Origin of the sequence: Dyadobacter luteus, assembly GCF_003383615.1 — a bacterium.
Taxonomy (GTDB): Bacteria; Bacteroidota; Bacteroidia; order Cytophagales; family Spirosomataceae; genus Dyadobacter; species Dyadobacter luteus.
Genome location: NZ_QNUL01000016.1, coordinates 57,672 through 115,342, shown reverse-complemented (window position 1 = coordinate 115,342; position 57,671 = coordinate 57,672). Strand labels below are relative to the sequence as shown.

54 protein-coding genes and 1 tRNA gene (2 of these 55 cut by a window edge) are annotated in these 57,671 nt (G+C 41.9%); 28 read left to right on the top strand and 27 right to left on the bottom strand.

What is annotated here, in order from left to right:
* From DSL64_RS18545 to DSL64_RS18525, 5 genes are all read left to right on the top strand, one after another.
* Positions 1-231 carry the 3' portion of an acyl carrier protein gene (locus DSL64_RS18545; RefSeq protein ID WP_015813362.1) on the top strand. It extends 6 nt beyond the left edge of the window, so the window shows 231 of its 237 coding nt (coding positions 7-237); the start codon falls outside the window, past its left edge; the stop codon is at positions 229-231.
* A gap of 45 nt (positions 232-276) precedes the next feature.
* The gene (gene fabF, locus DSL64_RS18540; protein ID WP_115832413.1) at positions 277-1,533 is read left to right on the top strand and encodes a beta-ketoacyl-ACP synthase II; all 1,257 of its coding nucleotides are present in this window, start codon (positions 277-279) and stop codon (positions 1,531-1,533) included.
* A 10-nt stretch (positions 1,534-1,543) separates the two neighbouring features.
* Entirely contained in the window at positions 1,544-2,290 is a 747-nt protein-coding gene (rnc, locus tag DSL64_RS18535) for a ribonuclease III (RefSeq protein WP_115832412.1), read from the top strand.
* A 306-nt stretch (positions 2,291-2,596) separates the two neighbouring features.
* Complete coding sequence (locus DSL64_RS18530; protein ID WP_115832411.1) at positions 2,597-3,028, top strand: Hsp20/alpha crystallin family protein; 432 nt, start codon at positions 2,597-2,599, stop codon at positions 3,026-3,028.
* A gap of 218 nt (positions 3,029-3,246) precedes the next feature.
* On the top strand, positions 3,247-4,803 hold the full coding sequence (locus DSL64_RS18525) for a Do family serine endopeptidase (protein WP_115832410.1): 1,557 nt from the start codon (positions 3,247-3,249) through the stop codon (positions 4,801-4,803).
* 81 nt (positions 4,804-4,884) lie between these two features.
* Here the strand turns inward: DSL64_RS18525 and DSL64_RS18520 are convergent, their stop codons facing one another.
* The gene (locus DSL64_RS18520; RefSeq protein ID WP_115832409.1) at positions 4,885-6,318 is read right to left on the bottom strand and encodes a pseudouridine synthase; all 1,434 of its coding nucleotides are present in this window, start codon (positions 6,316-6,318) and stop codon (positions 4,885-4,887) included.
* A gap of 369 nt (positions 6,319-6,687) precedes the next feature.
* Between DSL64_RS18520 and DSL64_RS18515 the strand changes: the two genes are divergently transcribed.
* The 5 genes from DSL64_RS18515 to DSL64_RS18495 all read left to right on the top strand — a co-directional run bounded on the left by DSL64_RS18515 (position 6,688) and on the right by DSL64_RS18495 (position 13,328).
* Positions 6,688-8,637: an acetoacetate--CoA ligase gene (locus tag DSL64_RS18515; protein WP_115832408.1), complete on the top strand. Its 1,950-nt coding sequence runs from the start codon at positions 6,688-6,690 to the stop codon at positions 8,635-8,637.
* Between the two features lie 155 nt (positions 8,638-8,792).
* The gene (locus tag DSL64_RS18510) at positions 8,793-10,499 is read left to right on the top strand and encodes a S41 family peptidase (RefSeq protein WP_115832407.1); all 1,707 of its coding nucleotides are present in this window, start codon (positions 8,793-8,795) and stop codon (positions 10,497-10,499) included.
* A gap of 86 nt (positions 10,500-10,585) precedes the next feature.
* Positions 10,586-11,338, top strand: coding sequence for an SDR family NAD(P)-dependent oxidoreductase (locus DSL64_RS18505; RefSeq protein ID WP_115832406.1), 753 nt, complete (start codon positions 10,586-10,588; stop codon positions 11,336-11,338).
* Positions 11,339-11,411: 73 nt separating this feature from the next.
* Positions 11,412-12,071 (top strand): FadR/GntR family transcriptional regulator, encoded by a 660-nt coding sequence (locus DSL64_RS18500; protein WP_115832405.1) that lies wholly within the window; start codon positions 11,412-11,414, stop codon positions 12,069-12,071.
* A gap of 24 nt (positions 12,072-12,095) precedes the next feature.
* Positions 12,096-13,328 (top strand): MFS transporter, encoded by a 1,233-nt coding sequence (locus DSL64_RS18495; RefSeq protein ID WP_115832404.1) that lies wholly within the window; start codon positions 12,096-12,098, stop codon positions 13,326-13,328.
* Here the strand turns inward: DSL64_RS18495 and DSL64_RS18490 are convergent, their stop codons facing one another.
* The 5 genes from DSL64_RS18490 to DSL64_RS18470 all read right to left on the bottom strand — a co-directional run bounded on the left by DSL64_RS18490 (position 13,329) and on the right by DSL64_RS18470 (position 18,410).
* Positions 13,329-14,009 carry a peptidoglycan DD-metalloendopeptidase family protein gene (locus DSL64_RS18490; protein ID WP_115832403.1) on the bottom strand — a complete coding sequence of 227 codons (681 nt, stop codon included), beginning with the start codon at positions 14,007-14,009 and terminating at the stop codon, positions 13,329-13,331. It abuts the gene before it with no gap.
* Positions 14,010-14,246: 237 nt separating this feature from the next.
* Positions 14,247-16,823, bottom strand: coding sequence for a zinc-dependent metalloprotease (locus DSL64_RS18485; RefSeq protein WP_115832402.1), 2,577 nt, complete (start codon positions 16,821-16,823; stop codon positions 14,247-14,249).
* Between the two features lie 134 nt (positions 16,824-16,957).
* Positions 16,958-17,092, bottom strand: coding sequence for a Txe/YoeB family addiction module toxin (locus DSL64_RS29455; RefSeq protein WP_310587856.1), 135 nt, complete (start codon positions 17,090-17,092; stop codon positions 16,958-16,960).
* Positions 17,093-17,207: 115 nt separating this feature from the next.
* A complete protein-coding gene (locus tag DSL64_RS18475) occupies positions 17,208-17,408 on the bottom strand; it encodes a DUF2683 family protein (RefSeq protein WP_115832401.1) in 201 nt (66 codons plus the stop codon).
* A 66-nt stretch (positions 17,409-17,474) separates the two neighbouring features.
* Positions 17,475-18,410 carry a Ppx/GppA phosphatase family protein gene (locus DSL64_RS18470; RefSeq protein WP_115832400.1) on the bottom strand — a complete coding sequence of 312 codons (936 nt, stop codon included), beginning with the start codon at positions 18,408-18,410 and terminating at the stop codon, positions 17,475-17,477.
* Positions 18,411-18,565: 155 nt separating this feature from the next.
* Here DSL64_RS18470 and rpsU point away from each other — a divergent pair, with 155 nt between their 5' ends.
* The 6 genes from rpsU (at position 18,566) to DSL64_RS18440 (ending at position 24,504) form a co-directional block, all read left to right on the top strand.
* Entirely contained in the window at positions 18,566-18,760 is a 195-nt protein-coding gene (gene rpsU / locus DSL64_RS18465) for a 30S ribosomal protein S21 (protein ID WP_115832447.1), read from the top strand.
* A 115-nt stretch (positions 18,761-18,875) separates the two neighbouring features.
* Positions 18,876-19,748 carry a tyrosine-type recombinase/integrase gene (locus DSL64_RS18460; RefSeq protein WP_115832399.1) on the top strand — a complete coding sequence of 291 codons (873 nt, stop codon included), beginning with the start codon at positions 18,876-18,878 and terminating at the stop codon, positions 19,746-19,748.
* 67 nt (positions 19,749-19,815) lie between these two features.
* The gene (locus tag DSL64_RS18455; RefSeq protein ID WP_115832398.1) at positions 19,816-22,401 is read left to right on the top strand and encodes a phosphoenolpyruvate carboxylase; all 2,586 of its coding nucleotides are present in this window, start codon (positions 19,816-19,818) and stop codon (positions 22,399-22,401) included.
* Positions 22,402-22,567: 166 nt separating this feature from the next.
* On the top strand, positions 22,568-23,002 hold the full coding sequence (locus DSL64_RS18450; protein WP_115832397.1) for a MarR family winged helix-turn-helix transcriptional regulator: 435 nt from the start codon (positions 22,568-22,570) through the stop codon (positions 23,000-23,002).
* A gap of 278 nt (positions 23,003-23,280) precedes the next feature.
* Positions 23,281-24,012, top strand: coding sequence for an SIMPL domain-containing protein (locus tag DSL64_RS18445; RefSeq protein ID WP_115832396.1), 732 nt, complete (start codon positions 23,281-23,283; stop codon positions 24,010-24,012).
* Positions 24,013-24,177: 165 nt separating this feature from the next.
* The gene (locus DSL64_RS18440; RefSeq protein ID WP_115832395.1) at positions 24,178-24,504 is read left to right on the top strand and encodes a YtxH domain-containing protein; all 327 of its coding nucleotides are present in this window, start codon (positions 24,178-24,180) and stop codon (positions 24,502-24,504) included.
* Between the two features lie 36 nt (positions 24,505-24,540).
* On the opposite strand, the gene nudK is transcribed toward DSL64_RS18440, so the two are convergent.
* Complete coding sequence (nudK, locus tag DSL64_RS18435; protein WP_115832446.1) at positions 24,541-25,125, bottom strand: GDP-mannose pyrophosphatase NudK; 585 nt, start codon at positions 25,123-25,125, stop codon at positions 24,541-24,543.
* Positions 25,126-25,179: 54 nt separating this feature from the next.
* Between nudK and DSL64_RS18430 the strand changes: the two genes are divergently transcribed.
* Together DSL64_RS18430 and DSL64_RS18425 are read left to right on the top strand one after the other, a co-directional pair.
* Positions 25,180-25,929: a DeoR/GlpR family DNA-binding transcription regulator gene (locus tag DSL64_RS18430; protein WP_115832394.1), complete on the top strand. Its 750-nt coding sequence runs from the start codon at positions 25,180-25,182 to the stop codon at positions 25,927-25,929.
* Position 25,930: 1 nt separating this feature from the next.
* Positions 25,931-26,437, top strand: coding sequence for a cupin domain-containing protein (locus DSL64_RS18425; RefSeq protein ID WP_115832393.1), 507 nt, complete (start codon positions 25,931-25,933; stop codon positions 26,435-26,437).
* Positions 26,438-26,439: 2 nt separating this feature from the next.
* Here DSL64_RS18425 and ggt read toward each other — a convergent pair whose 3' ends face one another.
* A complete protein-coding gene (gene ggt / locus DSL64_RS18420) occupies positions 26,440-28,206 on the bottom strand; it encodes a gamma-glutamyltransferase (protein ID WP_115832445.1) in 1,767 nt (588 codons plus the stop codon).
* A gap of 212 nt (positions 28,207-28,418) precedes the next feature.
* Between ggt and DSL64_RS18415 the strand changes: the two genes are divergently transcribed.
* Together DSL64_RS18415 and DSL64_RS18410 are read left to right on the top strand one after the other, a co-directional pair.
* Complete coding sequence (locus DSL64_RS18415; RefSeq protein WP_115832392.1) at positions 28,419-29,660, top strand: ABC transporter permease; 1,242 nt, start codon at positions 28,419-28,421, stop codon at positions 29,658-29,660.
* A gap of 67 nt (positions 29,661-29,727) precedes the next feature.
* On the top strand, positions 29,728-30,180 hold the full coding sequence (locus tag DSL64_RS18410; protein WP_115832391.1) for a DUF8785 domain-containing protein: 453 nt from the start codon (positions 29,728-29,730) through the stop codon (positions 30,178-30,180).
* Positions 30,181-30,233: 53 nt separating this feature from the next.
* Here the strand turns inward: DSL64_RS18410 and DSL64_RS18405 are convergent, their stop codons facing one another.
* From DSL64_RS18405 to meaB, 4 genes are all read right to left on the bottom strand, one after another.
* On the bottom strand, positions 30,234-30,569 hold the full coding sequence (locus DSL64_RS18405) for a translation initiation factor (protein ID WP_115832390.1): 336 nt from the start codon (positions 30,567-30,569) through the stop codon (positions 30,234-30,236).
* A 28-nt stretch (positions 30,570-30,597) separates the two neighbouring features.
* A complete protein-coding gene (locus DSL64_RS18400) occupies positions 30,598-31,470 on the bottom strand; it encodes a diacylglycerol/lipid kinase family protein (RefSeq protein ID WP_115832389.1) in 873 nt (290 codons plus the stop codon).
* 285 nt (positions 31,471-31,755) lie between these two features.
* Positions 31,756-32,232, bottom strand: coding sequence for a lipocalin family protein (locus DSL64_RS18395; RefSeq protein WP_115832388.1), 477 nt, complete (start codon positions 32,230-32,232; stop codon positions 31,756-31,758).
* Positions 32,233-32,318: 86 nt separating this feature from the next.
* On the bottom strand, positions 32,319-33,335 hold the full coding sequence (gene meaB, locus DSL64_RS18390; RefSeq protein ID WP_115832387.1) for a methylmalonyl Co-A mutase-associated GTPase MeaB: 1,017 nt from the start codon (positions 33,333-33,335) through the stop codon (positions 32,319-32,321).
* A gap of 131 nt (positions 33,336-33,466) precedes the next feature.
* Between meaB and DSL64_RS18385 the strand changes: the two genes are divergently transcribed.
* Positions 33,467-35,467, top strand: a complete 2,001-nt coding sequence (locus DSL64_RS18385; protein ID WP_115832386.1) for a M1 family metallopeptidase — start codon at positions 33,467-33,469, stop codon at positions 35,465-35,467.
* Between the two features lie 76 nt (positions 35,468-35,543).
* Here the strand turns inward: DSL64_RS18385 and DSL64_RS18380 are convergent, their stop codons facing one another.
* The 5 genes from DSL64_RS18380 to yihA all read right to left on the bottom strand — a co-directional run bounded on the left by DSL64_RS18380 (position 35,544) and on the right by yihA (position 39,740).
* The gene (locus DSL64_RS18380; protein ID WP_115832385.1) at positions 35,544-36,488 is read right to left on the bottom strand and encodes a 3-oxoacyl-ACP synthase III family protein; all 945 of its coding nucleotides are present in this window, start codon (positions 36,486-36,488) and stop codon (positions 35,544-35,546) included.
* Positions 36,489-36,630: 142 nt separating this feature from the next.
* Entirely contained in the window at positions 36,631-37,755 is a 1,125-nt protein-coding gene (locus DSL64_RS18375) for a glycosyltransferase (RefSeq protein ID WP_115832384.1), read from the bottom strand.
* The gene (gene deoC, locus DSL64_RS18370; protein WP_115832444.1) at positions 37,755-38,414 is read right to left on the bottom strand and encodes a deoxyribose-phosphate aldolase; all 660 of its coding nucleotides are present in this window, start codon (positions 38,412-38,414) and stop codon (positions 37,755-37,757) included. Before deoC ends, DSL64_RS18375 begins: the two co-directional genes overlap by 1 nt.
* Positions 38,415-38,492: 78 nt before the next feature.
* Positions 38,493-39,008 carry a DUF5606 family protein gene (locus DSL64_RS18365; RefSeq protein WP_115832383.1) on the bottom strand — a complete coding sequence of 172 codons (516 nt, stop codon included), beginning with the start codon at positions 39,006-39,008 and terminating at the stop codon, positions 38,493-38,495.
* Positions 39,009-39,131: 123 nt separating this feature from the next.
* Positions 39,132-39,740: a ribosome biogenesis GTP-binding protein YihA/YsxC gene (gene yihA, locus DSL64_RS18360; RefSeq protein ID WP_115832382.1), complete on the bottom strand. Its 609-nt coding sequence runs from the start codon at positions 39,738-39,740 to the stop codon at positions 39,132-39,134.
* 172 nt (positions 39,741-39,912) lie between these two features.
* On the opposite strand from yihA, the gene DSL64_RS18355 reads away from it, so the two are divergent.
* Entirely contained in the window at positions 39,913-40,383 is a 471-nt protein-coding gene (locus DSL64_RS18355; protein WP_229217139.1) for a thioredoxin family protein, read from the top strand.
* Between the two features lie 75 nt (positions 40,384-40,458).
* Here the strand turns inward: DSL64_RS18355 and gmd are convergent, their stop codons facing one another.
* Entirely contained in the window at positions 40,459-41,571 is a 1,113-nt protein-coding gene (gene gmd, locus DSL64_RS18350) for a GDP-mannose 4,6-dehydratase (protein WP_115832381.1), read from the bottom strand.
* Positions 41,572-41,613: 42 nt separating this feature from the next.
* Complete coding sequence (locus DSL64_RS18345) at positions 41,614-42,177, bottom strand: SPOR domain-containing protein (protein ID WP_115832380.1); 564 nt, start codon at positions 42,175-42,177, stop codon at positions 41,614-41,616.
* A gap of 111 nt (positions 42,178-42,288) precedes the next feature.
* Between DSL64_RS18345 and murB the strand changes: the two genes are divergently transcribed.
* The 4 genes from murB (at position 42,289) to DSL64_RS18325 (ending at position 47,895) form a co-directional block, all read left to right on the top strand.
* Positions 42,289-43,305, top strand: coding sequence for a UDP-N-acetylmuramate dehydrogenase (murB, locus tag DSL64_RS18340; protein ID WP_115832379.1), 1,017 nt, complete (start codon positions 42,289-42,291; stop codon positions 43,303-43,305).
* Positions 43,306-43,318: 13 nt separating this feature from the next.
* Positions 43,319-44,518, top strand: a complete 1,200-nt coding sequence (locus DSL64_RS18335) for a hypothetical protein (protein ID WP_115832378.1) — start codon at positions 43,319-43,321, stop codon at positions 44,516-44,518.
* Positions 44,519-44,712: 194 nt separating this feature from the next.
* On the top strand, positions 44,713-46,374 hold the full coding sequence (locus tag DSL64_RS18330) for a T9SS type A sorting domain-containing protein (RefSeq protein ID WP_229217138.1): 1,662 nt from the start codon (positions 44,713-44,715) through the stop codon (positions 46,372-46,374).
* 45 nt (positions 46,375-46,419) lie between these two features.
* Complete coding sequence (locus DSL64_RS18325; RefSeq protein ID WP_147300384.1) at positions 46,420-47,895, top strand: hypothetical protein; 1,476 nt, start codon at positions 46,420-46,422, stop codon at positions 47,893-47,895.
* Positions 47,896-47,935: 40 nt separating this feature from the next.
* Here the strand turns inward: DSL64_RS18325 and DSL64_RS18320 are convergent, their stop codons facing one another.
* From DSL64_RS18320 to DSL64_RS18305, 4 genes are all read right to left on the bottom strand, one after another.
* The gene (locus DSL64_RS18320) at positions 47,936-49,942 is read right to left on the bottom strand and encodes a T9SS type A sorting domain-containing protein (protein ID WP_115832375.1); all 2,007 of its coding nucleotides are present in this window, start codon (positions 49,940-49,942) and stop codon (positions 47,936-47,938) included.
* A gap of 209 nt (positions 49,943-50,151) precedes the next feature.
* Positions 50,152-50,862, bottom strand: coding sequence for a glycosyltransferase family 2 protein (locus DSL64_RS18315; protein WP_115832374.1), 711 nt, complete (start codon positions 50,860-50,862; stop codon positions 50,152-50,154).
* Positions 50,863-50,955: 93 nt separating this feature from the next.
* Entirely contained in the window at positions 50,956-51,864 is a 909-nt protein-coding gene (locus DSL64_RS18310) for an ROK family protein (protein WP_115832373.1), read from the bottom strand.
* 72 nt (positions 51,865-51,936) lie between these two features.
* On the bottom strand, positions 51,937-52,647 hold the full coding sequence (locus DSL64_RS18305; protein ID WP_115832372.1) for an SDR family oxidoreductase: 711 nt from the start codon (positions 52,645-52,647) through the stop codon (positions 51,937-51,939).
* A 62-nt stretch (positions 52,648-52,709) separates the two neighbouring features.
* On the opposite strand from DSL64_RS18305, the gene DSL64_RS18300 reads away from it, so the two are divergent.
* Both DSL64_RS18300 and DSL64_RS18295 read left to right on the top strand, forming a co-directional pair.
* The gene (locus DSL64_RS18300; RefSeq protein WP_115832371.1) at positions 52,710-53,438 is read left to right on the top strand and encodes an MlaE family ABC transporter permease; all 729 of its coding nucleotides are present in this window, start codon (positions 52,710-52,712) and stop codon (positions 53,436-53,438) included.
* A 46-nt stretch (positions 53,439-53,484) separates the two neighbouring features.
* Positions 53,485-54,231 carry an ABC transporter ATP-binding protein gene (locus DSL64_RS18295; RefSeq protein ID WP_115832370.1) on the top strand — a complete coding sequence of 249 codons (747 nt, stop codon included), beginning with the start codon at positions 53,485-53,487 and terminating at the stop codon, positions 54,229-54,231.
* A 1-nt stretch (position 54,232) separates the two neighbouring features.
* Here the strand turns inward: DSL64_RS18295 and DSL64_RS18290 are convergent, their stop codons facing one another.
* The 4 genes from DSL64_RS18290 to porT form a co-directional block, all read right to left on the bottom strand.
* Entirely contained in the window at positions 54,233-55,735 is a 1,503-nt protein-coding gene (locus tag DSL64_RS18290) for a lipopolysaccharide biosynthesis protein (protein WP_115832369.1), read from the bottom strand.
* A gap of 143 nt (positions 55,736-55,878) precedes the next feature.
* Positions 55,879-56,484, bottom strand: coding sequence for a TetR/AcrR family transcriptional regulator (locus DSL64_RS18285; protein ID WP_115832368.1), 606 nt, complete (start codon positions 56,482-56,484; stop codon positions 55,879-55,881).
* A 333-nt stretch (positions 56,485-56,817) separates the two neighbouring features.
* Positions 56,818-56,892, bottom strand: a tRNA-Val gene (locus DSL64_RS18280).
* Positions 56,893-57,014: 122 nt separating this feature from the next.
* Positions 57,015-57,671: the 3' portion of a type IX secretion/gliding motility protein PorT/SprT gene (porT, locus tag DSL64_RS18275; protein ID WP_229217137.1), read on the bottom strand. Its footprint extends 18 nt past the window's final position; the window shows 657 of its 675 coding nt (coding positions 19-675); its start codon lies beyond the right edge, outside the window; it ends in the stop codon at positions 57,015-57,017.

Here is a 57,671-nt window from a genome sequence, read left to right as displayed (position 1 = left end):
GCAATTGCAGAAAGAGTTAAGCAAATTATCGTCGAAAAACTCGGCGTAGAAGAGTCGGAGGTTACGCCAGAAGCAAACTTCCAGAACGACTTGGGAGCGGACTCTCTAGATACCGTTGAATTGATTATGGAATTCGAGAAAGAATTTAACCTTTCTATTCCTGACGATCAAGCAGAAAACATTGGTACAGTTGGTCAGGCTGTTGCATACCTTGAAGAAAACGTGAAGTAATTCATTTTTCTTTTATAGTATCATCTTCTTTCTGTCCTTTATTTTATGAGTTTTAAGCGAGTTGTAATCACAGGAATGGGCGCATTAACGCCTGTTGGTAATGATGTTCCTACTTTTTGGAAAAATTTGGTGGCTGGTGTCAGCGGAGCTGCGCCTATTACCAGGTTCGATGCAGAAAAGTTTCGTACCCGATTTGCCTGTGAGGTAAAGGGACTGGATATCAATGATTACATACCTCGGCAGGAAGCCCGTAAAATGGATCCATTCACCCAGTATGCCGTTATTGCTTCTGACGAAGCAATGAAGGACGCCGGCTTTGACACAGATAAGCTTGATCTTGACAAAGCCGGTGTAATTTGGGGATCTGGTATTGGTGGATTGAAGACATTTGAAGATGAGGTTTTAAACTTTTCTGAAGGCGGTAGAAATCCCCGCTTTAATCCTTTCTTTATCCCGAAAATGATTGCTGACAGTGCGTCAGGCGTTATTTCTATCCGCTATGGATTCCGGGGGCCTACTTTCATTACAGTTTCAGCTTGCGCTTCAGCTACCAACGCTTTGATAGATGCTTTCAACTATATCCGTCTGGGTATGATGAACGTCTGCATTTCAGGAGGATCAGAAGCGGCTGTTACCAATGCAGGTATGGGAGGATTTAACGCGCTGAAAGCACTTTCGGAAAGGAATGATTCTCCGGAAACAGCTTCCCGCCCTTACGACAAAGACCGTGACGGTTTTGTGTTGGGAGAAGGTGGTGCGGCGTTGATTCTGGAGGAATACGAGCACGCGAAAGCACGCGGTGCCAAAATTTACGCTGAAATGATCGGTGGCGGTATGTCATCTGATGCATATCACATTACTGCTCCTCATCCTGAAGGGAGAGGCGCATATATGGTGATGAAAAATACTGTCGAAAACGCAGGAATTAGGCCTGAGGAAATTGATTATATCAATACCCACGGGACATCGACTCCGATTGGTGATCCACAGGAAATCAAGGCCATTGAGAAGTTCTTTGGAGAGCATGCATACAAAATGAATATCAGCTCTACGAAATCTATGACGGGTCATTTACTGGGAGGTGCCGGAGCCATTGAAGCTGCCGCATGTATCCTTGCGATTCGTGATCAGATTATTCCTCCTACAATCAACCACTTTACAGACGATCCTGAAATTAATCCTCGTCTGAATCTTACCTTTAACAAAGCCCAGAAACGTGAGGTGAAGATTGCCTTAAGTAATACTTTTGGTTTTGGCGGACATAACGCTTCTGTCATTTTCAAAAAGTACGAGGGAGATTAAAAACTAGAACTTGGCAAAGCGAATTCTTATACCGATACTTTCTCTTTTCAGAACCGGAAGTGCTGAGGATAAAAAATTTAAAGAATCGATTGCACATGTGATTGGTGACCGTCCGTCTAATCTGGGCGTTTATCAACTCGCTTTCAGGCATACTTCTGCTTCCAGGGAAACAGCCATCAAAGGTTTTCGGGAGTCCAATGAGAGGCTCGAATACCTGGGTGATGCGGTTTTGGGTATGGTAGTAGCCGAGTTCCTTTTTACTAAATATCCTTATAAAGACGAAGGTTTTCTTACCGAAATCCGTTCACGGATCGTTAATCGCGAGTCGTTGAACCAGATCTCGCGTAAACTGGGGCTGGATCATCTGATTGAGTATGATGGAAACCGTAGGGGAATGTCTCCCCGCTCGTCTATGTATGGCGATGCACTGGAAGCATTCGTGGGTGCCATTTATCTGGATAAAGGATTTAGGTTCACACGAACTTTTATAATCAGTAAACTCATCACACATTACGATCTGGATAGTATTATCCAAAATAATGTGAACTTCAAGAGTCTTATCATCGAATGGGCTCAGCGGGAAGGCAAGGAAATTCGCTTCGAAATACTTGAAGAAAGAGGAACACGTCACCACCGCGAATTCATTTCCCAGATACTGGTGAATGATGAGCCGTTTGCTGTTGGAAATGGTTTCACCAAGAAAAAAGCGGAACAGTCTGCCTCAGAACAAGCTTGTGCGCTGTTAGAGTTGAGATAAGATTTTTTACCTATTTTCAATATTGCTGCCTCTGCCTTTTCAGGTTGAGGTTTTTGCATTTTATACACAACTCTAAAAAACATTCCGCTTTTCTATGCTTTTGTTTCGGACTCCGTGAGTTCATTATGTCGGGGAGTTAATGCATTGATTGTGCCATTTTGTCTTATAATTTTTCATTTCTTCCAATAAAGAGACATTTTGTCATTTAAATTATCTTCCTTTTGCCTGGGAACAGAAGTTGATAGGTTGAATGCGTATCTGAACGATACTTGAATCAAAAATCAAAAACATTAAAACATAGCAAAAATGAGCACATTAGTAAAAACCCAATTCGCACCCAAACACTTCAATGGTTTCTTTGGAAAAGATTTATTTAATGAACTGTATAATCCTGTATTCTCAGGAAGCGTTCCTGCAGTAAATGTATTGGAAGGAGTTGAAGGCTTTAAGATTGAAGTAGCTGCCCCGGGCCTCGGAAAAGCGGACTTTAAATTGAATCTGGATAAAAATCAGTTGACAATCTCGGCTTCTAAAGAGCAGAACGTAACTGAAAATGAGAATGAAAAATATACACGCAGGGAGTTTAAGTATGCTTCGTTTCAGCGGACTTTCACGCTGCCTAACACAGTAGATGGTGAAAAGATCGGCGCTACCTATGCAGATGGTATCCTGACAGTAAGCTTGCCAAAACGTGAAGAAGCGAAAGATAAGCCTGCAAGAGAGATTGAGATTGCTTAAAAACTTCTAATTTTGAGAGGGCGTTATTTTATGAGATAACGCCCTTTTATATTTTTGTTCCGGATCGGGCTTTAAGTATTATGCCCGTTTAAGTATGGAAATCGGTAATAATTAAAAGGATTGTCCTTTGTTAAATTATGTTAAAAGCTTTTTGTAAGGGAATAGATTACTCCCTGCTTTGCGTTATCAGTTCATAATATAAAACCCCAACAGAGTATATGAAAACAAATTGGAAAAGCTTGGTGTTGGTTGGGTTGATTTCCAGTGCATCAACCCTTGCCGGCTTTAAGCTGTTAGGAACAAATAATGGTACAGATGTAATTATCAAGGAGGCGCCGGGTGAATCTATTGCGCGCTTTACTTCTGCAGGTGCTCCTGCCGGTGCACCCGGAGACTTTGTTTATGCTGCGGAAGCAACCACTCCTACAGTAGTGCATATTAAGTCAACTGTTACACAAACGGCAAGAGGTGGAAGCCGCCGTGGTGGAGGAGATATGGAGGAAATGTTCAGAGATTTCTTCGGAGGAGGATTCGGTGGTGACTTCGGAGGGGGAGGCAGATCTCAGCCACAGGAGGCTTCTGGTTCCGGTGTGATCATCTCTTCAGATGGATATATTGTAACCAATAACCACGTTGTGGAAGGCGCTCAGGAAGTAGAGGTTACGCTGCATAATAAAGGTAAATTCCGCGCTAAAATAATCGGAACGGACCCTTCTACTGACATTGCAGTGATCAAGATCGAATCGAAAAATCTTCCTGCTATCACTTTGGGTAGCTCTGATGCAGTAAAAGTTGGAGAATGGGTGGTTGCTGTAGGTAACCCTTTCAATCTTGAATCGACTGTAACAGCAGGTATTATCAGCGCGAAGGGACGTGGATTGGGTATTATTGGCCAGTCAAGCCGTCGTAACGGAGTGACTCCGGCAGCTGCTACTGCGGGGGATACACCCCTGGAGTCTTTTATTCAGACAGATGCCGTTGTGAATCCTGGAAACAGTGGTGGGGCGTTGGTAAACCTGAAAGGTGAACTGATCGGTATTAATACTGCCATTGCAAGTCCAACTGGTAGCTTTGCTGGGTATGCATTTGCTGTTCCATCCAGTATTGTGAAAAAAGTATCCGGTGATATCATCAAGTTTGGTAATGTACAGAGAGGTTACCTTGGTATTTTCCTGGATGAGCTGGACAGCAAAAAAGCGGAGGAGTACGGTGTGAAAGTGAATGACGGTGTTTACGTTCGTGATTTCACTGAGAACAGTGCCGGACAAGCTGGTGGTGCTCAGAAAGGTGATGTTATTGTGAAAGTGGACGGTGTTGATATTCACTCAGTTCCTGAACTTCAGCAAGCAATTGGTTTGCGTAAACCTGGTGATAAGGTGAATCTTACTGTAAACCGTGATGGTAAAGAGAAAGATCTTGCGGTAACATTGAGAAACCGTACGGGTGGTTCTGATATTATCAAAAAAGATGAAAGTGCTTCTGTAATGGCTGCTTTGGGTGCACAGTTTGGAAACCTGTCGGATCAGGAAAAATCCAGATTGGCAAGATATAAAGTGGAAGGTGGCGTGAAAGTACTTTCTATTGAAGGTGGTAAATTCGGACGCTCCAGAGGTGTTGAAGAAGGATTTATTATTACCAAAGTGAATGGAAAAACGGTAAGAACTGTAAAAGAATTTGAGGCTTCTCTTGCCGGTAAAGAAGATGCAATGGTGCAATTTGAAGGGTTATATCCGGATGCGCCTTATGATGTGTTTACTTTCGGATTCCGTCTGTAGTTATAGGAAAAGACAATAAAAAAATCGGACTGGTCAGAAACTCTGACCAGTCCGATTTTTTTTACTATAGCTCTGTAAGACTTACATCATGTATTTAAGTCTTACGACTTCTTTCTCTGCAAGGAATCTCCATTTGCCACGAGGAAGATCTTTTTTATCCAATCCTGCGAAAACCGTACGATCCAGTTTTTGAACAGTATAACCAAGGTGTTCAAACATACGACGTACAATACGATTACGGCCGCTATGGATTTCAAGGCCAACCACCATCGCATCCGGTGTAACCAATCCTGCTTCGTCGGGTCTGATAAATCCGTCTTCTAGGTTTAGTCCCGCCTGTAGTTTTTCAAAATCTTCTGTTGTAATAGGCTTATCAAGTTCAGCCTGATAAATCTTTCTGATTTCGCTGGATGGATGTGTCAGTTTCTTCGCAAGTTCACCATCGTTTGTCATCAGCAACAGGCCTGTCGTATTTCTGTCAAGACGTCCGACCGGATACACGCGTTCAAAACATGCACCCTTGATCAGGTCCAGTACAGTTTTTCTTTCTTCCGGATCATCAGTTGTAGTGATATAATCCTTCGGTTTGTTAATCAGAATATATACGAACTTTTCGGGGTTTAATTTTTTCTTGCCAAACTTCACGACATCATCATTGGAAACCTTATAGCCCATTTCGGTTATGATTTTTCCATTTACTGAAATCTGACCTGATGAAATAAGCTCATCTGCCTCGCGGCGGGAGCAAATTCCTGCATTGGCAATGTATCGGTTAAGACGTCTTTCTCCTGACTCTTCTACCTTCTTTTTTGATCCGGATTTTTTATCAAATTGCTCTAAACGATAATTAGGAGCAGTTTCAAATTTTCCTACTCTGCGGTTAGCCGCTTCCTCAATAGCCTCTTGTTCAGAAATTACCGGCTCATCTTTTTTTTTAAAAGAGGGTTTCTCACTTCTGCCTGTCGATGTTCTTTCACTTCTGTTGGAAGCACCGCGATCCGTGTCTTTTTTGAAGCTACGGAATTCGCTATCGCGTTGATCAAAACCTGGTTTGAAAGATCGACCGGATGGTGCTTCTGTTCTTGGTCTTGATTCCCGCTCAGGTCTTTCTGAAAAACGCGGTCTTTCACTGCGGTTATCTCCGAATGAAGGTTTATCTGTATTATCGCGTCTGAAATCCCTGTTCTCTGAGAAACGAGGCTTGTCTGTTCCCGCCTTTGGGAATCTCGGGCGTTCAGATCTTGGTTTGTCAAAACCTGGTTTACTATTTTGATTCTGGAAGTCGGTGAAACCGTCACCTTTTTCGAAAGCACGTGGCCTGAACGATTTGGGTTTGTCGTTAGTTGGAGCAGAACTTGCAACCCTCAGACTTGATTTTTTGATAGATGGTTTGCTGAAACGACTTTCAGCTTCCGGCTTGTTAGAAGCGCGGCGGAATGAATTGTTGCCGCCGGAGTTAGAGGAAGCCGAAGATTTCGACCTCGAATTGTTGTTGTTGTTATTTCTGTTTCTCATCAGGAATGCAGTATCACTACTGGATTATGTCTCCTCTTTACAAATGTTGTGCGTTATTGATCAGTGCTTTCGGCAACCGTTGTTGCCCGAATGAGTACTAAAACGCTCTAACGGACGTATCTGACTATCAGAGTACTAGTTAAAAAAATATTTAGGAGGCAAAGATACAACAAAATGTTTTCAGTAAATATTTGTGGTCAATATTATGTCAAACAGAACATACTTACGTTTATTAATACAATCAGTCTGAAAAGAAAATTTTGGACTATTTGTAAGAATTACGTCAGCTACTTGTGAAGATATTAATCTTCTGAGCGAGTTTCATTTTTGAAGGCTGATGTTATAAACCTATACCTTCAACAATAGAATATGTCAGCAGAAATACAAACCGCTCCGCTCTGGAAGCCGGGGAAGGCGCTTACAGAGCAGTCGAACCTGAAAAAATATATAGATTGGCTTTTCGTAAAAAAGGGACTTTATTTCCGATCTTATAAAGAACTATGGGACTGGTCGGTTACTGATCTGGAGGACTTTTGGGAAAGCCTCTGGCATTTCTTTAACATTAAATCACACGAAGTTTATCTTGAAGTAATTCAAAAACCCAAGTCTGGTATGATAGGAACGCGCTGGTTTACGCGCTCCAAACTGAATTATGCCGAACATATCTTTCGAAATAAAACTAAAGATAGACCTGCATTACTTTTTCAATCGGAACAAAAAGAGCTTACCGCTATTTCCTGGGGAACTCTGGAAAAAGAGGTTGCTGCAGTTTCGACCTGGCTGAGACAAAGAGGAGTGAGGCCTGGCGATCGGGTAGCAGGAGTGCTTCCTAATTTGCCTCAGGCAGTGGTGGCTTTTCTGGCTGCAAATGCAGTAGGCGCTGTGTGGTCGTCGTGCTCACCGGATTTTGGAAAATCTGCCATTGTGGATCGTTTTCTTCAGATTGAGCCCAAAGTTCTCTTTGTTGCAGACGGGTATTCGTATAATGGAAAAACCTATGACGGTGGTGCGCTGATAGAGTCTCTGTCATCATCATTTCCCTCATTAAAGGATATTGTGCTGATCAAAAATATGCAGACCGGGCTCACTACGGATCGTTTTACTTTGTGGGAGGATATACTGCATATACCCAATCACGGTCTGGACTTTGATCCTGTTTCATTTGATCATCCTATCTGGATTTTGTATTCTTCCGGCACTACGGCAAAGCCGAAAGCAATTACACATAGCACGGGTGGATGTCTGATCGAACACATGAAAGCGTTGATCCTTCATCAGAATGTAAAGCCGGGAGATCGCTATTTCTGGCATTCTACTACGGGTTGGATGATGTGGAATTACGCCTTAGGCTCTTTGCTATGTGGTGCGACATTAGTTTTGTACGATGGAGCGCCTGCATTTCCTTCGTCACAAACACTTTGGTCATTAGCTGAAAAAGCACGTATCACCCATTTTGGAAGCGGTGCTGCCTATTTTTTATCATCTATGAAAGCAGGTGTAAGTATCCAGCCTAATAGTCTCCGGCATTTGGAAACAATTGGATCCACTGGTTCCCCGCTGCCTCCTGAAGCTTTTAACTGGATTTATTCCCACGTAAAGAAGGACATATGGCTGATATCGCTTAGTGGTGGTACCGACATCTGCAGTGCTTTCGTGGGAGGTTGTCCCATGGAGCCGGTATATGCAGGAGAGATTCAGTGCAGAATGCTGGGAGCCAAGGTGGAAGCATTCGACTCTGTTGGCAATCCGTTAATAGATGAGGTGGGGGAAATGGTGATTACACAACCTATGCCGTCTATGCCTGTGTATTTCTGGGGAGATCAGAACAACGATCGTTATATTGATAGCTATTACGAAATGTTTCCGCATGTATGGCGACATGGCGATTGGATTAAGATTACACCACGCCAATCCGTTGTGATTTATGGGAGGTCCGATGCAACGCTGAACAGAGATGGGGTAAGAATAGGTACTGCCGAAATTTACAGCGCGGTAGAAAGCGTTCCGGGTGTAAAAGACAGTCTTGCAGTGTATCTCGAAAAAGAGAATGGCAGTGGAGTAATTTCTTTGTTTGTGGTGCTTAATGCTGATAAGCAATTGACAGAGGAGCTGAAATCGGATATCAAACAGTTACTTCGCACACAGTATAGTCCAAGGCATGTACCTGACACGATTGAGCAGGTAAGGGATATTCCCTATACTATCAGTGGGAAAAAAATGGAAGCACCTGTGAAGAAAATACTGATGGGTATGGATCCTGGCAAGGTAGTGAACCCCGATACGATGCGAAATCCTGACTCGCTGAAAGAATTTGTCTGAAAAACGTGGTGGGAGAAATCAAATTGCTTTTGATTGTGTTGCTATCACATATAAGTGATTTCAATTGCATTACGCAATCAAAATTCCTTACTTCACGTTAAATTATATTGACACTGTTATAGTTATCATCCCGATATATCAATCTCAACAATCCCATGAATCAGGATACACCTCAGGCACCCATTCGAAATTCCCGTTCCGTGGTAAAGCTTCCCATTATTATCGGATTGACGCTGGCTGCCGGAATGCTGATCGGTAGTACGTTTTTCAGCGGAGGTAAAAGTCTGACGGATGTAGCCAAGAATTCTGCCAAGTTCAGGGAAGTACTGATGTATATTGAAAATAACTATGTGGACTCCGTTAATACACAGGAACTTGTAGATTATTCCATTTCGAAAATGCTGGAAAAGCTTGATCCGCATACTTCTTACTTCAATTCAGAAGAAGCCACGGCTGCAAGATCGCAACTGGAATCAGGGTTTGATGGGATTGGGGTTGAGTTCAACATTTACAACGATACCGTATACGTAGTTACCCCACTCAGCGGTGGGCCATCGGAAGCTGCGGGTATCCAGAGTGGTGACCGTATTCTGACTGTCAACAAAGAGAAATTGTCCGGTCCCGGCGTTACCAATGCGCAGGTTTATAAGTTATTAAGGGGGAAAAGAGGTTCTAAAGTGGATTTGGCTATTGAAAGGGTAGGGCTGAAGGATAAAATGAACTTCGCCGTTTTGAGAGACCGTATCCCAACTTATTCGGTAGATGCAGCTTATATGGTGGATAAAGAGATTGGCTATATTAAGGTGAGCAGGTTCTCGGAAACCACTTTTGATGAATTCAAATCTGCGCTTTCTACGTTGAAATCCGATGGTTTGAAAAAATTGATTCTCGATCTCAGAGGAAATCCCGGAGGCTATATGGAACGTGCTACCAGTATGGCCGACGAATTCATTGCCGGAGATAAGCTTTTGGTATATACAGAAGGTAAAGACAGTCGTTTTGATAGAAAAACACGCTCACACGTGCAGGGCGCTTTTGAACAAGGGCCGGTAATTGTGCTGGTAGATGAGGGAAGTGCTTCTGCTTCGGAGATATTGGCAGGCGCATTGCAGGATCATGACCGTGCACTTGTAGTAGGTCGGAGGTCCTATGGAAAAGGACTGGTACAAATGCCAATCAAACTTTCAGATAATTCAGAGCTTCGTTTGACTATATCACGTTATTTCACACCAAGCGGACGCAGTATTCAAAAGCCTTACGAGATGGGAAAAGGTGAAGATTACAGTCAGGATCTGTCGCACAGATATGAAAGCGGAGAGTTGTTTTTTGCAGATAGTATTAAATTTGATAAAAGTAAGGTATATAAAACTGACGGAGGTCGGACGGTATATGGCGGCGGCGGTATTACCCCTGATATTTTTGTGCCTCGTGACACGCTGACCAACAGCAAATATTTATTTGAGCTTTATTCCAAAAATATTATCAGGGAGTATGCGCTGAGGTATGCCAATGAAAATTCTAAAAAGCTTGAGAAGCAAACTTTCAATAATTTCCTTGCTTCTTTTGATGTGACAGATACAATGCTGGCGGAGCTCGTAAAAGATGCTTCCAAGGCGGGTATCAAGCCGAATGATAAAGAACTTAAAATTTCAAAGCCTGTTATTGTTTCCCAGACGAAAGCTATCATCGGGCGCTACGTGTATGGCAGAAAGCAAAAGTCAGGTTTGAATAATGAAGTGTTCCAGGTTCTTAATCCCACAGACAATGTGTATGTGAAAGCGCTGCAATTGTTTGGTGAGGCAAGCCAATTGGAAGCAGGTGATTTCAGTAGCCTCAATACAGTGAAAGGTAAAGAGAAGTAGGCCTGTGATTAATAATTGAAGAATGTGATAGAGGCGGTGGAATGAGGGCAGCATAACAATTCACAATAAAGCATTAACAATTAAAAATGTCGCGTATCGCATTGATTACCGGAGCAACCTCCGGGATTGGAAAAGCAACTGCTGAAGCATTTGCAGCATCAGGAATAGATCTTATTTTGTGCGGGCGCCGTCAGGAACGGTTGGACGAAGTGGCGGGAAGTTTGTCTGAAAAAGTGAATGTAACGACACTCCTTTTTGATGTTCGTGACAAAGGTTCTGTGCAAGCCATGATCGGGTCCTTACCCGACCATTGGAAAAACATTGATATTCTGATCAATAATGCTGGTAATGCACACGGATTAGGAACATTGGACGAGGGCGATACCGATGACTGGGATGCTATGATCGATGGGAATGTGAAAGGTCTTCTGTACGTTTCTAAAGCTGTCATTCCGCTGATGTTGGAAAGAGGAAAAGGGCATATTGTTAATATTAGTTCCATTGCCGGTAAACAGACCTACGTAAACGGGGCTGTTTATTGTGCTTCCAAAGCAGCTGTAGAAGTGTTGAGCGAAGGTATGCGGCTTGAACTTACCCAGCATGGGATTAAGGTAACCAATGTAGCTCCGGGCGCGGTGGAGACCGAATTTTCATTAGTACGTTTCAAAGGGGATGAAGGCCGCGCTGATAAAGTGTATCAGGGGTTTGAACCTTTACAGGCCAGTGATATTGCGGATGCTATTCTTTATGCCATCAATGCGCCGGCACGTGTAACAATAGCTGACCTTACGATTCTGGCAGGCGCTCAATCTGCGGCGACTGTCATTCATAAAAAGTAATTTTCCGAAAAATGATTCTGATTTCGAGAGAATCATTTAATTTTGAAACATCAGATGATATGATGAATTGGTTATGTTGATAAAAAAACGCAATCTGGCTGATGAACTTGCAGCCCGATTGGTTCAGAAAATTTCGGACGGAGAGTTTGCTGTGGGAGAGAAGCTACCGACAGAGCCGGAACTGATGGCGATGTTTGGAGTGGGCAGATCTACTGTACGGGAAGCCATCCGCAACTTGTCACAAACAGGGCTTGTGCGTGTTCAGCAGGGATTGGGAACATTCGTTGAAAAAGTGCGGCCAACATTGGATGAGTCCTTATCGGAAAGAGTATTACGTGCAAAAGGGTTGGAACTCAATGAGATCAGACAGTTGATTGAACTGAAAATTGCGGAAAAGGCGGCAGGAAATCGTTCGGATGAGGATATCAAAGTGATTGGTACACACTTGAAAATGCGGGGAGAAATGGCGCTTGCCAATATACCCGACAAATGTATTCAGGCAGACATCAATTTCCACCTGAGTATTGCATTTGCTGCTAAAAGTGAATTTCTTCTTGAACTATATAAAACGATAGCTGAGCACCTCCAAAGCTATTTTCTGGAATTGTATATCAATACAGAAAGCTTCGTAAACACACAGCATATGCATGAGGCGTTATTGCAAAGTATTGTAGCTCAGGAGCCCGCCAAAGCCTGGGAGTGGGCAGCCAAAATCACGGGTCAGCCTCTGTAAAATGAATCTTGCAATTTTGATAATATGAAAACAATTGAACCACAATCAGGCAGCACAATTTCTGTTCCTGTTGCTGATGCGCAGCAAACCGTTTTTCCAATCCTACTGGCATTGAGTTTTTCTCACTTGCTCAATGATACAATGCAATCGCTGATCCCGTCTATTTATCCGATGGTAAAGGATTCGTTTCAGCTAAGCTTTTCACAAATCGGTTTAATCACATTTACCTTTCAGATCAGTGCCTCGGTTTTACAGCCTTTGGTAGGGCTATACACCGATAAAAAACCTCAGCCATATGCACTGGCCGTTGGTATGTGTTTCACACTTCTGGGGTTGGTATCATTGTCGCTGGCTACCAGTTTTTATCTGGTATTGATGTCCGTGGCGTTAATCGGCGTCGGATCCGCTATTTTCCATCCTGAAGCTTCCCGTATTGCACACATGGCTTCCGGAGGACGGCACGGTATGGCACAGTCTTTGTTTCAGGTAGGAGGTAATGCGGGCAGTTCATTAGGTCCTCTGCTTGCTGCTTTGATTTTGTTGCCTTACGGACGATTCCAAATCATCTGGTTCTCCCTTGTGGCGTTGCTTGCCATTGTCATCCTGTCGCGAGTAGGTGGTTGGTACAAAAACAACATGAACCGGATCAAGAAAAAGAGGGTGTCTGCGGACGGCGGTAGCGGTGCACTACAATTATCGAAGGGCAAGGTAATCTGGTCGCTTTCGATTCTACTGTTGCTTATTTTTTCGAAGTACATCTATATGGCCAGTCTTTCCAGCTACTTCACATTTTATCTGATTGATAAATTTCACGTATCAATTCAAAGTTCTCAGATGTATCTGTTCGCTTTCCTTTTTGCCGTAGCAGCAGGTACGTTCATCGGAGGACCTGTGGGTGACCGCATTGGTCGTAAGTATGTGATCTGGATTTCTATTCTTGGTGTTGCGCCTTTTGCATTGGCATTACCTTATGTTAATCTTTTCTGGACCTGTGCATTAAGTATTATCATCGGTCTGGTGCTATCATCAGCTTTCTCCGCAATTTTGGTCTATGCGCAGGAATTAATTCCTGGTAAAGTGGGGATGATTGCAGGTTTGTTTTTTGGATTTGCCTTTGGAATAGCGGGAATCGGATCTGCGATTCTTGGGAATCTGGCCGATAATACGAGTATAGAATATGTATTCTGGGTGTGTTCGTTTTTACCGCTGATCGGCTTACTGACAGGGTTTTTACCTAATCTTGAAAAGAAAAACTAATTACTTCAGTTCATCAATACGTAAAATCAGATTGGGATCGGGACAGGTTGTGAGAAAATGCAGCCTGTCTCCGATACTACAAACTCCCGGAAAATCTCCTTCCCGGTTCCCCATATCGGCTATAATCTGAAAATGCAGATGCGGCGGCCAATCGCCATTGTGAGGATAATTGCCAATCTCTCCTATTTTTTCCCCTTTCCTAAATTCTTTACCTACATATAAACCGAGCAAACTGCTTTCGGATAAATGACCGTACAGAGTGAAAAATTCTATCCCGTTCAATTGATGAGTCAGAATTATCGTCGGGCCATAATCTCCTAAATGATTATTAAATGCGAAGCTGTGTAAAGCAGCATCCAAAGGTGTGTAAACAGGTTCACCGGCTCTTTCCCAGATATCTACGCCAAGGTGGATGTTTCTCGGATTCTGTTCTTCTTTCATAAAATGCGCACGCTGTAGGTAAATCACCCTGTTTTCGTTGTATCCGCCGACACCTGTATAGGTTCCCTGCGACAGCATTTCGTCAAAAATGTACTTCGAAAAAGAATCTGTGTCAGTCAGATCCTGCTTTAAAAGTGGCGTATTAGCAGCGCTGAAGTCAAGTTTTCGGAATGGTTTGCCCGTATTTATAACATTGGCAAATCCGGGTTGTTGACGGAGCAGGTCGGGAAGTATGTTCATCTGTAAAAAATCAGTAAGCGATTAAAAAACAAAAGGTTGATAAGTAAGCAACGGATCGCTTTCTTATCAACCTTTTAGAGTTAAAAATTATTACTTAGAGTCCGTCCATAATGTTCTCTGACTGCGTTACGCTCGCTCCAAAAATGCTCATTGACAAAGGTCAACTGCGCTTTTTGGATCTTTACAAGCCTTGTCGGAGAACATTATGACTCAGACTTGCGACTAAAAAGACAGACACTACTTAGGATCCAGAGCGGATTTAATTCTTTGCGACAGATCCTGCAAATGGTATTTGCTCATTTTATCAGTTGTCTTAGGAATCGCAGCCTGGATAGAGCTTCTCAGACTTTCAAGATGTGCTCTTGTAATGGATGGCAAATCTGTTTTTTCCAATTCCACTACACGTGTAGAGAAACCGTAAGTGATACCAACCGGTACAGACTGAACATTTGCTTTCCCTGGTTTCAACAATGAAATCAGCTTTTCAGTGTATAATTTCTGAAGATTACGACGATATACATCAATCGGAGCACCTGCTTTCACTTCCGACCAAATCCCACTTTCAACTTCGGTAAACAGATCATCCAATGTATAATACTTAGAAGAAGTACCGGTTTCGATCAGACGAACTGCACGATCACCTGCGAACAGAGAAGTAAGCGCATATTCCTGTAAACTCTTGATGGCTTCTACACCAGACTCCGGCTTGATCTTGTTCAGGATACTTGCGTCAAGCAACCATACCGGTGTTTTGAACAATTGTGTATTCAGGAAGCTGATGGCTTCTTTCTGTGTTGTTTTTGGTACAGTTACGAAAGTTTCGCCTTCCGTATCGTAGGTGATCGGAGTATCGTAGATACCACCCACATTTTTGATCACATGCCCCAGGTAACGACGGTACTGACTCACCACATTACCATAAAGCTCTTCCAGTTCTTTGTAGCTTTCGCCATCTTCCTTGCTCCACTCGCTCAGTTTTGGAAGAATTCTTTTCAGGTTTTTAATACCATACTCAGACGCCTTCATAGCGTTGTCGCTCAAATCTTCAGTTTGATAACGAGGATCGTAAGGGCTCATTTCTGTTCCAAAACGTAATCTTGGATTTTTGTAAGCTTCCTTCGTTTTTACATTAAGTATTTTCTTATCTGCTTCTGCGTCCTGTGTATCCTGGATGTTACTGTAACCCCATTCGATTGCCCATTTGTCATAGTCTCCGATTCTTGGGAAAAGATTGGTAATACCATCTTCCGGCTGTGCTACGTAGTTGAAACGTGCATAATCCATAATAGATGACGTATGTCCGTTTTTATCAGTCCATGCTTTGTCGCGTAGCTTTTCTACCGGTGTGGCCGAGCTGGCTCCCATGTTGTGTCTCAAACCTAATGTATGCCCGATTTCGTGTGAAGAAACAAAACGAACCAGCTCACCCATCAATTCGTCACTGAATTTTTTAGTACGTGCGTTTGGATCTACTGCAGCTCCCTGAATGATGTACCAGTTACGCAAAAGGCGCATTACATTGTGGTACCAACCTACGTGGCTTTCCAAAATCTCACCGCTTCTTGGGTCGTGTACGTTTGGTCCGTAAGCGTTCTGAATATCCGCAGCAAAATAACGAATTACAGAATAGCGGGCATCTTCCAGACTCATCGTAGAATCACTTTCAGGCCAGTATTCTCCGCGGATCGCATTTTTCCATCCTGCTTTTTCAAAAGCAACCTGCCAGTCGTCTACGCCTGCTTTCAGGTATTTTCTCCATTTAACGGGCGTAGCAGGATCGATGTAATAAATGATTGGTTTTTTAGGTTCGATCAATTCACCGTTTTTCTGGCGTTTGGCATCTTCCGCATTTTTTGGTTCCAGGCGCCAGCGTACAGCAAATACTTCTTCGTCAGATTTCTGAGATTCTTCTCCGAATACTGCGTATTGATTGGCGAAATATCCGACGCGGCTGTCAAAGAAACGTTTTCTCATAGGAACCTTTGGCAAAAGGATCAGTGATGTGTTCATTTCCATAGTCACAACACCCGCATCACGTCCCGCCGGCAAGTAACGGCCAATTTGAGGAGCGGGAGTAAGTGAAATAGAAGGCGGAATTACAGAAAAAGTCTTGATCGTCCTGATTTCTGTATTGATAGGATAGCTGCTCATTTTCTCAATGAATGAAGCTTCTTTCTTAAACGCAGCAAGTTTAAGCAGTTGTTTGGAAACACTGCTTAATGAGAAAACCTGATTATCAGCATTGAAAAAGTCTGTTACGTCGATAACAGAAGAATTTCCTTTGTCTTCTTTTTTAACAGCCTTTACGTCAAATACACCGATAATAGGGTCAGAATTGGAGTTTTTTACGGCTTGGAAAATAGGCTTGGTGCTATCCGGACTTGCCACTACGACAGTTACCGAACGGAGCAGTATATTGTTGTCCATCCCTTTTTCCCAGCGAATCATCTGGCGGTTCACTTCCTCCCCTCCGAATATTCCTCCGCCTGCAGCAGTTTTAGAGTAACGGGTTACAGCCATAATATCGCTGTTAAGGATAGAGTCGGGGATTTCGAAATACCACTTTTCCGCTACTTTATGAACAGAAATCATGCCTTTCTGGCTCACTGCGGAGGTATCGATCACCTCTTTGAATGCTTTAGGACCTTTCTTTTTGTCGTCCTTTAGTTTGTCTTTCACAGCTGTTGCTACGGCATCAACTGCTTTTTCAATTTTCTTGTCTTCTTTTTTCTTTTCCTTTTTCTTTTGGGCAAATGTGTTCGAAACACATAGCACCATCAGAACCGTCAGAAGAAGGTACCGGGTTAATTTCATATTTGGTTTGCAGATATGTGGTTAAATAATCCGCAAAAGTACGTAATTGATTTGTATGACAACTATAGTAATGGATGAAAGGCAGAGAATCAGTTCAGGAAGAGTAGGAGAGAAATAAAGATCGACTATTCCAATTATTTGTAATGACCTTTCAGGGAGAGGATATAAATTTTACTGTCGACTACTTCATAAACAATTCGATGTTCTTTATTGATTCTCCTTGACCAGCAACCAGTAAGGTTGTGTTTTAGGGGTTCAGGTTTGCCAATTCCCTGGTAGGAGTTTCACTGATAGATTCAATAAGCTGGCGAATACGCTGTAGAAGGATAGTGTTATTATGCTTCTTCCAATACTTAAGATCCTCTACAGCTTCTGACGTGTATTCTACTTCCATATATCATCGAGGTCCACTTTAACCGTGTTTCCATCTCTGACATCTTGCCTGCTTTTTTCAATTTTGGCAATAAATTCCGAATTATAAGGATCCTCAGTTTTTTCCTCATAAGATACCTTGAATCCTTTCAGAAGTGCCTTAACAGCTTTCAGAACTTCTTTATCTTCGGTGTTAATTGTTAAGGTTGTCATACTTTTCTTCGCTTTTATTAATCTAAGATACAATTTATATACCCGAAAAGGATGAGTCAATTGTATTTAATTTCCTAATAAAGAAGCCAACACCCCCTCCTTCAAGGCATATGAAGAAACCTGAATCTCTCTGATTTGATGACGCCTCAAAACAAAATCTACCAGACACATCGCAACCACAATCATGTCTACCCGCAGAGGGATCATACCGGGAATGTTCATCCTCTCATCATGGTTTCCGGCTAAAATCAGTTCATAAGCTCTGTAAAATTCTTCCGGAGATAAGCTGAAATCAGTTTGAGCTTTTGGAGGCCATTGACCTGTGCGATGCTGAAAGTCGATGTCAACCAATGTATCGAAAGTGCCTGAAGAGCCCACGATTTTCTGAGGCGCATATTGGTGGATAGCATTGGCAAGTGGAATAAGCTGATCGTCCAGATAGTTGTATAGCTTTTTCTTGTTCCCTTCCGGCAGGGGATCGCTGGTCATGTATTTTTCCATCAATCGTTGACCGCCAATTTCAAAACTCTGTTTCCAAAATATCTGGTCTTCATTGCCGATAATAAATTCCACGCTGCCACCTCCGATATCCATGATCAGGGAGGGAGCGGATCCTAGTTTGGTGCCATAGCGAACGCCTTTATAAATATATTCAGCCTCCTGATTACCATCAATAACTGTAACCGGAATTGCTGTCTGTTCGAAAATTGTCTCGCAAAACTGATCCTTATTATCCGCATTACGGATGGCACTGGTTCCGAAAGCCAAAACTTTATCCTGAGGAACCGAAAAAGCATTCAGTTGTTCACGAAAAAATTGCAGTACTTCCAGCGCCCGTTCTATCGCTTCTTCAGTAATAATCCTTTTATTAATTCCCCCCAAACCTATACGGGCAGGTCTGCTTTCACGAAAGAGTGTGGTTACCGAAGAACCGTTTTGTTCAACGATCAGTAAATGAAATGTATTGGTTCCTAAATCAATAATGGCCAGTCTGGAACTCATTGTCGTGCTGAAATTCGTTAAATCCTTTGTTTACAAGGGACAATATGCAAAAATATCCTAATTTTAATGCTTGCTTTCTTGATTTTCTGAATGATATGTCTTTCCTTTGCAGTCCGTTTCAGAAAACTATTCAAAGAACATTATATTTAGTAAGCATGCTTATCATAAACATTAAAGACAACGAATCGATTGACCGCGCTCTTAAGCGTTACAAAAAGAAATTTGAAAGAACTGGTACAATGCGCCAGCTTCGTGCTCGTACTGCTTTCGAAAAACCATCTGTAAAGCGTCGTTTCGAAATTTTGCGTGCAGTATACAAAGAAAAAACATACGGTCATCTGGAAGACTAGTTCTCAGGAATTGTTTTCTGTTGAAGGTATTTGACGGGATTGTTATATCCTGTTATATATAATAAATCGAAAGAGCTGCCTTGTACAGGGCAGCTCTTTTTTGTATGTTCGGGTTATGATAAATGCCTATCTGGAATCATTAGAGTTTGAAAAGCGAAGCAGCGAACATACCATCAGCTCTTATAAAACGGATCTGGAGCAGTTTTCAAAGTTTTTGCTTGATCAGTATGAAATAGCACAGCCTGATACTGCGAGCCCTGCTATGCTCAGGTCATGGGTTGTGAAGCTGATGGAAGATGGGTTGAGTCCGGTTTCTGTCAATCGAAAAATAGCTTCACTGAGATCCTTATACGGTTTTTTGAGAAAAAAAGGATTGGTGAAGCAAGATCCTTCCAAAATGCTTTCTGTTCTTAAAACAAGAAAGAAACTGCCTGTATATGTGGAAGAGAAAGCGATGGAGCTACTTTTCGAAGCAGCAGTTTTCCCGGAAGATGATGCAGGACTACGCGACAAACTCATTATGGAGTTACTGTATGGCTCAGGAATCCGTCTGTCGGAAATACTGGGATTGGAAACTTCTCATGTCGATTTGCGAGCTAAAACCATCAGGGTGCTTGGGAAAAGAGCTAAAGAGCGGCTTATTCCGGTTTCAGCTTCTGTGATTGATCTGTTGGCAAAGTACATGGTTGTACGCGCGCCTGATGAGGATACCAACGCACTCATTATTACGGACAGCGGCAAGGCAGCCTATCCTGTATTTATCCAAAGGGTTGTTAAAAAATACTTATCTGCTGTTACTACCCTGCAGCAAAAAAGCCCGCACGTACTGCGTCATACTTATGCCACACATCTGCTCAATCGCGGGGCGGATCTCAATGCGATAAAGGAATTACTGGGACATACGAACCTCGCTGCCACTCAGATCTATACGCATAATTCAATAGAAAAACTCAAAAAAACACATCAGCAAGCTCACCCCAAGGCTTAAAACCGATTTTTTAGGGTTATCTTTGCTCGTAATTTGAAGTCTCCAAATAAAATTTTGTCACTCCACTATGAATAATAGTTTTCAAGATTCCGTAGTAACGAAGTACAATATTTTCAATAGTCTTTTTCTTAGTTTGCCTTACAGAGGGATCTTTCAGACAGGTTCTCTGCTACCATTGCTCACGCAACAAAGCGAAGTAGGGTTTCAGGAGGGAAAATCGCCAAGGCAGATTATTGAGAATTTTTTTGAAGAATTACTGGAGACTGCCACACCCAAAGAGCGCACTGATCTTCTGTTCGCGTTTATCCAGTACATCGAACGACAGGTCGTACTTTTTGACTCTGTGGAAGACGCAGCTTTTGATCAGACACATGATCTTACAGGAAAAGGATCTGTAAGTTATCTGACGGAACGTGTTGACAGCGATGTGCTTAAAAAGAAATTACTGACTAAGTTGCAGGATTTCAGTGTAAGGATTGTATTGACAGCTCACCCTACCCAATTTTATTCAGGAAAGGTACTTGGTATCATTAATGATCTGGAAGATGCGATCAAGGAGAATGATTTTACTGAGGTAAATCAGCTTCTGCTTCAATTGGGTAAAACAGCATTTATCAATCACGAGAAACCAACTCCATTTGATGAGGCCGTCAGCTTATGCTGGTTTCTGGAGAATGTGTACTACGATGCTATCCCGTCTATTCTGATGAAGCTGATAGATGGTTTGGGAATGAGTGCGCACGACTGGCCTTATCCGAATCTTTTCCGACTTGGTTTCTGGCCGGGAGGTGACCGCGACGGTAATCCATTTGTGAATCCTGAAACAACGCTTCAGGTGGCAGCACGTTTGCGCGAAACATTGCTCAGAGGTTATTACAGAGATATCAGACAGCTGAAAAGAAGGCTGACATTCAAAGGCGTGGATGATGCGATCAATATTGCTGAGCGCAAGATGAACAGCACAATCTTTGGTCCATTCGAGGAAGGTTATTCGGATGCGCAGGAACTGATCGATGAGTTGCTTAAAGCAAGAGAGGTACTGATTACCAAACACCAGGGATTATTCGTAGAGCTGCTTGATAAGTTTATTTTGAAACTTAACATCTTCGGTTTCTTCTTTGCGAGCCTGGATGTTCGTCAGGATAGCCGCAAGCATACCAAGGCATGGGCGGATATATTGAAACGACTTGAAACAAAAATACCTTTGCTGAAATACAGCGACTACGAAAGCTGGGACGAGGCCAAGAAAATAGACTTGCTGTTGTCTTTGAATATTCCGTTGCGTATTGAAGATTATGAGGATGAACTTACGAAGGATATTCTCGGCTCAATTTCTGCGATCAAAACCATTCAGGAAAAGAATGGCGAGCAGGGAGCACACCGTTATGTGATCAGTAATAACCAGTCGGCACTTAATGTAATGGAAGTGGTGGCATTGGGTAAAAACCTGATTGCAGATAAGGATGGAAAGCTGGATCTGGATATTGTGCCGTTGTTTGAAACGGTAGATGACCTTGCGAATGCGCCGGGTATTATGCGTGTTCTGTATGAAAATGACTATTACAGAGCTCATTTGAAAGGTAGAGAAAATCACCAGACGATTATGGTAGGTTTCTCTGATGGTACCAAAGATGGTGGATATCTGAGAGCTAACTGGTCGATATATACAGCAAAGGAAGAACTGACTAAGGTTTCCCGCGAATTTGGAATCAAGGTGACGTTCTTCGACGGACGTGGAGGACCTCCTGCACGTGGTGGTGGTAATAACCACAATTTTTATTCGTCGCTGGGCAAGGATATTGAAGACAAAGAGATTCAATTGACAGTTCAGGGGCAAACGATCAGCTCCAACTATGGTACAGTTACCACCGCTATGTATAATCTGGAAAGATTGTTCACAGCTGGTTTGGAAAATCACTTGTTCAGAGGAAGCCGGAAAGAGGAAGAACTGAATGAAGAAGACAAAGCGCTGATAGAAGAGATGGCAGAAGTGGCTTATGAGTCCTATCTGGATCTGAAGAATCATCCGATGTTTGTGAGGTATCTGGATAAAAAGACGCCTCTGCGCTTCTATGGACAAACCAATATTGGAAGTCGCCCCACAAAACGTGGAAATGGTGACGAAGGATTGAAGTTTGAAGATCTGCGTGCTATTCCGTTTGTTGGATCCTGGGCACAGATGAAACAGAATGTACCGGGTTTCTACGGTTTCGGAACGGCGATTACCCGCATGGACGAAGCTGGCAAAAAGGAATCTATCAAAAAGTTATATAAGAAGTCTTTGTTCTTCAGGACATTGATTGAGAACTCTATGCAGTCTCTGTCAAAAGCCTTCTTCCCTGCTACAAAATATCTGCGTGACGAAGAAGAGTACCGCGCGTTTTGGGATAAAATGTATGAAGAATTCCGGCTCACACTGGAGACACTTCTCGACGTTTCGGAACAGAAGGAATTGCTTGATAGCAATAACGTAACGAAGGCATCGATTAAGGTGAGAGAACGTATTGTACTTCCGCTGATCACCATACAACAATATGCCCTACAGATGTTGTCGGAGGATCCCAAGAATCTGCCGGTTGACGTCGAAACGTATAACCAACTGATTATGCGTGCCATGTTTGGAATCATTAATGCTGCCCGGAATTCTGCGTAGAGAATCACGTTCAAACATAATTCAGCGGGATGTCTTATAACAGGCGTCCCGCTGTGCTATGTAATCATAAAAGGAAAAATCAGAGAACTTTTGTACGTCAATTGTTAGTAGACCAATAATTATGAGGTCATATGTACGTTCAGAAGACACAACACACATATAGAATATGACACATCAATCGGATCACCGGGCTTATTTTTTTAAGATCGATACGACTATTAAGAAAATACGTAATGCCCTCCAAAAACAGTTGAATGAGGCTGGGTTTGATCTAACTGTGGATCAGTGGGTACTTACAGATCATATACGCAGGCAACCGGGTGTAAGCCAGAATGAGCTGGCAGAACTTACCTTCAAAGATCCTCCTACTGTAACGCGTATTGTTGATTTGCTTGAAAAGAAAGGCTTTGTGGAGAGGACTGCGGCGGCCGGCGACAGGAGAAAGTTTAACTTATTTTTGACAAATAAAGGAAACGAGCTTTATGACAAAGCATTTCCTGTTGTGGCTGAAATCAGAAGAAAGGGATGGGGAGACCTGGAAGAAACGGATTACCAGCATTTTGTCCGTATTATGGATTCGATCTATAATAATTTCAGTTAAAACAGAATCTTATAAATGTATTTTTGGACGCCCTGGTTTGACCTGGGCGTCTTTTTTTTAATAAAATTGAAGCGTTATGTGTGCAAAGTGAACATGATACATTACAAAACAGGGGTTGAAGCACCATTTAACAATTATTCACAATCTGCCTTTTAAACTTCCCCTGCAATAAGATATCAAACTGTTGTGTTTGCAATAAGTCGTTACTTGTGTCGTTTTGGCACGTAAATGCTGTAAGTACACAGTTTAGTTATCAATATCATTTATTTAATCAAGCCATGAAAAAAGTAGTTTTGTTAGGCGCATTATTATTCGGAGCAGCTTTAGAATCATCATTTGCTCAAACTGCCACAGTACAACAGCTGGCACCAACACGTAAAATTGAAGTAGCCGGTTTTGCTGAAATTGAGGTTGTACCGGACGAAATTTATTTCAATATATCACTGAAGGAATATTTCAATGATGAGAAAAATCAAAAAGACAAAGTGATTATCAGCACTTTGGAAAAACAACTGATTAAAGCAGTTGCAGATGCGGGATTACCTAAAGAAGCGCTGTCAATCAGTGGAGTAGGAGGCTATCAGAATTATGTTGATAAAAAGAAAAAGCCGGCTACGTTTCTGGAAGCAAAACAATATGAGCTGAAAGTAAACAGTGCTGAAAAGCTGGATGGGATTTTGTCAAAGGTTGAAAGCCGTGGAGTTCAGTATGCTAATGTAGGCCGTGTGGATCATTCTAAAAGAGAGGAATTCAAAAAGCAGGTGAAAATTGACGCATTGAAAGCTGCCAAAGAAAAAGCTACCTACCTTGTGGCTGCTGTTGATCAAAAACTGGGTCAGGTTTTAGAAATCCGTGAGTTGGATGAAAATATTCAGTATCCTCAGCCTATGTTCATGAAAACCAATATGCGTGCCATGGCAGAATCTGCAGATGCAGTTCAGGATAGTGATTTATCTTATCAGAAAATCAAGGTAAGCTACCGCATGCAGGCGGCTTTTGAGATTAAATAAATTTCACGATCGGCTGTCAGTTTTCTTTTATTCTGATGGCCGATCCTTCCAAGCTTATATTTGGCATCATTTTTTGACCGTTGATGTATAACTTGCTGATTCTGTTTCTTTTGAAGAGTATCATCGTTAACTTTAAATACGTAATCAACTAAAACACCAGAAACTATGAGCATTAACGCAAAACACCTTGCCACATTTATCCTTGGCGCAGCTGCCGGTGTAGCCGCCCACAAATATCTGCAGACTGAAGAAGGAGAGAAACTTTTGGAAGATCTGAAAAATAAAGCAAACGATCTTAAAGCAGAAGCTGAGGGGGCTATAGATAAAGCGCCGGAATATTTCGATGAACTTAAAACGAAAGGTTCGGAAGCGCTGAAAACGAATTTCCCGGATGCCGAGTCTTTCCTCAAAGATTTGTACGCCAAATTCACGAATAAGCCGGGTACTGAGGGAACAGGAACAACAGATCCTATTCCCGATCCGATATCTTGATAATCAAAAATTTTAAACCCGGTCAACCCGGGTTTTTTATTGTTTTAACAGTCCTTTCAGCGCTAAATATTGAACGAGCATGATCGTTTTGGCATCTTTTATTTCTCCTGAAGCGATCATGGCGACTGCATCGCTGAATGGCATTTCCATGACTTCTATATTTTCGTGCTCATCAGCGCATCCGCCACCCGTTCCTATTCGCATAGCATCGGTGTAGGGTGCAACAAAGAAGTAAAGAATTTCTGTCACTGAGCCAGGTGACATGTATGCCTCAAAAACTTTAGTAATCTCGCCAATTCTGTAACCCGTTTCTTCTTCCGTTTCTCTGCGAATGCAATCTTCAGGATTGTCTTTATCTAACAGACCAGCACAAGCTTCGATCATCATGCCGGTTTCATTTCCGTTGATATACGTAGGAAGCCGGAATTGCCGCGTGAGTATGATCGTTTGTTTTTCAGGATTGTATAGGAGAATAACAGCACCATTGCCGCGGTCATATGCCTCGCGCGACTGCCGCTCCCTACTACCATCTGGTTTGAGATAATCGAATGTAAACTTTTTGAGCGTGTACCAGTTGTTGGATAAAATCTCTTCTGATATTACTTTAATCTTATCGTTCATTTTTGATTTATTTTGATCGAAATTGATTATTTTTGAACAAATGTACAGATTGAAATGAATTTTCAAAAAAGGAAGAGAATAATTTTAGACAAACTCACAGATATGGGGGAAGCATCTGTGAAGGAGCTGGCTGATGAAATTGGGATTTCGGAGATCACAATTCGAAGAGATCTGCTCATTCTGGCAGGGGAAGGCTTACTTTATCGTACGCATGGCGGTGCAATGCGGCTTGATCTGGTAAAAACACCGACTAACTTCACCAACAAAATTGCAAGTAACGCTGAGGCGAAGGATCATATTTGCAGATTGGCTGCCCGGCATATTCAGGAAGGAGATACCATATTTATGGACTGTGGTAGTACGGTTTTCCGGTTGTGCCAGTTTATAAAAAATAAAGAGATACATGTGGTTACGAATTCGCTTCCCGTGTTGCAGGAATTGATGGATTCATCTGTAAAAATTAATCTCGTAGGGGGTGAAGTAGATAAGGAGCGACAGGCTGTTCATGGAAAAATAGCTGAAGAGCATATCGCCAGATACCATTTTGATAAAGCTTTTCTGGGGGTGGACGGTATTTCGGCGGCCAAAGGATTAAGTGCTCACAGTGAGCTTGAAGCTGGCATTACACTGACTGCGGCAGCACACGCAGAAGAAACTTATTTACTTTGTGATGCTTCCAAAATCGGGAAGGATAAGTATTTACAATTTGCTCCGGCAACCCTTGCTAATGTTATTATTAGCAATAAGAAAACAGAAGCCGTTCTGGACCTTGCAAAGGCAGGATTAACAGTAATTACAGATTAATATGAAAACAGCTGCGTATTGGGTTGAAAAATATAATTTACAACCACATCCGGAAGGTGGCTTTTACTCCGAAACGTATCGGGCTGCTGAAGAAATTCAGGCTGAAGCTTTACCAGTTCGTTTCAGGTCGGGAGTGAGGTCTTTTTCTACCGGAATTTATTTTTTGTTAGAACAAGGGCACTTCTCGGCATTTCACCGGATCAAATCAGATGAAATGTGGCATTTTTATGCTGGTGAAGCGCTGGATATCTTTGTTCTAGATCAAAATACAGAAGAACTAAAAGTAATCCGACTAGGGAATGATCCGGAGAAAGGAGAAACTTTTCAGGCAGTTGTGCCTGCGGGAAACTGGTTTGCTTCCCGCCCTGCAGCTCAAAGTAGCTATGCACTTGTAGGATGTACCGTTTCTCCCGGTTTTGATTTCAGAGATTTCGAAATGGCAGACCGGTATTCACTAGTGAAGGAATTTCCCAAATACACAAATCTGATCAACGAATTGACCTACTGAAATCAATAACCTACACTGGTATCATCACCACGAGGATCGGAGCCGCCTTCCAGCCAGCCGTCCGGCGTTACGAGGATACAGTCCATTCTGCCAATTGTATTTCTTTGTTGCTCCAGAATGAAGCCTTTGTCTTGTAATCTCCTGATGGTATTTTCAGAGAATGCGTTGGCTTCAAAAGTGGTTTTGTCCGGAAGCCATTGATGGTGAAATTTCAGCGCATTCACGGCTTGCTGCATGGTCATGCCGTGTTCAATAACATTGACAATGGTTTGATATACAGAGGTGATAATCGTAGACCCGCCAGGTGTCCCTACTACCATCAGTAACTTTCCATCCTTTTCAATAATGGTTGGGGTCATGGAGGAAAGCATTCTTTTGCCGGGTGCAATGGCATTGGCTTTGTTCCCGATAAGCCCATACATATTGGGTGTACCAGGTTTGATGCTGAAATCATCCATTTCATTATTCATCAGATAGCCTCCACCTTTGACAACCACTCTGCTGCCGTAACTTCCATTCAGTGTTGTAGTAACCGATACTGCATTTCCGTCTTTGTCTACCACGGAAAAATGTGTGGTTTCCATACTTTCGTATCCGGTAATTTCGCCTGAGCTGATCAACTTGCTATCACTCGCCCGATCCCATGAGAAAGTTTGCCAACGGCTTTCGAGATAACTGTTATCCATTAAATTTTTAGCTGGAATCTTAATGAAATCAGGATCTCCGAGGAATTTCGCTCTGTCGGCATAAACCCTCCGTTCGGCTTCAATCATAACTTGCGTAGCAGAATCACTGTGCCAACCCCATTTTTTCAGAGGAAATGGCTCTGTTAATCTCAATAGTTGCACCAGGGCTATTCCTCCACTGGAAGGAGGTGCCATCGTAATCACGTTATAATTTTTATACGTTTCAGAAATTGTTTCCCGCGATTTCGAATGATAGGACTTCAAGTCATTCCTGGTAATAATACCTTCCTGATTACGATTGATATCCTTTACAAGTTGTTTGGCTACTTTTCCGCTGTAAAACCCCTCCCGTCCTTTCTTTTGTATACTTTTAAGGACTTTTGCCAGGTCATTCTGCACCAGTCTGTCACCTGTAATCCATTCGCTACCGTCTTCTTTTTGAAAATATCTGGTATCTGGATTTAATTGCAACAGATCTTTTTTAATTGCATTCAAACCCCTGGCTTCTCTTTCTGTTTGAATTACCCCTTTTTCTGCAAGGTCAATAGCGGGTTGCAGCAATGTTTTCCATGGAAGTTTTCCGAATTTCTGATGCGCTTCAGCCATCCCGTCTACGGAGCCTGGTATGCCGGATGCCAATCTTCCCAGCGTGCTGGCATTTTTAATAATATTGCCATCCTTGTCGAGGTACATATCTGCATGTCCTTTTTCCGGTGCTTTTTCTCTGAAATCAATACTGCTTGTTTTTCCGGATTGATCCCGATACACCAGAAATCCACCTCCTGCAATATTACCGGCTGAGGGATGAACAACTGCCAGCGCAAATTGCACGGCAATGGCTGCATCAATAGCATTACCGCCGGCTTGTAATATTTCAACGCCAACTCTGGATGCTTCGGGGTGGGCAGAAGCGACCATTCCGTTTTTTGCTAAAACACCTTTTCTGTCACTAAAAAATGATTTCTGGTTCGGGTCATCAGAGAGGAACTGGTAAAAGCCTGATGATTCCTGAACAGGTTTTTGCGCAGTGGAAAATTCAGAGAATGAAAGTAGAAGCAGAATAAGTGTAAAGCATTTTTTCATAAAAGCTCTGTCTGAAAATTCGGAAAATATATAAAAGCAATGTACTAAACGTTTCTCAAAAATTGCGCTGGGAATGCCGTTGGTGGTAATAATCCCTTGCTGTTCACATGGTTTTCCTGCCTTTTGTCCTAATTTATCTTGCGGTAAAGGACGATCATAGTACTTTTCAGAATAATTCTTTATTTGCATATCTATATCCGGGGCATCCAACTATGAAATCACTACGTCAGTTATGGGAAAGCTTTAGGTTTGCCTGGCAAGCGCTCAGGTCTAATCTTACCCGTACCACACTGTCTTTGCTAGGTGTAACTGTAGGTATCTTCGCTATCGTTGCAGTTTTTACTATTGTTGATTCACTGGAAAAGGGGATTAAAGACAGTATGAGTTTCATTGGCGACAAGGTCATTTATGTCCAGAAATGGCCATGGGGATTTGGTGGAGAATACCAATGGTGGAAGTATTTCCAGTGGCCGGAACCTACGTATGCTGAATATAAATATTTGTACGACAATATGGAATCGGCAAGTGCTGTGGCAGTTTTTGATTCCCGTGGTTCGATGACGTTAAAAAACGGATCCAACAGTATTCTGGGCTCGGTTCAGGGAGTTTCTTATGAATACAATATGATCTCCGATATCCCCATTGGCAGTGGACGTTATTTTATGCCCCTGGAAAGCTCCAATGCGAGAAATGTGGCAGTGGTAGGGGCTGATCTGGCGGCGGCTCTTTTTCCGGGACAAGACCCTGTTGGGAAGGAGTTTAAGCTTGCAGGTAATAAATTTGTTGTGATAGGTGTGCAGGAAAAAAAAGGGGAGAGTCTTGTAGATTTTGGCGGCAATCCTGATAAGAATTGTTACATCCCATTTTCGTCATTTTCCAAACTTTTTCAATCGGGGAGACGCCGGGCCACTACCGTTGTTAAAGGTTTTCCGGAAGATGAAGGAATGCAACAAGTGGAGGCTGAGATAACCGGACTGATGCGGACCAAGCGGGGAATTAAACCGCGGGACGGGAATAATTTCTCTTTAAATCGGCCGGAAGCAGCGGCACAGGCATTGGAAGGTTTATTTAGTGTGCTGACTTTGGCAGGCTGGGTGATAGGTAGTTTTTCGATATTGGTGGGAGGCTTTGGTATTGCCAACATTATGTTTGTATCTGTAAAAGAAAGAACCAACCTGATCGGTATACAAAAATCGCTTGGCGCAAAGAATTATTCAATTCTATTCCAGTTTCTGTTTGAAGCGGTGATGCTAAGCCTCGTAGGAGGGCTGGTAGGGATATTCCTGGTGTATTTGCTTTCGTTCATTCCAATGGGCTCATTACAGATTATCCTTTCGTTCAAGAATGTGATGCTGGGATTGGGCGTATCCAGCGTAATCGGTGTTTTGTCGGGTATTATTCCGGCGATGCTTGCCGCCAGAATGGACCCTGTGATAGCCATACGTGCGAAATAATAACTAGGAAAAATGAAACCATTTTCCGAAGTTCGTCTTATATCACATACTTAGAAAACTTATTATCATGCGAAAGTGGGTCATTTTTATTGTTTTCCTGGCGATCGTGTTCGGGGTTATTTACTACCTTACATTTGGTTATTATAGTGAGGGGAAACGCGGAGGTTTCGTTACTCAATTGAGCAAGAAAGGGTATTTATTCAAAACTTACGAAGGCGAGCTTAGAATGGGTGGGCTTAGTGAAGGAGATGGTACAATGAACTCATCTCAATGGGTTTTTTCAGTGAGTGGAAGCAATAAAGCTGCGATTGAGAAAATCGAAGAGGCAATTCAGAATGGGCACCGCGTATCTCTGACTTACGAACAAAAGTTCTTTACGCTTCCCTGGAATGGAGATACCAAATATTTTGTGACGAATGTTGAGGTTTTGGGCGGTGGAAGAACCAATTTCCCGCAGACTCAACCACAAGCTGAACCTTTGCCGGCTCCAACCGAGATCGATACTTCAGCAGTTTTATAGTATCAGAAACCATATTGAAGAGCGAGGGAAACGAATTCCTTCGCTCTTTTTCATTATCCTCCTGCTTTTTTTGCCTTGTAGTTTTTAGATACAAGCCATGCAATTACTTTCTCTCTGTGGTCTCCCTGTAACTGTACTTCTTCATCTTTAACAGTGCCGCCACTGCCACAAAGACCCTTCAGTTGTTTTCCCAGCGTTTCCAGATCTTCAGTTTTTCCAATAAAACCTTTTACAACGGTAATCACTTTACCGCCACCTTTGCGATCTAGCCAAATTCTTAAATCCTGTTGTTGAGGTGCGAGAGTATCCGGTTCTTGTTCTGCGTCATCCTGATATTCAAAATCAGGGTTCGTGGAGTAGATCACTCCCGAGCGATTTTTCTTTGACATACTATTCTGACTTTAATCTGATGTCTGTTCAGACAATAATATTTAAACTTTTGGGACGAACAGATACCTTAATCCGGGTAGTTTCTAATTGCAGCGGTTCTCCGTCGTAATGAATAACCGGCGGTCGCTCTGTCTGTATAATTGTTTCGGTTATGGCTTGGTAAGAAATATACTCCGATGGCTTCATTTGTCTGGTAAACAGTTGATAAGCCAACGATGTTCCAAACCATTTCGGAAACGGGCTGATCGTGCATTGATCTAAAATGCCATCCTGCAAATCGGCATGAGGTGCTATCCAGGCATTGTTTCCAAATTGCCCGGCATTCGCGAAGGATAGAGAAAATGCATCTAATTTTTTCCCGTCAACAGTAAATTGCTGCGGTTTGTAGGTCCAGTAAGCATTAAAGGAAACATTCACGTACGTAGCCAATCCTCTTGTAGCCTGCTTACTGAATAATTGCCCTACATAGGCATCAAATCCCATCCCAGCGGTACAGAAAAAAGGTATATCGTCAATCAGTCCGCTGTCAATAGTAATAGCTTGCCCTGTAAATAGTCTGTTTAGTGCCTGATCGAAACGCAACGGAAGTTTCAAATGTCTGGCGAGTCCGTTTCCGGAGCCAACAGGGATGATTCCAACTGGTATGGCTGTGCCCAGCAATGGTTGTGCTATCTCATTGACGGTACCGTCACCACCCACAGCTACAATGGCCTTCCACGGAGATGATTCTTTGTTTTGCCGAACCAGTTCGCTTGCGTGGCCAGGTGATTCTGTAAAGAGAATATGGCTGGTATTATCGGTTTTTTTTGCAAAAGCTTCAATCGCACGGGCGACGGAATCAATATTCTTTCCGATGGATGTACCTGAATTAGGGTTCAGGATAAAAAGATAGTCAGCCACAGATCAAGCAAAAAAGAGAAACAGAATAAACAGGAATACAATAATGAACAGATAGTAGAGTCCATCAATAAACGGATATTTCTGCCGATCCAGTTTCTTGAACAAATTATCAAACTTACTCATGGTAGCTTTTAACTGTTACGAAATCAATTGTGCAAAAGTCCATAAAAAATATGAGAAACAAGCTGTACGGATATCCGACAGCTCATTAGAAGCAAATATAAAAAACAAATGCCTGCCCGAACTGGTCAGGCAGGCATTCAGCACCTTTCGATATTGGAAAGATTACAATTTGTTAAAGACCATCACACCTGTTGTTGGTGTACCGGTCCCTGTCAGATCGATTGAGACCGTAATTTTCATTTCCTTTTCTGTTTGAGATAGAGGAAAAGTTTTAATATTAGTACCGTTAGTTAGTGTCAATGTACTTCCATCAACTTTCCAGGTTGTTTCAGCATTGATAGGTAAGAAGGATGTCATGAGCGCAGTTGCATTAGGGCAATCCTTTGCAGTAACCTTGTTATTCGACATAAACTCAAATTTCAAACTAAAAAGGCAAGGTGCTCCCGCTAGTACAACAGGCAATTGAGGAAGGTCAGCTCCTGCGGTCGTTTTGACACCATTCAATTGCCAGGTTCCGACGATCGGATTTGTATCAACATTTTCAGGTTCTTTATCGTCATCCTTACAAGCAACAAAAAGTGTCGCCATAGCAAGCAGTGACAGGAAAAGTGTTTTTGTGAATAGTCTGTTCGGTTTCATAAGTAGGGAATAAAAAAGTTGGTGTTAATCATTACGTTATTCAGAAAGTAAAAGTAGTCTAAAATATTGTTTCAAAAGTCAAATTTCTATTGTCCACTCTGATTTTCAGTTGTATTGATTTTGCTAAAAAACAGACGCAACAGTTCCTCGGCTGCATCTAACGGTAACTCTGTACCAGCTTCTACCGCTTTTTCAAGAGTTTTGATCTTCCTGCGAATGAGCTGCGACTTGTAAAACTCGCTTTCGAGGGCATATCTGATCGAATCATGCATCCAATCCTTATTCTGACTTTTGCGATTTCTCTCAAAAAATCCATTACCTCGTATGCATTGCTGGTAATCCGCCAGAACTTCCCAGATGGTATCAATTCCGGTTTGATGTTTTGCTGAACAGGTGACTACTTTTTGCTGAAAACCAGATGCTGATGCAGGAAAAAGATGAAGCGCATTCCTGTATTCCTGAGCTGCGTTTTCAGCATGTAGCATATTATCACCATCTGCTTTATTGATGGCTATGGCATCGGCCATTTCCATAATACCTCTTTTGATACCCTGTAGTTCGTCTCCTGCACCGGACAGCATCAAGAGCAGGAAAAAATCTGTCATCCCCTTTACCATCGTTTCTGATTGCCCCACACCTACGGTTTCTACAATAATAATGTCATATGCCGCTGCTTCACACAAAAGAATGCTTTCGCGGGTATTGCGTGCGACGCCTCCTGTAAATGAATTGGATGCGGATGGACGTATGAAAGCACCAGGGCTGCGCGACAATTTTTCCATTCGTGTTTTGTCTGCCAGAATGCTCCCGCCCGACTTCTTGCTGGAAGGGTCAATTGTGAGAACGGCTACCTTTTTATTCCGATCTATCACATAGTTCCCCAGCGTTTCAATGAAAGTGCTTTTCCCTACACCCGGAACTCCTGTAATTCCGATACGAAATGATTGGCCGGTATGCGGAAGAATAGCTTTCAGAATATTGCCTGCCAGGATACGGTCCTCAGGTAAATGGCTTTCTATGACTGTTATAGCGCGGCTCAGCATCACACGGTCACCCGAAAGAATACCTGCGCTGTAAGTATCTGCAGAAAGCCGCTGTCTCATGGTTGAGGTTTATTGGAATACCGGTAAAAGTCGGCAGGGATGGGTAAAAATGAAACTTTTTAAGTTAAAAAAACGCGAAAACCTGTATATTGCTCGTTTTCAACAACATCTTTTAATAAGTCATCATCATAATGAAAATTTCAAAAATCTGTTATGGGATAGCGGCTTTGTGTTTACTCGGAGTTTCGGGTGTTTTTGCTCAGGAAACCGAGAAAACAAAGTACGATGCCCATGTTCTGTTCCACCCTCTTTTTAATTTCCAGCCTGGAAGTGAATATCGCACAGGAAGTGGAGCGCCAGGGCCTAAATACTGGCAGAATAAGGCTGATTACAAAATCAATGTTGCGCTGGATGAGCAGAAAGGCACGGTAAGCGGAGATGTTGAGATCATTTACAAAAATAACAGCCCCGAAAACCAGGAGTTTATCTGGCTTCAATTGGATCAGAATGCATTTGGAAGCCATTCAAGAGGAGCAAAGACAACTGCCGTAACCGGTGGTCGTTTTGGAAATACAGGATTCAACGGAGGTGATTCTCTGCATTCGGTTCAGATACAGCAAGGAAAAGATAAGTTTGTTGCAGCTAACTACATTGTTGATGATACCCGTTTACAGATCCGTTTGAGCACTCCTGTGAAAGCGAATGGAGATGTCATTCGTATCAAAATAGGCTATTCTTTTAAAATACCTCAGTATGGTTCTGACCGCATGGGTACATTGGAAACCAAAAACGGAATTGTGTACGAAATGGCGCAATGGTATCCTCGGGTAGCTGTATTTGACGATATTGAAGGATGGAACCTGTTGCCCTATCTGGGAGCGGGTGAGTTTTACCTTGAATACGGTGATTTCGAATACAATGTAACTGTGCCCTGGGATCATATCGTAGTGGGATCAGGAGAGTTGCTGAACCCTAATGATGTACTTACTGCAGAGCAGCGTAAGAGATTGGCAGCTGCTGCGAAAAGCGACGAAACTGTGATGATTCGCAGTGCAGAAGAAGTGACTAATCCTTCTACGCGTCCTAAGCAATCAGGTACGCTTACATGGAAATTCAAATGTCTGCAGGCACGTGATATCGCCTGGGCAACTTCGAAGGCATTTGTATGGGATGCTGCGAAAATGAATCTTCCTAACGGAAAAACGGCATTGGCACAATCTGCATATCCTGCTGAAGATGGTGGAGCTGATGGCTGGGGTCGCTCGACAGAATATGTGAAAGGCTGTATTGAGTTCTATTCGTCCTATGTTCATGAGTACACCTATCCTGTAGCTACAAACGTAGCCGGAATCGTAGGAGGAATGGAGTATCCGGGAATTGTATTTTGCAGTAGCAAAAGCAGAAAGGATGATCTTTGGGGCGTTACAGACCACGAATTTGGCCATAACTGGTTCCCAATGATTGTGGGTAATAACGAGCGCAAATATGCGTGGATGGATGAAGGCTTTAATACATTCATCAACTTCTTGTCTGGTGATCATTTTAATAACGGAGAGTATAAGGACACACAAATGAACAATTTGCATCGTTTGGCTCCGATTATCTTCAGACCGAAAGCAGACCCGATCATGACTGTACCTGATGTGATTCAGCCTAATAACCTGGGTTGGGAAGCATATTACAAACCTGCATTAGGATTGAAAATGCTGAGAGAGCAGGTTCTTGGTAAAGACCGGTTTGACTATGCGTTCAAAACCTATGTGAAAAGATGGGCATTTAAACATCCTACGCCTTACGACTTTTTCAGGACGATGGAAGATGCAGCAGGGGAAGATCTTGGATGGTTCTGGAAAGGATGGTTTTTCGAAAACTACAAGCTGGATCAGAGCGTGAAGGATGTAGCTTATGTTGGTCAAAGTCCTGAAAAAGGCTCCCTGATTACCATTGAAAACCTGAACCAGTGGGCGATGCCAGCTAAGGTTGATATAGAGGAGGTAAGTGGCAAAAAAACACGTGTTGAATTCCCTGTGGAGATTTGGCAAAGAGGTGGCACCTGGACCTTCCGTGCTGCAACTACACAACCTATTCGTTCGGTGACGATTGATCCGGATCATAATCTACCGGATATTCAGCCTGAGAATAACGTCTGGAAGCCTGCCAAGTATGCAGAAGCAGAGTCAGAATTAGAATAGATATCGCTATAAAATTAAAAAAGCCTTTCTGTTGCGTAAACGGAAAGGCTTTTTAATGCTGATATTAAGGCGGAGTTTATACTGTCAACAGCATAGCTCCGTAAGAATAGCCCCCTCCGAAAACGGTAACTACAATATTATCTCCTTTTACAAATTTCTCCTGATTTTCGGATAATGCTATAGCACAGCCTGCACAACCGGTATTACCCAGGTACTGAATATTGGAAAGTAATTTCTCCGCTGGGATACCAAGCGTATTGATTACATTAAGACTGATACGGTGATTTGCCTGATGGGGGATGAGATAATCCAGATCGTCGATGGTAAGGCCACAAGCCTGAATTACCTGCTGACTTACTTTGGGCATGTAAATACATGCATTCTGAAATACATCCCTTCCGAAAGGCATGATTACACCCCGGTCATTAGGACGCAACACAACCGCTTCAATGGCTTTGCCACTTGTAGCGGCGCCACCTGTGATCAGCTTTCTGATGTGCATGTCTTTTTCTGTCTGCCTCTCTTTTGAAATAAGCAAAGCAGATGCTCCATCACCCCACAAATGCCCGGATACTGTATCCTGCTCATTGTTATAGGCCGTGTTATGGTCAGAAACGATGACCAATGCCTTTGATGCTTTTCCCATTGCGAAATAGCCCTCCACAATTTCGACAGCATTGAGCAAAGAAGAGCAGGCGGATGAAATGGTTACAACAGGAATATCCGGAATTTGTAACTGATGCTGAATTGCATGACCAAGCGTAACAATGGTGTCGTATGGCGTGTAGGTTGCACCAACGATCAGATCAATTTCATTTTTGCTGTAAGGAATATTTTCTAATAAGGCTTCAACTGCCTTGATACCCATTGTGGCAGTATTTTCATCAGGCGCAGCTCTCCTTCTTTCAGAAATGCCGGTGCGAGATACAATCCACTCATCAGAAAGATTGTTGAGTTTTGTAAAATATTCATTGCCAATAACTTGGCTTGGTAAATAATGACTTACTGTATTAATATACATGGTTGTGAAGTTGACTTCGCAAGCTAAAATTCTGCTTTAATTCCGAAAGTTAAATATTTCATAGAAAACGTAGTATTTGATATTTGAACAATTCAACAATAAATTTATAAAATTATAATACTACGGAAGCTTTCAAACTGGGTTACTTACTAATCTGACTGTAAAATTTCAATAAGTAATGTTGCTCCTTTTCCCAGTTATAATGTTTTTCGGCAGCTAATCTGCCATTGTTTCCCATGATTCTTGCCTTGTCAGGAGTAGAGATAATCCATTCCATAGCTTTGGAAAGTAAAGATGCGTTGTCAGGCGGTATGCAAAACCCGCAGTCTGACTTTTGAACAACATCTTTATATAACGGGAAATCTGATGTAATTACTGGCAAATTTAATGCCATATATTCAAATATTTTGGTTGTATAAGAATCCGGGTAATCAGCTACCGGTTTTAAAAGTGCAATGCCTGCGATACAATGCTTTGCGTAAGGCAATGCTTTTTTCAAATCAGTATATCCGTAAAAGATCAAATGCTTTTTTACTCTGTGGTAATCCGGCAGTTGCTCTGCATCCTTTTCCTGAAAACGAACCGGACCAAACAGATGGACCGTCAGATCGGGATACTGATGAGTCATAGAAGCTATTGCAGCAACAAGCGTATCAAAGCATCTTTCCATAGAAATTACCCCACAATAAAAGAATGAACGTCGATTTATCTGCCATTTTATATTTTGGGCAACGTATTGGTCAACAAACGTAAGAGACACAAAGTTTCTGATAACGACAGATGGATGTTTCAAATTTTGATATTCGCTGAGGTAAGAATCGTCAGTGAAAATGCAATGAAACTGTTTCCGAGCATAACCATCCAGTCGCTTGAAAAAGAGTCTGAAAACAGGATGATTGTTGTATGTCTTAATCTCAAATTTCTTATACAGGTTTTCCTGTACTTCATAAATAATCTTTGCTCCCAGCCATTTAAATAAAATAGCCACAGGAATAAGTTCAGGCACAAAAATGTGTACATATTCGGGACGAAACCTCAGACATTTCCACAGTATTACCGGATGGCAGAAAAGAATTCTTTGTAACAAGCCCTCGTACCGTGGCAGCCAGATCATTTTTATATCGGAAGAAGTGTTCTTAACAGTATGGCTATCTTCCGGTAGTGCACAAATTACTTCAAAGCAGCTAGCCAGGGCAGGCGCTGTTTTATACACAATCCTCGGGTCAGTTGCCGGATGTATACTGCTGAGAAGTAAGGCGCGTTTCATCAGGCCTGGGTTACAATCGATACACCTGATGATGTTCCGATACGGTCGGCTCCGGCTTCTAAAAAAGCCACAGCTTGTTCGTAAGTATTAATTCCTCCTGACGCCTTTATTTTTACTTCCGCGGGAAGAATGGATCTCATGCGACGAACTGTTTCCAAATCCGCCCCTGCAGGCGCAAATCCGGTGGAAGTCTTTATAAAATCAACACCCGACTCTGCACATATTTCACAGGCTGTATACAAATCGAAAGAATCCAGATAAGCTGTTTCAATGATCATTTTGAGACCTGCTCCGCGATGATGAGATAGTTGAACAAGCTGTGTGATTTCATCTCTGATACTCAGGTATGCCATGGATTTGAAATGAGCCATATTCATCACCACATCCAGCTCCGTAGCACCATTTTCCAATGCTTCTTCCGCTTCCGTTAGCTTTACCTTAGTTGTAGAGTAACCCAATGGAAATCCGATAACCGTGGCAATCTCAATTTTAACCGGGCAAAACTCCATCATCTCTCTGGTGTAGGCTACATAAGCGGGAGCTATACATATTGCCTTGAACTGATGTATCCAGGCTTCCTCACACACTTTCCGGATATCTGTTTCCCGGGCGGTAGGGCTGAGTAAGGTGTGATCTATATAGGAGGAAATTTCATTCATAAAAGGATGTACCATTAATACAAAAACCCCGTCGCTTAGACAGGGCTCTTGCTATATCATGATGTCAGCTCGGCTTGATCAGGCTTTTGCTTTTTCTTTTTTTGCTTTTGGAGCAGGTGCTGCTTCCTCTGCAACCGGTGCCTCTTCTTCTACAGCAGCAGCTTCAGAAGCAAACAGTTCAGGTACATACTTAGAAAGCAGGTTGTACCAGGAAATGATTTTTTTGATGTCAGAAATGTAAACTTTAGAACGATCAAACTCAGGAAGAACCTTGTTTAAAAATTCGATCAGATCCTTGTCTGATGAAGCTTTAACGTCCACAGTGATTTCTTGTCCGTGAATTTCTCTGATTTTCAGGAAAACTTCAGAAAGAGCGACAGATTCCTCTGCACCATCAGTGAATATAGAAACATCTTTAAGTACAGAGACACGGGCATTGGGGCCAATCAATGTTTTCTCGTGTTTTTCATCCAGGCTCTCTACGATCACACCTGCACGGCTAGGCTTCAGGATACGGAAAAGTCCGCCTTTACCCGAAACATTCGCTATTTCTTTCAGCAACTCCATTCCATTTGTTTCTGATGTATCACTCATTTCTTTCTGTGCTATTAGTTTTTATTTAGATTTTCTTGCCACTTAAATGGTTGAGACCAGTTGCAGACAAGGTCAATTTCTGCGCAAAATAACAGAAAGATTCTACCTTAAACAACTCTGTACTTACCTGTTTTGGGAAAACGTTTCATTATAACTTTCTATTGTTTTCAGAATAGGCTCTCTTCCTTCATGCTTTTCTGCTGAGGTGACATAAAAAGCAGGTATTTCTTCCCATAGCTCGGCTAGTTTCTGGGTATAAGCCTCCACCTGGTTGGCTACCTGGTACGCTTTAAGTTTGTCAGCTTTGGTAAAAATAATATGGAAAGGGATACCGGCTTCCCCTAGTCCTGCCATGAAATCCAGGTCTACTGCCAGGGCGCTATGTCTTATATCTACAAGAATAAATGTGCAAACCAGATTTTCCCTGTTGTGAAGATAATCTGAAATCATCTTTTCCCATTTTTCCCGTTCTGTTTTGCTGACTTTCGCGTAACCATAGCCCGGCAAATCGACCAGATACCATGTATTGTTAATCTCAAAGTGATTAATCAGCTGAGTTTTACCAGGTTGCTGAGATGTTTTGGCAAGGGATTTTTTCTCAACCAGCATGTTGATAAGTGAAGATTTACCTACATTGGAGCGTCCTATAAAAGCATATTCAGGTTTTACAGGTGCAGGGCATTTCTCATAATCCGAATTGCTCATTACATATTTGGCTTCCTGAATTTTCATAATATTTCTAGTTAATTTGGGTGCAAAGGTACTCAATCTTTTGACGGAGATGGCATACAGGGTGTGTTTCTGCTGACTGAACCGAAATGATTGGTTTATAGTTATGTATGGTAAAATAAAACAAAGTAGTATTTTCGTTATACCATTGTTTAAATCAATAAAGCACGAAAAAATGAGAATTTATAGACAGTTGATGTTCACTTTTGCGTTGATGTTGACAGTTTCCGTTGCCTTCGCAGGCGATGGAACAAAGAAAGAATCTAAAACGGCAGAAAAAGGGATTGTATTTACCAAAGGTACATGGGCTGAGATACTGAAAAAGGCGAAGGCCGAAAACAAGGTTATCTTTTTTGATGCTTATACAACCTGGTGCGGGCCTTGTAAGTTATTGCAAAAAAATGTTTTTACACGAGCTGATGTTGCGCAGGTTTTCAATAAAAACTTTATTAATGTGAAGTTTGACATGGAGAGTGGTGAAGGACCGATGCTGGCAGAAAAATACCCTCTTCAGGGTTATCCAACATTGTTCTTTATCAATCCGGATGGTAAAATGGTAAAAGAGGTGATTGGTTATCAGAATCCTGAAACATTGATTAAGATTGGTCAAAAGATCCCGAAATACACTAATAAGGCTGTTTTGTAACAAGCGAATGATTATATAAAACAAAGCCCTTGTATGATTTTCATACAAGGGCTTTGTTTTATATTGATGGATATCTTATTCGTAGTAGTTCGGAACACGGTGTCCGCTGCTTTCCAATAAGCGATCTTTTTTGAAGAGAGCAACGTCTGCTGCCACCATATCATTCACCAGCGCTTTCAGGTCATATTTAGGTTTCCAGCCTAGTTTTGTCATGGATTTGGTAGGATCGCCGATCAGCAATTCAACTTCTGTAGGGCGGAAATAACGAGGGTCAACCGCAACTACTTCTCTTCCGATTTCAATCTGGAATTCAGGATTATTGCATTTGGTTACCTTGGCGATTTCCTGAGCGCCTTCACCTGAGAATTCCAGCTCTACACCTACTTCAGCAAATGCCATGCGAACGAAATCACGGATTCTTGTAGTAATACCGGTAGCGATTACGAAATCTTCGGCGGTCTCCTGCTGTAGAATAAGCCACATCGCTTCCACAAAGTCTTTGGCATGGCCCCAGTCACGCTGTGCATCCAGATTCCCCAGGTATACCTTATCCTGAAGACCCAGAGCAATTCTGGCTACCGCACGGCTAATTTTACGTGTAACGAAGGTTTCACCACGTAGCGGTGATTCATGATTGAAAAGAATTCCGTTTACAGCAAACATGTTATATGCCTCCCGATAGTTTACCGTGATCCAGTAACCGTATAATTTGGCAACTGCGTAAGGTGAACGTGGGTAGAATGGAGTCGTTTCCGACTGAGGAACCTGCTGAACCAAGCCATACAACTCAGATGTTGAAGCCTGATAGATTTTTGTTTTTTGTGTAAGACCCAGAAGACGAACAGCTTCAAGGATACGTAGCGTACCTATACCATCCACATTAGCTGTATACTCCGGCTCTTCAAAGCTCACCTGAACGTGAGACATGGCACCCAGATTATAGATCTCATCAGGCTGTACTTCCTGAATAATTCTGATAATATTGGTTGAGTCACTCAGATCTCCATAATGTAAATGAAACCGGACGTTTTTTTCATGCGGGTCTTCATAGATATGGTCAATTCTTTGGGTATTAAAAAGAGAGCTTCTTCTCTTGATACCATGAACCTCATATCCTTTACTCAAAAGAAGTTCAGCAAGATAAGCTCCATCCTGACCGGTAATACCCGTAATGAGTGCTTTTTTCATTTGTGTGATGTATAAAAAATATAAAATTTAAGAGTAAATAACTTATTCAATAACTCCTGAATTAACCATCAGGCTCTTTTTAATTTCTACCCTGTCCGAGAGTATTACTGCAGATGAATACTGAGCTTTTATCGTCTCCAGGTATTGCTCCGCATCACTTCTATAAATGAAGTCTCCGGCCTTAACTCTGTAGGTCGGTTGGGAATAGGAAACATAAGGCGTTAAATCCGGAAGAACCTGGTAAACATACGACTTCGCGGCGTCAGCCTCCTGCCTTACATTCCCAACATATATCTGAATACGATAGCCATTGATGTACTTAATAGCCTTATTTTGCTTAGAAAGGGAATCTAATGCAGAATCCAGTTTTTTATTAACATGAAGAGGCTTCTCGCTGGAAGTTGTTGGTGACGTAACGGGCTCCGGCTTTTTCTCTTCACTGATTTGCTCCTTCGGTTCGGTATACTCGAAACGGGGACGAACCTTTGCCAGATCGTCACCATATACAAAAGATGATGAACCTGCAATGTTCTTTTTGCTGCAACCGGCAAGGCTGAACAGCGCCGGAATCAGAATTGAAAAAAGAAATTTGTTCTTCAAAAACATGTGTTAATAGTTCGAAATGAGCGCACAAACTTAACCAAAATTGGAAGAATCACCAATTCAGCGCTAATTTGAATGTAATAGCTAACTTTACAGGAGTTTTAAGAATTGTACATGGAAATAAAAGAGCACGTTTCACTCCTTCCCCTCAATACATTCGGGTTAGATGCTGAAGCCAGATATTTTGCGGAAGCGGAATCCGAAGAAGATCTACAAAAACTGTTAGCGAATCCTTTATATAAGGAAATTCCCAGATTTGTCCTTGGCGGAGGAAGTAATGTTTTGTTTACGCAAAATATTGATGCGTTGGTCATTCATCCTGTTATCAAAGGCATTGAAGTGGTGAAGGAGGATGAACAGTACATATGGCTGAGTGTTGGTGGAGGGGAAGTCTGGCATGACCTTGTTATGCATTGTGTAGCGAATGGTTATGCAGGAATTGAGAATCTCTCGCTGATCCCCGGTACTGCAGGAGCTGCCCCCATGCAGAATATTGGGGCATATGGTGTGGAAGTGAAAGACGTGATTGTAGAGGTAAGGGCTGTTTCTCTGAAAACGGGTGAGTTAAGGATATTTACAAATGAAGAATGCCAGTTTGGGTACAGGGAAAGCATTTTTAAGAAGGAACTTAAGGACCACTACATTATTACAGGGATTCTGATCAGACTTAATAAAACGCCTGAGTTTCATGTTGAATATGGGGATATTCGTAAGACATTAGCCGATATGGGTGTTGCAGATTTGTCTATCCAGGCGGTAAGTCAGGCAGTTATACAAATCAGACAAAGTAAATTACCGGATCCTGCCGTGATAGGAAATGCTGGTAGTTTCTTTAAAAATCCGGAGATAGAGCAGTCTCATTTCAATCAGTTGAAGTTGAAGTTTTCAACCCTGCCCGGTTATCCTACCGAGCCAGGAAAGGTCAAAGTTCCGGCAGGCTGGTTAATTGAGCAGGCAGGCTGGAAAGGTTTTCGGGATGGGCAGATAGGTGTTCATGAAAGACAGGCGCTGGTACTTGTCAATTACGGAGGGGGGAGAGGAGAAGATATTAAGGCACTGTCAGAAAAGATAAAAGCTTCCGTAGCTGATAAATTCGGAGTGTCTCTGTCGACAGAGGTCAATTTTATTTAATGTAAGCATCAATATGCCGTCTCGTAAGCTATTCACATCCATTTTTATTTTTATCCTTTTTGTTGTTGTTTTTTTTCTGAAGGACAGATTTACCGGACCATTGTATCAGGATGAAAATCACTATCTCCCTGCTGCAGTTACGTTCAGCGAAGAGCCGATACCATCCCTGGATCTTCTCAGAAGTTACAACGAACTGAATACGCCTATTCCATTTATTCTTGGTGGATGGGTGGTAAAGCTATTTGGTGAAGATATTCAATACCTAAGGTTGCTAACCTATGGGGTTAGTTTTTTGCTATTAATGACATTTATTTGGTCTGCTCCTGATCGGTCCAAAAGGTTTTTCTTGTGCCTTGCGGGATTGCTGCTTTTTCCTAACTACTATTTGTGCAGTGCCTATTATTACACCGACATATTTGCGATGGCGACTGCACTTGCAGGAACTGCTCTATATATAAAAGGGAAACATATCTGGTCGGTGGTATTTTTTATAGCAGCAGTAGCGTGCCGGCAGTACATGCTTGCATTCCCGGCAGCGGTCGTTTGTTATGAATTGTGGATATTACTTAGAAAGAGCCAGGGTATACAACAGCTTGTCACATATGCTCTTACCAAAAGGGTATGGATGTGGTATGTAATTGCAGTGCTGAGTATTGTTCCGTGGGTAATATTATGGAACGGTCCGGCCCCGGCCAGCGTCATGGCCGATCAGCACTATGATTCAGACAAAATTGTTCATTACAATTTTGGATTTGTACTTTATTCCTGCGCTGTATTAGCCGTTTATTATGTTATCCCGGAAGTTTTGTTTACCAAAAAGTGGAAGTATTTTTTAGATTATCCTCGTAAACATACTGTTTTTTTTCTCGGTGGTATTGCAGTCATTGTTGCGATTATCTTTCTATTTCCTGCGAAACAGGCTTATAATCCATATTTCACCTGGCCGTATCTGGGATACGTAGATCAATTGCTGATGACGATAGGGATTTCGGGGATTTTAAAACAATGTGTTTTTGGGATCCTGATGCTGATCACGTTGATGCGTTTCTTTTCCCCGAATCTTAATTTCGCAAGTTTTGTAGTTCTGTTTAATCTTTTATTACTCGGAAAAGCTCAATTATCCTGGGACAAATATTCACTTCCTATGATTATGGTATTGTGGTTTTTAGCTATGTTCGATGAAGAGTGGGCTTTGGCGGAAAGAGAGAATTAGAATGTTTTTGTAAGGCAAAGTGTGAACTAATTAATATAATTTTGAATATATTAATCACCTAAATCTTCGCGGATGGGATGAGTTATATATTCAAAAGTTCTGTCGGATTATTTGTTCTTCTCATAATCTGTTCTTTAACAGAAATATACGGGCAACGTGTATATTCTGTTTATTTTAATCAGTTACCGACCGATATGCAATTGTATGCCCGGGATGACAATAATATGGCTGAGGTTCCTATTTCCGGAATTATCGAAATACCGGGTTGGAGTCACATGTCAGTGATTACTTACAGAAACGGAGAGAAGGTTGGCTATCATAAATCGTTGCTGAATTATCAGGGAAGAACTTCAACAACATTTGAGATGAAGCCAACCATAAAGGCTGAAATGGCTGATTATAGTTTTGAAGTTTTTGCATGTAAAGCCACTGATTCAATCTCCTTAATAAAGAGGAACGATGTTGTAGCGGGTGATTTTTATGTCATTAGTGGGCAATCAAATGCATCAGCAACTATTTTTGGAAATTGGTCGAGCAAGTATGCAAGGACTATTGCGCGGATTCCGGATGAAAGTCCTGCTATAACGCCTGCTGATACCTTATGGATTCCTGCTGCATGGTCATGGACATATGTAGGTGCCTGGGGATTGGAGCTTCAAAAACAGATATTAGAGGAGGAGGGGATTCCGACATGTGTGATCAATGGATCTTTACCAGGCAAAAAGATTAGTGAATTTTTGATTGATAGTGACACTAATCCAATCAATGTAAATTCTTTATACGGGTCTCTTCTAACCCGGGTAAGGAAGGCCAAACCTACCAGAATAAGGGCTTTTTTCTGGGTGCATGGTGAACAAGAGGCCTTAGAATATATCAAAACGTATCCGGAGCAGTACGATCAGCTCTACAAGAAGTGGGTCAGAGATTATCCTGAGGTGGATCAATTCATAGTATTGCAAACAAATCTGATACTATTGAATCATGAGAATAGTGTCCCCATATCAGGATCTATTCGTGATTTTCTACGGAGGACGAAATATTTGTACGCCAAAACGGACCATTTTAGTCCGATTGGGATTGCAGGGTATGATGGAATGCATTATTCCAGGCCTGGATATGAAGAGTTAGGGCAAAGACTATTTCAATTTTTACGTCCCAAGGTTTATAAATCGGGCGACTCAGATAATGTCAGAAGTGCTGATATAAGGAAGGTACAATATACATCGAATCTTAAAAATGAAATTGTACTAACCTTTGATGAGGGACAAATGTTGAAATGGGCAAATGACACAACCATCAGGGGAGAAGATGGTCAGCCTCTGACCATAAGTCTGAAAGATCTTTTCTATCTGGATGGAGATGAAACAAAGAAACATTTCTCGGCTGGAAGAGTGGATAGTAATCGTGTAATCTTGACTCTTAAAGAACCGTTTGATGCTAAAAAAATAAGTTATCTCCCCTCTTACTTTATCAAAAATTTACCTGATCCTACAAAACTAAAGATTGGGGTGTTTAATGGCCCTTATTTGAAAAATAAAAGGGGAGTTGGAGCATTTTCATTTGAGAATGTAAGTATCGACCATGGTGTAATTCTTGGAGATGAAGATTTGATTGAAAAATTGTTTGTAAATGCTTATCCTAATCCTGTAGAGGATTTTCTTAGTATTGATTTTGAACAAAGTCGTAGCAATACGGTAGAAGTTTACAGCCTTACAGGCAAAAGGATGTTTTCAGAGGTAGCTGTGTATCAGAGATATTTAGAAATAGATATGAAAATATGGCCGAAAGGGATTTACATATTAACCGTGAAAACCGGAAATGGTAAGATGGTCAATAGAAAAATTTTTAAGAATTAACTTGTAACCCATCATGTAGCGGCTTTGGCCGTTATGGCTTGTAAAATGACTGAAAAGTTTCTGAGAAATATTAGTATTATCTATTTAGCGCTTCCCAATTTTCTGTTCTATTTCTACTGGGTAAATATACCAATAGCTATTCTCGGAACAGTAACATTGAGCTATCTGATCTTAAAAGACAGTTTGGGAAAGGATTATAGTTTAGAGATTGTGCTAAATGCCGGGCACCTTGTTTCCATTATTGTATTCTCACTTTTCCTCACACTGGTTTCCGGTATTTGTGGACTGGCATTCCAGAATGTTGATTACTGGGCTCACAATGTCAAATTCTATGAGCTTATGTCGTACGATTGGCCACTTCGATTTGATGAGGCTGTAATTTCTTACTATTTCGGATATTACGTTGTTCCTGGCTTTGTTTTTAAAATGACTGGCGAGATCAGTGAAATAGTAATTTTTATATGGACATGGATTGGATTGCTGTTAGGAGTTTGCTGGCTATATCTTGTTTTGAACAAAAAGCTTATCCTGGTTTGGGTCGTATTATGTATAGGAGATTTTCCCCGCTTGCTCAAGGCACTATTTTCTCTTTTTTCTGTAAACCTATATTCATTCGAAGATTTTGGTATTGAGATCTGGTCTAACTTCGAAAATCTACTATGGGTTCCGAACCAAATTATCCCTACTCTGTTGATCGGCGGTATGATGGGGTATGCATTAAAAAAGCGTCAGCAACTTGATTTATTGGTATTGCCTGTAGCGTTATCTTTTTGGTGGGCAGTATTTCCTACATTTATAAGTGGACTCTTAGTCGGGGGATTGGTATTCAGGAGTTGGATTTTATTTCCGGGAGAACAGAAGTGGAGTCGGATAGTTAATAAAAGTCTGCTTCCATTTTTAGTATGCGCGCCTGTCCTAATCTTTTTCCTATCACACAAGGCGTCCCCACTGTCTGGTTTTGTATGGACGTTTCGTGATGCTACGAGCAATTTTATCGTTGAATATGTGGTAAATATAGGCTTGAATGTAATTATTTTTTTTAGCCTATACTCCCTGTATAAGAGGGCGAAGCTGCCCGGTTTTGACAGTATACCTGCTTATTTTATATTCGTTCTTATAGTTACTTTGCCGCTTTATAGAATGGGGGAGGTGAATGACCTTTTATTTCGTGGTGCGATGCCACTGCTACTTCTGATCGGTATGTATTTATTATACCCGTTAAGTATAAGCTCCGGGTACGATTTTTTTTTAATGGTCAGGAAGAAGCCAGTCATGATGGCTCTGATTATTTTGCTGTTTTCTTCGTCAATAATATGTCTAGAGAGAGTTTTCAGAGCTGCTGTTCATAATCCCATTATTGCCGGGACTGTATTAAACAAACATGGTTTCGAGCCGATTCCTTATGATCGGTATAATAATGTGTACGAAGTTCTTCAGATGAAGTGGTCTCAAAAAGGTGCTGATCAATACAGTGGAGATACTAATTCATATTATGAAAAATACATAGCTCCGCAACGTTGATAGCTTCGGAACTATGTATTAAATGGATCCCTGAGGATTCTTATTGTACCAGAATTTTGTGAGATGTGAAGCCTTGTTCAGTCATTACCTTAAAAATGTACTGTCCTGCGCTCATACCTGTGGTTGGGATAGATACCCAGTCTTGCCCGGAATACTCTTCTGTTTTGACCTTCTGTCCTGAAGTAGTAAAGATATCAACTCTGAGAATTTTATATGTACTGGAAACGATATTGACATTTTCCTGAATCGCCGGATTGGGGAAAACGGATAAGCTGGTAGCTACAGGAGTAGGTGTATCTTCATTTTGCTTCACAATGGTTGTTGATATAATTTTTGACTCGGAAGTAGCTGAAATACCTCTGATTGAATACGTATATTCAACGCCTTGTTTAGCACTCGGATCGCTATACTCCGTTTGCCCGGCTTTGAGATGAATTACCTCGTGAGCGCGAAGGGCGCCGATGCCCGAAACACGTTCCAGCATATAACTTGTGGCTGATGGGAGGGTATTCCATTTGAGTACGATATTGCTTTTGTCCTCTGAAGCGTTTAAAGTCAGTGCCCCCAGATCAGTATACGGATGAATTTTGTTGTGGTGAAAAGCAAACGCCCGGAAACCTTTTGTATTCCTCAAAAATGGTCCAATATATACCCAGGGAGCTGATAACAAACCAGCAAAGTGATACTTGGATGGCAGATATTTTATGGTCGTATCATTTCCAACATTTTTCAAATCAACGATGATCTTGTTTGCTTCCGCTCTTCCGGATTTCAATTTTTGCCACTCTCCATTGAGAAAGAAAAAATCTTTAACCGAATAGTTCGAATAGGGTTCCTGGCTTCCTTCTATATTGACTGTAATAGTGTCATTAGGATATACCATTTCCTGGTAATCTTCAAATACCATCGTGATTTCACTAGACTGAGGATTTGAATAAAATGCCTTTTGCAGACTTGGCGAGGTCATTTTTTCTTTTTTACCATAGTGAAAATAACCCGCCATGTCAGCCATTTCCTGACCTAATTTGAGATATCCATCCAACCCATAATGAAATCCGTTCCAGCCAGGAGCACCAAGTGCTGCATAAGGCTGTACAATGGGTAGAGTTCTGTCAAGCGTACGTTGTGATTCTCTGAAAACACCAATCCGATCGTCATAAGCCCCACCTCCAAAAAGAGGCAATTGGAAAACGTATATTTTTTCAACAGAGGGGTAATCTTGCTGTAACTGATTTACCAGTGCGGGAAATCGGGGTGCCCATGACAACGGATCCGGGGACGCAGCTTCGTTTTCTCCCTGCCAGTAATAAATGGCTCGCGTGTAAGGTAAAAGTCCGGATTGAGTCGCATAACTCAGCATGGATCCGTAAGGATTGGAACCATCCGTAGGGTTCGAATTATTGCGGACGGTGAGGTCGGCCAATGACGCTCCTGCTACAGCACCGTTGATAACACAGGTAGGAATGCCATATTTTTCTGCCACTAACCGCTGAAATTCTATTCCGAAGATACCCACTCGTGGAGTCACACTATTGGACAATCCCCATAAAAACCCTCCTTCACCACCCGAAGCTCCAAATGAACGACAATATTCATTTCTGTACTGATAGTCCACTTCCCATGCTACGGCATTTGACTGGCCATATATGATGTAGAAATCACCGGCAACAATGTCGGATCTTTTAACGATCAGAGAGGAATCAGTCGCGGATTTAATGGCATAAATCTCGAAAGCATATTCAGCTAATTCGGATTTAATTTTTGTATCAAACTTGAATTGAGCAACTCCGTTTGTATAGCTCGCGCTGGCTTTTTGATAGCCTGTTTTTGCTTCATTTCTATATCTAACTACAGAAATATGTGTAAATCCTGGGCTTTCCAGCCGGCCCGAAATAGTGATAGCAGCTTCGTTGTTTTTATCTCTTGGAAACAGCTGTTTATCCGACGGAAGCTTATCGAAGCTGGCAAGGTTGAATTTTTGTCCAAAGCTCTGGATGCCGGAGGTTGCCAGAAGGATGAGACAAAGCAGAAGTATATGTCTTATCATTGTATAAAGGCGAATCAGTATAGTAAGCAGATGATAATTATGAGGTAAAGGTAAGCGTTGAAATTTTAAAATCGGGTAAGAAAATACAACACATTTACCGAAGAGTCCTAAAACGATTGCGATTAGCTCAATAGCGAATGTTGTAGTACACCTGATTACCACAATTGTGATTTCAGGGTATTGAATGAATTAAGGAGTGGATTTATTGATCAGTTCCCCAACCCGTATCGCAAAATGCAATAGATCGCCCTGAAACCATCTTTCCAGTTGATTTTTTTGCCTTCTTCATAGGTTCTTCCGTAATAGGAAACACCTACTTCGTAAATTCTGATCTTAGGGATTTTTGAAATTTTTGCTGTAACCTCTGGCTCGAATCCGAAGCGATTTTCTTTAAGATTAAGACCTTTGAGCATATCGGCACGGAACAGTTTGTAGCAGGTTTCCATGTCTGTAAGGTTAAGATTACAGAACATATTGCTCAGGAAAGTAAGAAATTTATTTCCGATGGTGTGCCAAAAGAAAAGAATACGATGAGGGCGGCCACCCATAAAGCGCGATCCGTACACCACGTCAGCGTATCCGTTGATAACAGGTCTCAGAAGAACATTGAACTCTTTAGGATCATATTCAAGATCTGCATCTTGTACGATGATATAATCACCGTTTGCACGGCGTATTCCCGTGTGCAGTGCAGCACCTTTTCCTTTATTTACTTCATGCCTGAAATACGTGATTTCTACTTCCGGATTTTCCGTCATAAATTGACGAACTTTCCCTTCTGTATTATCTGCAGAGCAATCATTTACAACCACAAGTTCCATCGTAAACCCACCTATCAGTTCCACTGATTTTAATTTTTCCAACACGGTGAGAATGGTTTTTTCTTCGTTGTAAGCGGGTACTATTACAGATAATTTCATTAGAAATAATGTATGTCAATAAAATTTTACGGGTGTAAAGATATAAAAAAAGCGCCCTGTTGCATGTAGCAGGGCGCTCCGTTCAATAACTTATTATTCAAAACACAGAGAAGCAGCCCCCAGCAGACCTGCGTCATTGGCAAGCGTAGCTCTCTTGATATTGATTGTTTTGAGGTAGTAAGGAGTAAGCCAATACTGGAAGCGCTCCGTAATAGCTGGCAGGATGAATTCAAAAGATGCAGAGATACCTCCACCGATCAGAATAGTGGTAATGTCCAGAATGCGAATCATTGAAACCAGCCCTTCGCCTAACAGATAGCCCATTTCTGTGAAAATAGCCTTCGCCAGTTCGTCTCCGGCTGATGCCGCAGCTACAAGGCCTGTTGTGGAAATTGTTCCGTCTGCCGGCAATTGTGTAGTTCCGGTGTAGGCGGCTCTCATTGCGTTTGCCATGTCGAGCAATTCCTTTTTACCAATATTTCTTTCCAATACTTTTCCATGTTTGGAAGGAACGTGTCCTGGCTCCATAGCGTTTCCGCCGCCACCTTTGAACACCTTTTTATCAATAATAGCAGCTCCGCCGATACCTGTTCCAAGCGTTACAAATATGTAATCCTCAGGTAGTTTATCTTCGCCGAAATAATATTCTCCCAGTGCCGCAGCATTTGCGTCATTTTCCAGGAAGAAGTCATGATTCGGGAAACGTTTCTTTAAATCAGGAACAATTGTAATTCCATCAATTTCAGGAATAGCTGTAATCTCAATCAGTGTTGTGCGGGCTCTGTTGGTAAGGCCAGGAACACCTATTCCGACTTTTTTTACTTCCGGATATTCAACCAGTTGTAATGCGATCGCATCGCCCAGTCTTTCAATAAAGTGGCCTGAACTTCGCCAACTAGCGGTATCGTGGCTGTAAAAATTGGATATTCTTCCGTCCGTAGCATCAACGATCCCCATTTTTACGTTGGTGCCGCCCACGTCTATACCGAGGTACTGTTCCATGAAATCAATATGGGTTTAATAAATAATTTTAAAAATGCCGCAATTTAGCAAAAATGCCTTATTGTTTACAAATCAATCTAAATCTCCTAATTGCGGACGTATCAGGATTTCCTCAATTACAGACCTTGGAGAAAGTGAATGAGCTGCCCAGATGCTTTCTGCTACATCTTGCGAGTCCATAAATCTCTCCTGAGGAAGATCGGTTCCCTGCCAGCTGTCTGTATAAGTTGCGCCTGGAATTACAGCCGTTACTTTTATCTGGTAAGGTTTCATTTCTTCCCGTAACACCTTTGTCATACCTAAGAGCGCGAATTTGGAAATACAGTAAGATCCGCCATTAGTATATGCTGTAATGCTAGCTGTAGAACATATGTTGAAAACATGTCCCTTTTTCTGTTCCATCATCCCGCCAATAATTCCACGCGTGAGATGATAGGCACTGTAAACATTGGTTTCAATCATTTTCTCCAGTGTACCTTCTTCTTCATTGTGAATCTGCCCCGGAATAAATACTCCTGTATTGTTAATGAGGACCATTACCGGTCGGTTCATGGATTGTATGAAAGCAACGAAGCCATTGACTTCCTCCCTAACCGACATATCAGCAGTTTTATAAAACAATTGGGATTCAGTGTACAGGTTATTCATTTCCTGTTGTAGAGAGGAAAGATCCTTATTGTTTCTTGCACAGGTAATTACATCACATTTTCCTTTCAGAAATCGCTCAACGATAGCTCTTCCAATTCCTTTTGTCCCTCCGGTTACGACTACTAATGGATTCATTTTTCTCTTTACTTCTTTTTTTGCCTAATTTTCCCGAAAATATTGAATACAATTAAGATATTATGTCTGTAATCGGTAAATACTTCATTTTTTTAGGATCGTTATTTGGCAAAGGGGAAAAATTATCTGTTTACTGGCGGCGTTTTATTGAAGAGTGTGTAGGTATTGGCGTAAGTTCAATTTTCATTGTCGCTATCGTTTCTACCTTCATAGGTGCTGTTTCCTGTATTCAAACTGCGTATAATCTTGTAAGTCCTATCATTCCTGTTTCCACGGTGGCTCTTATCGTTCGGGATATGCAACTTCTCGAACTGGCTCCTACCATTACCTGTATCGTACTGGCCGGCAAAGTAGGTTCCAATATCGCCAGTGAACTGGGAACCATGCGTATTACTGAACAGATCGATGCGCTCGAAGTAATGGGAATCAATTCTTCTTCTTATCTGGTGCTTCCGAAAGTACTCGCAGCCATGTTTACATTCCCTATGCTCGTGATTTTTGCAGCGTTTCTGGGGATTTTTGGCGGGTACCTTGCCGGTACACTCACAGGTGTTATTACGGAAAAAGATTATCTGGCGGGGATCAGAGATTCGTTCGTTCCCTATAATATCTTTTTTATGTGTGTAAAGCCATTTGTATTCGGTTTCCTGATCGCGACCATTTCTTCTTATCAGGGTTATTTCACGTCTGGTGGGGCATTGGAGGTAGGTAAAGCGAGTACAGGTGCAGTGACGAATAGTTGTATTTCCATTCTGATCGCAGATTACCTGCTTGCACAGTTACTGTTGTAAATGAGGTTAGCTGTAAAAAATCTGCTAACAACAATTTTAAAAGAACATGATTGAAATAAAAGGTATAGAGAAAGCCTTCAGTGGAAAGGAGGTCCTGAAAGGAATTACATCTTCGTTTGAAAAGGGCCAGACAAACCTGATCATTGGTGGAAGCGGGACAGGAAAAAGTGTTTTACTCAAATGTATGATCGGTTTGGTAAAGCCGGATTCAGGTCATGTATTATATAACGGCAGGGATTTTTATAACAGCGATAAAGATACACAGCAGTCGATAAGAAGAGAGATGGGCGTACTTTTCCAGGGAGGTGCATTGTTTGATTCTAAAACGGTTGAGGAAAATGTCCGTTTTCCATTGGATATGCTTACAGATCAATCAGAAAGTGAAAAGCGGGATAGGGTTGCTTTTTGCCTGCAGCGGGTAGGACTGGATGCGGCAGCGAAAAAAATGCCTTCGGAAATCAGCGGTGGAATGAAAAAGCGGGTGGGCATTGCCAGAGCCATTGTCATGAATCCGATGTATCTGTTTTGCGATGAACCTAACTCAGGGTTAGATCCGCTGACATCCGTTAAAATTGATGAACTAATCAAAGAAATTACGGAAGAGTATGGAATTACCACAATCATTATCACGCATGATATGAATTCGGTGCTGGAAATTGGTGACAACATCATCTTCCTGTATCAGGGACACAAACTCTGGGAAGGAAAAAGCGGTGATATCACTCAGACCAATGTAGCAGAGCTAAAAGAGTTTTTATTCTCCAATAAACTGCTTCGCGAAATGGGGCGTTAGACTATTTTTTTTGAAAAAAAGGTAAATGTTTACGTTCCATCATAAATACGCCGGCTGTAAATAGCAGCAGTATAAACATATGAACCGGAACGGATATCCATAGGTTGGGGAGTGTCAGAAAGGTGGAAGCTACAATCACAGCTCCTCCGGCCAGAATATAACGTATGGCGGAATTCAGATCATAGGGTACCGGATAAAATTTCTGGCCATAGTAATAACATAGACTCATCATTACAAAGCTGGATGTGGCAAAGGCAATGGCACATCCCAGATAGCCAATCAGAGGTACCAACACTACGTTCAGGACGATTACTACGCTTGCACCAGTGAGCGTAAGGTAAGTGCCGTATTGGGTTTTGTTGGTAAGCTTGAACCAGGCGGCCAGATTGTAGTAAATTCCAAGAAACAGGAATGCACTCAACAGCCATGGAACTGCGGGTAATCCTTCGTGAAATATTTTCTTTTTGAGAAATACCTCAGCGAGCAGGTCAAGATTCAGGCATATTCCCACCCACATAATGACACAAACGATGATAAACCATTTCATGATCTGGGCGAAAACCGGTGGTGCATTTTTATCTTCTCCCTTTGAAAAGAAGAAAGGCTCGGCAGCGTATTTGAATGCCTGAATGGCCAGATTCATAAATACTGAAAGCTTAACGCATTGTCCGTAAATTCCGATGGCATCTTTAGTGGTACGCCCGGGATAGAAATTTTCAGGGAGCAAATACTGCAGAAAGAGCCGGTCAAAGAGCATATTGGTAACCGCAGCGAGGTTCATGATCATAATCGGGAAAGCGTATACCCACACTGGCTTAAACAGCTCACGGTTGAACACAAACCGGAAATCTGCCAACTCTCTCCATAGCATAGGGATAAAAAGAAGATTGGCAATCACATTGGCCAAAACGATATAATCTACTGCATGAACCGGATCATAAAACAGGTCTACTGCCGGTTTCAGGAAGGACAGGTATTTACCAAGATATATGTCTTTGCACAAGACGAGGAAGAAAAGGTTGAGTCCGATATTGATCAGAATATTGGATACCCGAATCGTCACAAACTTTAGTGCTTTTTTTTCGAGCCGTAATCTGGCAAAAGGAATTGAGACAATGGCGTCAGTTGCCATGATGAGCGCAAACCAGCGTACGAGCTTTCCGTTTTCAGGATATTCTATAATCGCTGCTATAGAGTCAGAAAATGTGAATATGACTGATGAGATCGCAACACTCACAAATATCACTGCGGATAGAATCAGATTGTAATATCTTTTTTTGTCTGATTCAGCAGTGGCATACCTGAAAAATGCGGTTTCCATTCCGAATGTATACAGTACCAGGGCTATTCCGGCAAATGAAAAGAGCTGTACCTGTACTGCCAGTTCAGAAGGAAGAAAGAGGCTCGTGTGAAGTGGTACAAGCAAGTAATTGAGTAGCCGACCGAGCATTGTACTAACGCCGTATAATGCGGTATCACTGGCCAGCTTTTTTAAAACACTCATAGTAACAGAATAGAATTCCCTTTTGATTTCGCTTTGAGGGGCGAATTTTGGTTTGTGAGAGCAAATATAAGGGAAGTGTAAGCCATTATACCAAAATAGCCCGACTCATTGCTGAGAAGGGCTATTTTGATTATATCGAATATCTATTTACCGATGTCACTGACAATCCGCTCAATAATATTTTCAATTCTTTTCCAGCCATCATCTGTGCTGAGGTCTACATCTATCATTTTGGGACGGTAATCTTCTACCATAACCAGATAGTAGATCCCCGCTGACAAAAATGCCATCAGTCCGCTCGTATCCTCAAAGTTGGGCAATGTGCCGATCTTATCCAGTAAACGATTAGCTACAACATTTTTGGTTTCTGACAGAATGGATTTCCCTGTACCGATTTCCCAGCGAAGCAGGTCTCTGGTCGCCTTCCTCTCTCTGAGATCACGAAGGAAAGTGACCATCAGGTCAGTCATCGCTTGGTTGCGCTCTTCGGGAGGCAATGTTCCGATGCTTTCAGCATAGTCTTCAGCTGCTGTTGAAGCATATTCGCCTGATTTTACATATTGCTCCATCAAACCGTCCACGCTCTCGAAATAGCGGTAAATAAGGACTTTGTTGACACCAGCTGTACGAGCTATCAGGTTTACACCAACTTTGTCGGTGCCGAATTGCTCAATTACTTCTCCAACCGCTTTCAGGATTTTTCCTTTGGTCCGTTCGCGGTCACGTTTTTTGATTTTATCAATCTTCATTATGGGTGCTGTTTAGGTTAAAACGTAGTAAATGTAACATTTCATCTCAAAATATTATTAAATCAAAGGTCCTTAAGTAACCTTTTTTATCATTTTGGTAGATAAAATATTATAACGTGTTTGTGAAGGGGGTGTTTTAGGAAAGAAACTAACTGTGTGTGAGATGATTAGTTTCCGATTGTTACTTACCAGAAGTGTGTGGAGAGCAGTGAATTTAAGAACATTTTAATGTCGAAAACTGCCGCATTCATTTTCGTCATTCACTAAGTCGTTTTCTACGAAAGTAGTGAATGAAAAAGCCCCGTAACTTTTCAGTTACGGGGCTTTCAGTTGTGGGAGTTGAGGGATTCGAACCCCCGACCCTCTGCTTGTAAGGCAGATGCTCTGAACCAACTGAGCTAAACTCCCTTTCTGTTTTCTTCGTTTACCCGTCGTTTGGGAGTGCAAATATTGATGACTTTATTTTATTATGCAAACTTTGGTATAAAAAAATTTAAACTTTTTTATAATTGTCTGATTGTCAATAGTGCTTATTCGAAATTTAAATACAGCGTTACAGTATGTGTCGACAACCTGCCTATACCTTTGCCCAAAGAATTTTGTGAAGGTTGAAATACATTTCCCAATCCATGGGAAAAACGTAACTCCGGTGCGAACTTGAAAAACTCGAAAAACTGCTCGAACCCGACGCCGTAATCCAGTGTAAAGTCTGTCGACTTTGTATCCAGAGTTCCCACGCCACCTCCGCGGCCACGTCGTACGTTTGTCTCAATAGCCATGGTTATTCCTGCAATCATATACATACGGTTGTTCACCCTTCTTTGTGATTTATATTTCACCAGTAGAGGAACTTCAATCCAGGTTGACTCACGTTTGTCTATTTTCTCAGGACTTGAAGGATAGCTGTACCTTACTTCGCGCTCATACAGTGAAACGGAAGGTGTCGTACGCAGATCAAATCGCTCATTCAAAAATGCATTTACTGTAAAACCCATCCGGAATGCAGCCTTCGTAGGAGATTTAATTGAATAAGCAGTATCTCCTGTCATAAACTGTTCATTATGCTTGATTGCATAACGTGTGAAAGGCATAGCGAAAAGAATACCGTAATGAATCGGTTTGTCGTCGTAGAACTCCAGGTGCTTGCGGCGATAACCCTGACCTTGAGAAACAGCTTCCTGAACGGT

What these genes read in the sequence shown, in the direction of transcription:
- DSL64_RS18485 (WP_115832402.1), bottom strand. Translation starts at nt 16,823, where the DNA reads ATGAAATTAACCCGGTACCTTCTTCTGACGGTTCTGATGGTGCTATGT.
- DSL64_RS18335 (WP_115832378.1), top strand. Translation starts at nt 43,319, where the DNA reads ATGCCGTCTCGTAAGCTATTCACATCCATTTTTATTTTTATCCTTTTT.
- DSL64_RS18305 (WP_115832372.1), bottom strand. Translation starts at nt 52,647, where the DNA reads ATGAATCCATTAGTAGTCGTAACCGGAGGGACAAAAGGAATTGGAAGA.
- ggt (WP_115832445.1), bottom strand. Translation starts at nt 28,206, where the DNA reads ATGAAAAAATGCTTTACACTTATTCTGCTTCTACTTTCATTCTCTGAA.
- DSL64_RS18290 (WP_115832369.1), bottom strand. Translation starts at nt 55,735, where the DNA reads ATGAGTGTTTTAAAAAAGCTGGCCAGTGATACCGCATTATACGGCGTT.
- DSL64_RS18365 (WP_115832383.1), bottom strand. Translation starts at nt 39,008, where the DNA reads ATGAGTGATACATCAGAAACAAATGGAATGGAGTTGCTGAAAGAAATA.
- DSL64_RS18455 (WP_115832398.1), top strand. Translation starts at nt 19,816, where the DNA reads ATGAATAATAGTTTTCAAGATTCCGTAGTAACGAAGTACAATATTTTC.
- DSL64_RS18395 (WP_115832388.1), bottom strand. Translation starts at nt 32,232, where the DNA reads ATGAAACCGAACAGACTATTCACAAAAACACTTTTCCTGTCACTGCTT.
- DSL64_RS18355 (WP_229217139.1), top strand. Translation starts at nt 39,913, where the DNA reads ATGAGAATTTATAGACAGTTGATGTTCACTTTTGCGTTGATGTTGACA.
- DSL64_RS18325 (WP_147300384.1), top strand. Translation starts at nt 46,420, where the DNA reads ATGACTGAAAAGTTTCTGAGAAATATTAGTATTATCTATTTAGCGCTT.
- DSL64_RS18470 (WP_115832400.1), bottom strand. Translation starts at nt 18,410, where the DNA reads ATGAGTTCCAGACTGGCCATTATTGATTTAGGAACCAATACATTTCAT.
- DSL64_RS18410 (WP_115832391.1), top strand. Translation starts at nt 29,728, where the DNA reads ATGCGAAAGTGGGTCATTTTTATTGTTTTCCTGGCGATCGTGTTCGGG.
- murB (WP_115832379.1), top strand. Translation starts at nt 42,289, where the DNA reads ATGGAAATAAAAGAGCACGTTTCACTCCTTCCCCTCAATACATTCGGG.
- DSL64_RS18495 (WP_115832404.1), top strand. Translation starts at nt 12,096, where the DNA reads ATGAAAACAATTGAACCACAATCAGGCAGCACAATTTCTGTTCCTGTT.
- DSL64_RS18510 (WP_115832407.1), top strand. Translation starts at nt 8,793, where the DNA reads ATGAATCAGGATACACCTCAGGCACCCATTCGAAATTCCCGTTCCGTG.
- yihA (WP_115832382.1), bottom strand. Translation starts at nt 39,740, where the DNA reads ATGAAAATTCAGGAAGCCAAATATGTAATGAGCAATTCGGATTATGAG.
- DSL64_RS18320 (WP_115832375.1), bottom strand. Translation starts at nt 49,942, where the DNA reads ATGATAAGACATATACTTCTGCTTTGTCTCATCCTTCTGGCAACCTCC.
- rpsU (WP_115832447.1), top strand. Translation starts at nt 18,566, where the DNA reads ATGCTTATCATAAACATTAAAGACAACGAATCGATTGACCGCGCTCTT.
- DSL64_RS18440 (WP_115832395.1), top strand. Translation starts at nt 24,178, where the DNA reads ATGAGCATTAACGCAAAACACCTTGCCACATTTATCCTTGGCGCAGCT.
- DSL64_RS18490 (WP_115832403.1), bottom strand. Translation starts at nt 14,009, where the DNA reads ATGAACATACTTCCCGACCTGCTCCGTCAACAACCCGGATTTGCCAAT.
- DSL64_RS18450 (WP_115832397.1), top strand. Translation starts at nt 22,568, where the DNA reads ATGACACATCAATCGGATCACCGGGCTTATTTTTTTAAGATCGATACG.
- DSL64_RS18520 (WP_115832409.1), bottom strand. Translation starts at nt 6,318, where the DNA reads ATGAGAAACAGAAATAACAACAACAACAATTCGAGGTCGAAATCTTCG.
- DSL64_RS18430 (WP_115832394.1), top strand. Translation starts at nt 25,180, where the DNA reads ATGAATTTTCAAAAAAGGAAGAGAATAATTTTAGACAAACTCACAGAT.
- DSL64_RS18500 (WP_115832405.1), top strand. Translation starts at nt 11,412, where the DNA reads ATGTTGATAAAAAAACGCAATCTGGCTGATGAACTTGCAGCCCGATTG.
- DSL64_RS18310 (WP_115832373.1), bottom strand. Translation starts at nt 51,864, where the DNA reads ATGGAACAGTACCTCGGTATAGACGTGGGCGGCACCAACGTAAAAATG.
- DSL64_RS18515 (WP_115832408.1), top strand. Translation starts at nt 6,688, where the DNA reads ATGTCAGCAGAAATACAAACCGCTCCGCTCTGGAAGCCGGGGAAGGCG.
- DSL64_RS18530 (WP_115832411.1), top strand. Translation starts at nt 2,597, where the DNA reads ATGAGCACATTAGTAAAAACCCAATTCGCACCCAAACACTTCAATGGT.
- DSL64_RS18475 (WP_115832401.1), bottom strand. Translation starts at nt 17,408, where the DNA reads ATGACAACCTTAACAATTAACACCGAAGATAAAGAAGTTCTGAAAGCT.
- gmd (WP_115832381.1), bottom strand. Translation starts at nt 41,571, where the DNA reads ATGAAAAAAGCACTCATTACGGGTATTACCGGTCAGGATGGAGCTTAT.
- deoC (WP_115832444.1), bottom strand. Translation starts at nt 38,414, where the DNA reads ATGAATGAAATTTCCTCCTATATAGATCACACCTTACTCAGCCCTACC.
- DSL64_RS18300 (WP_115832371.1), top strand. Translation starts at nt 52,710, where the DNA reads ATGTCTGTAATCGGTAAATACTTCATTTTTTTAGGATCGTTATTTGGC.
- DSL64_RS18295 (WP_115832370.1), top strand. Translation starts at nt 53,485, where the DNA reads ATGATTGAAATAAAAGGTATAGAGAAAGCCTTCAGTGGAAAGGAGGTC.
- nudK (WP_115832446.1), bottom strand. Translation starts at nt 25,125, where the DNA reads ATGAACGATAAGATTAAAGTAATATCAGAAGAGATTTTATCCAACAAC.
- DSL64_RS18375 (WP_115832384.1), bottom strand. Translation starts at nt 37,755, where the DNA reads ATGAAACGCGCCTTACTTCTCAGCAGTATACATCCGGCAACTGACCCG.
- DSL64_RS18380 (WP_115832385.1), bottom strand. Translation starts at nt 36,488, where the DNA reads ATGTATATTAATACAGTAAGTCATTATTTACCAAGCCAAGTTATTGGC.
- fabF (WP_115832413.1), top strand. Translation starts at nt 277, where the DNA reads ATGAGTTTTAAGCGAGTTGTAATCACAGGAATGGGCGCATTAACGCCT.
- DSL64_RS18315 (WP_115832374.1), bottom strand. Translation starts at nt 50,862, where the DNA reads ATGAAATTATCTGTAATAGTACCCGCTTACAACGAAGAAAAAACCATT.
- DSL64_RS18385 (WP_115832386.1), top strand. Translation starts at nt 33,467, where the DNA reads ATGAAAATTTCAAAAATCTGTTATGGGATAGCGGCTTTGTGTTTACTC.
- DSL64_RS18445 (WP_115832396.1), top strand. Translation starts at nt 23,281, where the DNA reads ATGAAAAAAGTAGTTTTGTTAGGCGCATTATTATTCGGAGCAGCTTTA.
- DSL64_RS18415 (WP_115832392.1), top strand. Translation starts at nt 28,419, where the DNA reads ATGAAATCACTACGTCAGTTATGGGAAAGCTTTAGGTTTGCCTGGCAA.
- DSL64_RS18345 (WP_115832380.1), bottom strand. Translation starts at nt 42,177, where the DNA reads ATGTTTTTGAAGAACAAATTTCTTTTTTCAATTCTGATTCCGGCGCTG.
- DSL64_RS18285 (WP_115832368.1), bottom strand. Translation starts at nt 56,484, where the DNA reads ATGAAGATTGATAAAATCAAAAAACGTGACCGCGAACGGACCAAAGGA.
- DSL64_RS18425 (WP_115832393.1), top strand. Translation starts at nt 25,931, where the DNA reads ATGAAAACAGCTGCGTATTGGGTTGAAAAATATAATTTACAACCACAT.
- DSL64_RS18460 (WP_115832399.1), top strand. Translation starts at nt 18,876, where the DNA reads ATGATAAATGCCTATCTGGAATCATTAGAGTTTGAAAAGCGAAGCAGC.
- DSL64_RS18505 (WP_115832406.1), top strand. Translation starts at nt 10,586, where the DNA reads ATGTCGCGTATCGCATTGATTACCGGAGCAACCTCCGGGATTGGAAAA.
- meaB (WP_115832387.1), bottom strand. Translation starts at nt 33,335, where the DNA reads ATGAGACAGCGGCTTTCTGCAGATACTTACAGCGCAGGTATTCTTTCG.
- DSL64_RS18405 (WP_115832390.1), bottom strand. Translation starts at nt 30,569, where the DNA reads ATGTCAAAGAAAAATCGCTCGGGAGTGATCTACTCCACGAACCCTGAT.
- DSL64_RS18525 (WP_115832410.1), top strand. Translation starts at nt 3,247, where the DNA reads ATGAAAACAAATTGGAAAAGCTTGGTGTTGGTTGGGTTGATTTCCAGT.
- DSL64_RS18330 (WP_229217138.1), top strand. Translation starts at nt 44,713, where the DNA reads ATGCAATTGTATGCCCGGGATGACAATAATATGGCTGAGGTTCCTATT.